Here is a 56,093-nt window from a genome sequence, read left to right on the forward strand (position 1 = left end):
GGACCACCACCGGGTTGGTGTCCAGCATCCGGGCGATCTGTTCAGAGGTGAAGGGTTGGTCATGGCGGGCCATGTGCAGCAGCACATGGAGCATGCGGGAGAGCCTGCTGTCCTTTCTCATTGCATTGCCTCTGTTGCGCCTTACGTCAGGTGAATCGGATAACGCCACTTTATAAGTTGCGTGAGAAAAAATCCTCGCTCTATCATGTAGCTTAAAAAGTTTCATGATTATCAGCCGGAGTTTCCGAGGCCCGGATGCCGGCGAGCTACGGAGGAGAGCAGCGATGCAGTACGACGTGATCATCATCGGCGGCAGCTATGCCGGCCTGTCGGCGGCCATGCCCCTGGCGCGGGCGCGCCGGCGCATCCTGGTGGTGGACGAGGGGTTGCGGCGCAACCGCTTCGCCGCCCATTCACATGGCTTCCTGACCCAGGACGGCAACGCGCCCGGCGCCATCGCCAGCCAGGCACGCGAGCAGGTGATGGCCTACGAGACGGTCGAGTGGCTCACCGGCAAGGCCGTCGCCGTTGCGCTGACGGCGCGGGGTTTCCGTATCGAGATCGAGGGCGAGGAGCCGCGCGAGGCGCGCCGGCTGATCTTCGCGGGCGGTGTCGTCGACCAGCTCCCCGAGATTCCCGGCCTGGCCGAGCGCTGGGGCAGCCGGGTGTTCCATTGCCCCTATTGCCACGGCTACGAGCTGCAGCAGGGGCGGATCGGCGTCATCGCCACCTCGGCCATGTCCATGCACCTGGCCTTGTTGCTGCCGGATTGGGGCCGCACGACGCTGTTCCTCAACCAAGCCTTCGAGCCCGACGCGGAGCAACTGGCCAAGCTCGCCGCGCGCGGCGTGACGCTGGAGCGCGAGCCGGTGCGGGGTATCGAAAGCGAACTGGATCTGGTGCTGCGTGATGGGCGGGTGATCAGCCTGGACGGCTTGTTCGTGCCCACCCGCATCGATGTCGCCAGCTCGCTGCCGGAGTCGCTGGGTTGCGAGTTCGACGAGGGCTTCTACGGGCGGATCATCCGCACCGACGCGATGAAGGCGACCAGCGTCAAGGGCGTCTACGCCTGCGGTGATGCGGCGCGGATGGGCGGCTCGGTGCCCTTGGCAGTGGGCGATGGGACCCTGGCCGGTGCCGCTGCGCATCAGTCACTGATCTTCGACAGCCACTGATCGCGGAGGCCCCTATGCAAGCGTTTTCCGATCCGCAAGCCGTCGCCCGTTACGCGGAAGGGCCTGTCCGCCAGGTGCCCGGGTTCCATGCCTTGCAGCGGATGGCGACCCTGCTGCTGGCCGAACGGGTGCCCGCACAGGGCCGGGTGCTGGTGCTCGGCGCGGGCGGTGGCCTGGAGCTGAAAGTATTCGCCCAGGCGCAACCCGGCTGGCGTTTCGTCGGGGTGGACCCCTCGGCGAAAATGCTCGCCCTGGCCCGCCAGACCCTGGGCGATCTCGATGCACGGGTGGTGCTGCACCAGGGCTATATCGAGTCGACTGCGCTGGAGCCTTTCGATGGCGCCACCTGCCTGCTCACGTTGCATTTTCTGCCGGAGGCGGAGCGCCTGCGCACGCTCCGGGAGCTGCTGCTACGCCTGAAGCCTGGCGCGCCGCTGGTGGTCGCCCATCACAGCGTTGCACAACCGCTTGAAGAGCGTACGCGCTGGCTGAGGCGCTACGCGGCCTTCGCCACGGCATCCGGGGTTCCCGCCGCCCAGGCCGAGAATGCGATTGCGGCCATCAGCGAACGTTTGCCGCTGCTTTCGCCCGAGCAGGATGAGGTGTTGCTGCGCCAGGCCGGTTTCGAGGGCGTGGAGCTGTTCTACGCCGGCTTCACCTTCAGGGGCTGGGTGGGTTACCGGCCCCTGTAAAAGCCTGGCTTGGTGAGGCCATGAGCGCGTCGATGTTTGGGGCGCGCAGGGACCTACCCAACGAAAAAGCCCATTCCGGAGAATGGGCTTTTTCGTTCGTTACCGCCGCTCGGCTCAGCCGATCAGCACATAGCCGAAGGGGTTGTGGCGCAGGTCGCCCAGCGGGTAACCGAAGTCGGGGCGCTTCTTGTAGGGCGTGAGCGGCTCGCTGGCGTCTTCCAGGCCGAAGGTCGCCAGGAAGGCCTTCTCGAAGCGCGCGACCGAGTCGAGCTGCTCCTGCTCGGTGGGCTCCTCGTCCTCGCCGAAGGCGATCACGAAGTCCGGCAGCCCCAGGTTCTGCATGCCGCAGCTGTAGAGCTTGTCGTCATCGCTGATGGGCTTGCGCACGAACATCTTGTACAGGGCGAGCAGCATGGATTTCTGGTCGCGCTGCTCCACGGCGTCGGTCATCTGGGTGATCAGCTCGCGCCAGCGCACGAGGCCGTGGGCGAGGCCGGCGGTCTCGATCTTGGCGGCGGTGATCATGCCCTTGTCGATCAGGTTGCCCAGGCAGCGCGCGGTCACCATCGCCACGGAGATGCGCGTGCGCTCGGAGAAGATGTTGCGCACGATGAAGTAGGCGGAGGCAGTGTGGTTCTCGATGTTCTCCCAGTCCTGGTCGGTCATCGAAGGCTCGGTGCGGTCCATGCAGGCCGAGTAGGAGCGGGGCATGCGGTCGTCGTTCTCCAGCTCGCTGAACTCGGGGTCCAGGCGATAGGTGTCGACGAAGGCCGCAGCGGCCATTTCCTCGAACTCCGACTTGAGGGCATCGAAGGAATCCATGTTGCCCAGCACGTTGAGAATCATGGCCGGGGGCAGGCTGGCCTTGATGTTCGTCAGTTGCTCGTCCTTGGCGGCGATGTAGGCCTCCAGCGCCTCGAAGTACGTCACGGCGCTTTCCTGGATCGCCGCGCTCTGCTCGGCGATGGGGAAGGTGTCGAGTTGGTCTTCGCCCTGCGCGTCCACCTCACAGGGCTGGTAGCGCACCTCGTACTCACGGGTCTCGTGGTCCACCAGCTTGAAGATGAAGTGGCAGTGGTCGCTGTGACCGTTCTTCGCGCCCGGGCTGTTGAAGTTCTCCACGGCAACGCGGATGCGGTGCTGGTCGAATACCACGAACGCCTCTGTCTCCTCGTCATCCCCGTGTTCCAGGGTCACCCACTCGTCGTTGTCGCCGCCTTCGATGTACGCGTGGAAGTGCTCTTCCACGTACTCCGAATTCAGCAGGGCCTGGATGCGGTCGTAATCGATTGCGGCGAGAGCGGGGCTCGGGGCGTTGGCCATGGTGCGTCCTTTCGGGCTCGTTTCGGCGGCTGCGGTGGCAGCGGATGGATGTGGGATGGCGTGTTGAGGCGGCAATTATCGGGGGAGCCAGGCAGGAAATTCTGTGAGAGAGACCTGAATCCGTGGAGATGGGGTGGCCGGTGGTCGGCGAGCCAGGTTGTTGGAGGGCATTTGCTCGGGGCAATGCCATCGCCCGTTGAGGTGCCCCGAAACCTTACCTATGGATGGTTGCTGCATTTCTCTCTTTGCCCTGCCTACCGCTCGATCTAACGTTGGGGCTTGAACGGCCGAGCTCTGGCGTCAGGGCGTATTTCAAGGAGAGAAAGAATGGCTATCGCCATCGTGCGCTTTTGGGGGAAGGAGAAAGGAGGGCGGCAAAATCCACCTCTGTCGGGCTACCGGCCCCATGTCTACCTGCAGGGTATGTACACCTCATGTTTTATCGAGGGTTTTGATGGCAAGGAGGCGCCTTTCGCTTTTGAGCAGGAGCACCGGGTCAAGTTGAGGCTCATGTTCCCAGATTATTTCCCAGGTGCGTTTAAGGTCGGTGACGAGGTCAACTTCTACGAGGGGGCTAGACAGATTGGCAGCGGTGTTGTCATCCAGGAGTAGAGCCACCCACTGATCGGGGGGCGAGGCCGGCTAGGTGAGTGCGTTAGATGATCACTCTGAGATTTGAAGTGAACGAAGTGTTGGAGCTGCCTCTGGATAGCCTGGCTGGGGCCGATCTGAAGGGCATGAGCCTGGAGCGCGCGTTATTCGCGGAGCTGGATGTTTCCGACACCGATTTTTCAGGGTCTGACTTGAGAGGATCTGTTTTCAATGGTGCCCTCATGCACGGCACGATATTGAAAGATGCCCTGTTGATGAATGCGCTGTTCATTCGGGCGCGAATGGAGCGAGTCGACCTAAGAGGAGCCATGCTGGTCGGCGCCGATTTTTCAGCCGCCGATCTTCGCTTCGCAAATCTGGCTGGGGTGGACGTGGCGGCGGCAGTGTTTGATGGGGCGGACCTATGCGGTGCGGATTTTAGGGTCAAGCGCATAGAAACCTGCAGCTTTCGCGGGGCGAAATACGATGTCGATACTGTTTGGCCACATGGTTTCAGGCTTGACTCAGTGGGGGCCATCAGCTCGGATTATTGAGGTATTGCGGTGGGACGATGGGAGCGCTCGCATCTCGGCGAGCCTTGGCCTTGCGCTTGAATAGCGCAGCGTACAGCGAGCCATTCGTAGCGATTCAGCCATTGACCAAATCTAGGCGGGCTCATTCTTTAGGCAGTTCATTGATAGGGATTTCATATGCGAGCGGAGCTGCTTCAAGCCATGTTGGCCATCGCCGAGAGCCGCAGGCCTGCGTCCGATCTTGACCTGTGGTGGGCTGAAAACTCTTCTGAAGTCGAGGCTGCGTTTGGTCGGGGCGTCTATTTGCGGATCAGCCAGCGAGGGTTCAAGGGGCTGGGACAGGCGCTGGAAAAACTGGAAGTCGAATTCCATCGTTCCGATACCCATTGCCAGGCATGCGGCGAACCCCAGTTCTTCGCGTTGCCCGGCAAGACCACCCGCGAGGAGATCATCGAGTTCGGTCGGCGCTGCAAGCTAAAGGGGGCCAGGGAGTTTGAGGCGAGTGGCTGGATACACCCAGGGCAGTACTGCCCGAATGGCTGCACATTTGCGCTTTACAACCTAGGTTCAATGCGGCTAAAGGGATGACCATCATTGATGGACGCGCAGCTTGAATATCTCATCCGCGCCCTGGAGGAGCGCCTGCTCCAGTCCCATACACGGCAAGACGCCGAGGCCCTGGAGCAACTGCTGGCGGAAGGCTTCATCGAGTTCGGCGCACGGGGCGTCGCCTGGAACCGCAGCGAGGTCATCCAGGGCCTGCTCGAGCAGGCGTTCGCACAGCGTACGCTGGAGGACTTCCGGGTGCGCCTGCTGGCCGAGGATGTGGTGCTAGCCACCTATGTATGCGCCACGCCCAGTGCCGATGGCACGGTGCGCTCATTGCGCAGTTCGGTGTGGCGGCGGCAGCAGGGGGCTTGGCGGATGGAGTTCCACCAAGGCACCAGGATTCCGGATTGACCCACGCTGCCCCGCTTCACCTGGCGCCAATCAGCCAGGTTCCAACCAAGCCCAGCTACCGATTCAACTCATACGCACACATATTCACCGTGGTCGCCAGGTTGAGCGATTCGATGGCGCCGCTGCCGGGGATGGTGAAGGGTTGGGCGTTGAGTGCGGTGAGTGGGTCGCGGGGGACGCCGCGGGCTTCGTTGCCGAAGAGGTAGCAGTCGAAGGCCTTGAAGGCGGCGGATTGCACGGGCTCGCCGTGCATGTCCAGGCAGGCGATGCGTTGGAAGCGGCTGCCGAGGGATTCCAGTTCCACGTCCAGTTCCATCGGCGCGTGGAAGATGGCGCCCATGCTGGCGCGCACGACCTTGGGGTTGTATGGGTCGACGCTGCCCGGGCTGAGCAGGCAGCGGAAGCCACCGAACCAGGCCAGGGTGCGCAGGATGGTGCCGAGGTTGCCCGGGTCCTGGATCTCGTGCAGGTAGATGGCGCGTTCGTTGGCGGCGGCAGCCGGCGCGGCGGTCGGCAGCATCGGCACCAGGGCGATGATGCCCTGAGGCGTCTTGGTGTCGGCGATCTGCGCCATCTGCCGGTCGCTGATGACCTGGGTTTCGAACGGGCTGTGCCAGTGCTCGTAGGCGCCGGTCACGTACAGCTGGCTGCGCAGCAGCAGCGGGTTGTGCTCGGCGGCCTTCTGCAGTTCCAGCAGCAGGTGCTCGCCCTCTACCAGGAAGTGGCCGAACTCGGCCCGGTACTTCTTCTGGTGGAGCTTCTTGATGTCATCGAATTTCATCAATGCGGCGCTCAGTTGCTTTGCTCGTTGGCGTTGCCAGCTCGGCCAGCATCGCCTTGGCCAGGGCCTCGGCGACCTTGATGCCGTCCACGCCCGCCGAGAGGATGCCGCCCGCGTAGCCGGCGCCTTCGCCGGCCGGGTACAGGCCGCGCAGGTTGAGGCTCTGCAGCGTCTCGTGGTCGCGGGTGATGCGCACGGGGGAGGAGGTGCGGGTTTCGATGCCGGTGAGCACGGCGTCATTGCGGTCGAAACCGCGAATCTGCTTGCCGAAGGCCGGCAGGGCTTCGCGGATGGCCTCGATGGCGTAGTCCGGCAGCGAGGGGGCGAGGTCGCCCAGGCGCACGCCGGGCTTGTAGGAGGGCTCCACGTCGCCGAATTCGCTGGAAGGCACGCCACGGATGAAGTCGCCCACCAGTTGCCCGGGGGCGCAGTAGTCGCTGCCGCCCAGCTCGTAGGCGCGGGATTCCAGGCGCTCCTGGAACTCGACGCCGGCCAGCGGGCCGCCGGGGAAGTCCTGCTCCGGGGTGATGCCGACGACGATGCCGGAGTTGGCGTTGCGCTCGTTGCGCGAGTACTGGCTCATGCCGTTGGTGACCACGCGGCCCGGCTCGGAGGTGGCCGCTACCACGGTGCCGCCGGGGCACATGCAGAAGCTGTACACGGCGCGGCCGTTCTTGGCGTGGTGCACCACCTTGTAGTCGGCGGCGCCGAGCTCCGGGTGGCCGGCGTACTTGCCCAGGCGGGCTTCGTCGATCAGGCCTTGCGGGTGCTCGATGCGGAAGCCGATGGCGAAGGGCTTGGCTTCGAGGAACACGTTCTGGCGGTGCAGCATGCGGAAGGTGTCACGGGAGCTGTGGCCCAGGGCCAGGACGACATGGCGGCTGCGCAGGGTTTCGCCATTGGCCAGTACCACGCCTTCGAGCTGCCCGTCATCGATCACCAGGTCGGTGACCTTGCTCTCGAAGCGCACCTCGCCGCCCAGGGCGATGATCTCTTCGCGCATGGTGGCGACCACGCCGGTGAGGCGGAAGGTGCCGATGTGCGGCTTGCTCACGTACATGATCTCTTCCGGCGCGCCGGCGCGGACGAACTCGTGCATCACCTTGCGGGCGTAGAACTTGGGGTCCTTGATCTGGCTGTAGAGCTTGCCGTCGGAGAACAGGCCGGCACCGCCCTCGCCGAACTGCACGTTGGATTCGGGGGTGAGGACCTTCTTGCGCCACAGCGCCCAGGTGTCCTTGGTGCGGCTGCGCACGTCCTTGCCGCGCTCCAGCACGATGGGCTTGAAGCCCATCTGTGCGAGTAGCAGCGCGGCGAACAGGCCGCAGGGGCCAAAGCCGATGATGATCGGGCGCTCGCCCAGGTCGGCCGGTGCCTGGCCCACCGGGTAGTAGTTCGTGTCCGGGGCCGGTCGCACGTTGTTGTCGTCGGCGAAGCGCTTGAGGATCGCCGCCTCGTTACGCACCTCGAGGTCGATGATGTAGATGAACAGGATCACGCTGTTCTTCTTGCGGGCGTCGTAGCTGCGCTTGAATACGGTGAAATCCAGCAGGTCGGCGTCGCTGATGTTCAGGCGCTTGACGATGGCCTGGCGCAGTTCGTCGGCGGAGTGCTCGAGGGGCAGGGACAGTTCGTTGATGCGAATCATGGCGATATCCTGGCCGGTCGATCCGGCAAAGGAGGTAACAGAGGGGGTAGGGCGCGAATTGTACTCGCCGCCGCGGGCCCCTGTCAGGCCTGGCCTGCAGGTTTCCGTCGGGCGTTGCCGCGGGTGCGCCGGGCGCCACCGGCCGGCTTATTTAACCTGAGCGGGATTCTCGGCTTATAATTGCCGCCGCTTCGGGCCCGTACAGCTCCCCGCTGTGCCCAGGGTGGCCCGTTCCTCTACTGATTTTCCGTGGTTGGCTCTCTCATGAAACGATCCAAAAGCAGCCGCCGCTGGCTGGACGAACACGTCAATGACCCCTATGTGAAACGGGCCCAGAAGGATGGCTTGCGCTCGCGCTCCAGCTACAAGCTGATCGAGCTGAACGAGAAGGACAAGCTGATCCGCCCCGGCATGCTGGTCATGGACCTGGGCTCCGCCCCCGGTGGCTGGTCGCAGGTGGCCGGCAAGCTGGTGGGTGAGAGCGGGCGCGTCCTGGCCACCGACATCCTGCCGATGGACGGCCTCGACAACGTCGACTTCATCCAGGGCGACTTCACCGACGACGGCGTGTTCCAGCAGCTCCTCGACAAGCTCGACGGCCGCAAGCCCGACCTGATCGTCTCCGACATCGCGCCCAACATCAGCGGCGTCGCGGCGGCCGACCAGGCGTCCTCCATGTACCTGGTGGAGCTCACCCTCGACATGGTCCGCCAGGTGCTCAAGCCCAACGGCAACTACGTGGTCAAGGTCTTCCAGGGTGAAGGCTCGGACGAGTTCCTGAAAGACGTGCGCACCTCGTTCGAGAAGGTCTTCATCCGCAAGCCGGAAGCCTCGCGCCCGCGCTCCCGCGAGGTCTATCTCGTAGGCAAGGGCTTCAAGGGCTGAGGCCCTGATCGCAGGCCGGTACCCGCTACCGGCCTGCCGCTCCGTTCACACCCTGATCAGCACCGACTTCACTTCCGTGTAGTGCTCGATCGCCGCTGCCCCCATCTCCCGGCCCACCCCCGACATCTTGTAGCCGCCGAACGGCAGCGCCGGGTCGAGCGCGCTGTGGCAGTTGACCCACACCGAGCCGGACTTGATGCGCGGAATCATCCGGTGCACCGCCGACAGGTCATTGGACCAGATGCTCGCCCCCAGCCCGTAGGGGTTGTCGTTGGCCAGGCGCACGGCCTCGTCCAGGTCATCGAAGGGCATGGCCACCAGCACCGGGCCGAAGATCTCCTCTTGCACCAGGCGGTGCTTCTGGTCAACGTCGACCATGACGGTGGGCTTGACGAAATACCCCGGCCCGAAGCCCTCGCCACCACAGGCGACGGTGGCGCCCAGCTCGCGGCCCAGGTCGATGTAGCCGGTGACGCGGTCCTGCTGCTTGGCGGAGATCAGCGGGCCCATCTGCACGCTCGGGTCGAGGCCGTTGCCGAGCTTCATGGCGTTGGCGATGCCGGCGATGTCGGCGACCACTTTGTCGAAGTGCTTGCGGTGCACGTACAGGCGCGAGCCGGCGCAGCACACCTGGCCCTGGTTGAAGAAGATGGCCGTGGCGGCACCGGCGGCGGCCTCCTGCAGGTTGGCGTCGGGCATGACGAGGGTGGGGGATTTGCCGCCCAGCTCTAGGGTCACGCGGGTCATATTGTCCATGGCCGCCTTGCCGATCTGCTTGCCCACCTCGGTAGAGCCGGTGAAGGTCAGCTTGTCCACACCCGGGTGGCGGGTGAGGGCGACGCCGGCGTTGAGGCCGGTTCCGGTCACCACGTTGAATACGCCCGCCGGGTAGCCCGCCTCCAGCACCAGCTCGGCCAGCTTGAGGGCGGTGAGCGGGGTCTCGTCGGCCGGCTTGAGCACCACCGTGCAGCCGGTGGCCAGCGCCGGGCCGAGCTTCCAGCAGGCCAGCAGCAGGGGGAAGTTCCAGGCGACGATGGCGCCCACCACGCCCACCGCCTCGCGGCGGATGAAGCCGTGGAAACGGTCGTCGGGCATCAGCGGCAGGGAGGGCTCCACCGTGGTGCCTTCGATCTTGGTGGCCCAGCCGGCCATGTAGCGCAAGAAGTCGATGGCCAGCTGCACGTCCATCACCTGGGCGACGGCGGCGCTCTTGCCGTTGTTCAGGCACTCCAGCTCGGCCAGCTCCTGGGCATCGCGCTCCATCAGCCCGGCCAGGCGCCACAGCAGGTTCTGCCGCTCGCGGGGGCGCATGCGGCTCCAGGGCGAATCATCGAAGGCCTGGCGCGCGGCGCGCACGGCGCGGTCCACATCCTCGGCGGCGGCGGAGGGCACATCGCCCAGCACAGTGCCAGTGGCGGGGTTGCGGAAGCTCATGGTGGCGCCGCTGGCGGCGTCCTGCCATTGGGCGCCGATCAGCATCTTCAGTGGGCGTTGCAGGAAAGCCTGGGTCTGGGGCAGTACGGGCAGTTCGGCATGCATGGGTCAGGGCCTCTGTCTGTGGGCGTCCCCCAGGCGTGCGCAACCGCCGTGCCAAGGCTCCTGAAATCCGGTAACCCGTTGATCTGCCGATAATTTGTGCGAGGGCTGGCGTGCGCCCGCCAGGCCGGCGTGTTGCAGTTTGAGACGGCCTGAGACAACCGCCGGACAGTCCCGCCGCCCGGCCCAGTCAGCGCGGTGGGTGCTCCTGTCTCAGCCTGTGACGAGCTGTCGCGAAATTAGACGCCCGGCCCCGTTACCGAGGGCCTCGATATCGCGCTGAAAATGACCTAAGTCATTGTTCTGCAAGGGTCTGCCGGCCACTGGCACACATTGTGTATTTGCCAGGCAGACGCACCGCCGGCGAGACAGGTGCGAACCATAAGAACAATACCGTGGAGGTCTGACCTTGAAGACGATTCGACTCCGGTGGCGTGCGGGCAGCCTGGTCCTGGCTGCAGCCGCCTTGTTGTGCACCCAGGCCCAGGCGGCGGACGAGGGCACGGCGCTGCTCAAGGGCAAATGCATGGGATGCCACATTCCCGAAGGCGGCGACAGCTACAGCCGCATCAGCCACCAGCGCAAGACCCCCGAAGGCTGGCTGATGAGCATCGCGCGCATGCAGGTGATGCACGGCCTCTCCATCAGCGACGACGACCGCCGCACCCTGGTCAAGTACCTGGCCGACAAGCAGGGCCTGGCCCCCAGCGAGACCGACGGCGTGCGCTACGCCATGGAGCGGCGCCTCAACACGGTCGAGCACTTCGACGAGCAACTGACGCAGATGTGCGGCCGCTGCCACTCCGGCGCGCGGGTGGCCCTGCAACGGCGCCCGGCCAAGGAGTGGGAACACCTGGTCAACTTCCACCTCGGCCAGTGGCCTTCGCTGGAGTACCAGGCCCAGTCCCGTGATCGCGACTGGCTGGAACTGGCCCTCACGCAGATGGTGCCCGAGCTGGCCAAGCGCTTCCCGCTGGATAACCAGGCTTGGGCCGACTGGCAGAAGGCCCGACCCAAGGCGCAGGCGCTGCCGGGGCAATGGAGCTTCAGCGGCCACATGCTGGCCAAGGGCGATGTGCGTGGGGTGATGACGGTCAGCGCCGACAGCGGCGACACCTTCAAGGTCGAGGTGCAGGGCCAGTACGCCGACGGCACGCCCTTCACCGGCTCCGGCTCGGCCATCCTCTACAACGGCTACGAATGGCGCGGCAATGTGAAGGTCGGCGACACCCCCATGCGCCAGGTCTTCGCCGCCCTGAACGGTGAGATGAAGGGCCGCATGTTCGAGGCCGAGCACGATGAGCGCGGCCTCGACTTCAGCGCCGCGAAGGACGGCAACGCCCGGCTGCTGTCGGTGCAGCCGGCCTTCCTCAAGGCGGGCGGCGAGGCGGAGCTGACCCTGGTGGGCAGCGGCCTGTCCGGCACTCCCGAGTTCGGCCCGGGCGTCGAGGTGGTCAAGGTGCTGGAGGTCACGCCCCGGCAGGTGCGGGTCAAGGTCAAGGCCGCCGCCGATGCCGCGGTCGGCCCCCGCGCGGTGGCCCTGGGCGCGCTCAAGGGCGTGGACCTCGCGGTGTACAAGGACATCGCCGAAGTGAAGGTGGTGCCCGCCTTCTCCATCGCCCGCGTGGGCGAGAACGGCGGCTCCACGCCCAAGGTGCAAGGCCGCTTCGAAGCGGAGGCCTGGGGCAAGGATGCGGCCGGCCAGCCGTATCGCATCGGCTACCTGCCGGCCACCTGGTCGGTCGCGCCCTTCGATGAGCGCGCCGAAGAAGACCAGGACGTGAAGTTCGCCGGGCAGATGCAGAAGGACGGCGTGTTCGTCCCCGGCGCCGCCGGCCCCAACCCCGAGCGGCGGATGATGACCAACAACGCCGGCAACCTGAAGGTGATCGCCCAGCTGGAGGAGGGCGGCCAGAAGGGCGAAGGCCACCTGATTGTCACCGTGCAGCGCTGGAACAACCCGCCGCTGCCATGAACCGGTCGCGAACCGCATCGACGATTGGGCAAATTTCCCGGAGGTCGCCATGGGCGCAATCTTGAATCTGGTCGAGCGCAACCTGCATGAAGTGCAGGTGGACGCGGACCGCATGCTGTTCCACATCCCCAGCAGCTCGCTGTTCACCACCGACGCCGTCACCGGCGGCATCATCGACACGCTGCGCCAGCAGGGCTGCTCGCCCGAGGACCTGGTGCAGCGCCTGGCCGGGCGCTTCCCCGGGCAGGAAGTGAGCGAGACCCTGCGCGAGCTGATCGCGCTGGAACTGGTCAGCGACGGCTCGCCGCTGACGCCGGAAATCGGCGTCAAGCGGGTCGAGCGCACCGCGCTGAACACCGTGGTGCTGAACGTCAACACCGGCTGCAACCTCAGCTGCACCTACTGCTACAAGGAGGACCTCGACAAGCCCTCGGCCGGCCGCAAGATGGCCGTCGAGACCGCCGAGGCCTCGGTCGAAATGCTGCTGCGCGAATCCCCCGACGAAACCCGCTACAGCGTGGTGTTCTTCGGCGGCGAGCCGCTCTCCAACCGCGCGTTGATCGAGCACATGGTGGGCTACTGCGAGCGGCGCTTCGCGGCGGCTGGCAAGCAGGTGGAGTTCATCATGACCACCAACGCCACGCTGCTCACCGAAGAGATCGTCGACTGGCTCGACGCCCATCGCTTCGGCCTCTCCATCAGCATCGACGGGCCGAAGACGGTGCACGACCGCAACCGCATCACCGTGGGCGGGCAGGGCACCTACGACGTGGTGCGGCGCAAGGCCGACATGCTGCTGTCGCGCTACCGCAGCCGCCCGGTGGGCGCGCGGGTGACCCTGACCCGCGGCATCACCGATGTGGAAACCATCTGGAACCACCTGTTCAACGAGATGGGTTTCGCCGAAGTCGGCTTCGCCCCGGTCACCTCGGGCGACCTCAGCGACTACAACCTCACGGGCGAGGAACTGGTGCAGGTCTTCGCCAACATGAAGGCCCTCGGCCGGCGCTACCTGGAGGCGGCGCTGGAGCACCGCAACATCGGCTTCTCCAACCTGCACCAACTGATCACCGACATCCACGAGGGGCAGAAGAAGGCACTGCCCTGTGGCGCTGGGCTGAAGATGCTGGCCGTGGACCACGAAGGCGGCCTCAACCTCTGCCACCGCTTCACCGGCTCCAGCCTGCCCACCTTCGGCGACGTGCACAGCGGCGTGAAACAGGCCGAGCTCAACGACTTCCTCTCTCAGCGCCTGGACCGGCAAGGCACCGGCTGCGACACCTGCCGCATCCGCAACCTCTGCTCCGGCGGCTGCTACCACGAGAGCTACGCCCGCTACGGCGACCCCACCCACCCGACCTACCACTACTGCGACCTGATGCGCGACTGGGTGGACTTCGGCATCGAGGTCTACAGCCGGATCATGGCCGCCAACCCGGCCTTCATCAGCCGCTACATCACCCCGCGGAAGGCGCACTGACATGAAGCATCTCAAGCCGCTGAACAACAAAGCCCAGTTGCTGGACCAGGCCGTGGCCGAAGACCGCGTCGAAGAAGTGGTGGCCATGAGCGCCGTGGCCGGCTGCACCGCCACCACCGACCCGGGCTGGGAAGTGGACGCCTTCGGTGGCGTCTCCTCGCTCTGCCAGCCGATGGAAGCCGACCTCTACGGCTGCTCCGACCCCTGCTGGTGGCCGGCCCAGGTGCCGGACATGATGAGCACCTACCAGGACTGGAACGCCAACGCCGCGGACTCCTCGCAGGACTGGCGCAACCTTGGCACCGTCTTCCCGAAAGACAAGTGACGACAAGAAGAACAACAGGGGAATCCGCATGAAACTCACCGTCATCGCCCGCCTGGCCACCGCCGTCGCCGGGCTCGCCCTGGGAACCGGCGCCTGGGCCGCCGACAACGCCGGCCCGGCCCTCAAGCCCGGCAGCGAATACCTGATCGCCACCAACTACCCGAACAACCTTCACGTGGTCGACCTGGCCAGCGACAGCCTCTACAAGACCTGCCGCCTGCCCGACGCCTTCGGCCCCGGCACCGCGATGATGGCGCCGGACAACAAGACCGCCTACCTGCTCAACAACCACTTCGGCGACCTCTACGGCGTCGACCTGGATGACTGCAAGACCGTGTTCCACGCCCGGCTCTCGCGCAACCCGGGGGAGAAGGTGCGCTCGATGTTCTCCTTCGCCCTCAGCCCGGACGGCAAGGAGCTCTACACCACGGTCAACCCGACCCAGATGATGAGCGACCACTACGTGGTCAAGCCGCCGCGCCTGGAGGTGTTCCGCACCGCCGACGGCCTCGATGCCAAGCCCGTGCGCAGCTTCCCCATGCCGCGCCAGGTCTACCTGATGCGCGCCGCTGACGACGGTAGCCTGTTCGTGGCGGGGCCGGACATCTACAAGATGGACGTGCACACCGGCCAGTACACGGTTGCGGTGCCCGGGCGTAACTGGCAACGGCCCAACTACAGCGCGCCGGACGTGCTGTACTTCTGGCCGCACCAGAGCGCGCTGCATGACTTCTCCATGCTCTACACCACGGCGAAGTTCAAGGACGACAAGCAGGACCTGGCGACCGCCGACTTCATCTACGGCTTCGTCAGTGTCGACCTGAAGACCGGCAAGAGCACGGTGCAGGACTTCGCCCCGCTCACCGAGCTGTACTTCACCGGCATGCGCTCGCCCAAGGACCCGAACCTGATGTTCGGCGTGCTCAACCGCCTGGCCAAGTACGACATCAAGCAGCAGAAGCTGATCAAGGCCGCCAACCTCGAACACACCTACTACTGCGTGGCGTTCAACAAGTCCGGCAGCAAGCTCTACCTCGCCGGTACCTTCAACGACATCGCCGTGTTCGACCCGGACAGCCTCGAGAAAGTGAAGAACATCAAGCTGCCCGGCGGGGACATGGCCATCACCACGACGCAGGTGTTCGTCCGCTAGGCTCTGTACGAAAAGTGTCTACGCTCGGTGATGCTTCGTTAAAAGCGGGTTCGGAATGCTCATTTACAGCTCGTAAACTCCGCTTCCTCACCCGTTTTTACGCACTGGCGTGCGCCCTTCGGGCCAGCCTCCGGCTGTTACTCCGTTGGTCGTTGCGCCTCGCCTGACCGTCGCTCGACGACTTTTGGTACAGACCCTAGGGTGAGAGGGCGGGGCGTTGCGGCCGACATGGCGCAACGCCTCTACGACCAACGGAGCCATCCCCGACCCTGGCTTAACGTTTACGTAAAGGTTAAATATGACCGGCACCCCGCGTTGCCTGCCTGGCAGCGGCAGTCGGTTCTGCGTCTGTCCCAATAAGCACAAGAAGGGAAAGCCATGAATCACCCCAGCTACACCCGAGGGCGCCAGGACAAGCCATTGCTGGCCATGACCCTGGGCGCCGCCTTCGACGCCACCGTGGCGCGTTTCCCCGAGCGCGAAGCGCTGGTGGTGCGCCACCAGGGTCTGCGCCTGACCTGGGCGCAACTGGCGGCGGAAGTGGAACGCCACGCCCGCGCGCTCATGGCCATCGGCCTGGAAGCGGGCGATCGCCTCGGCATCTGGGCGCCCAACTGCGCCGAATGGACCATCACCCAGTTCGCCAGCGCCAAGGTCGGCGCCATCCTGGTCAACATCAACCCGGCCTACCGCAGCAGCGAACTGGAATACGCCCTCAAGCAATCCGGTTGCCGCTGGGTGATCTGCGCCGACGCCTTCAAGACCTCCGACTACCACGCCATGCTGCTGGAGCTGGTCCCGGCCCTGGCCGACGGCGAGCCGGGCACCCTGGCCAGCGACCGGTTGCCGGAGCTGCGCGGCGTGGTCAGCCTGGCCGCCGAGCCACCGGCCGGCTTCCTGCCCTGGGCCGTGTTGCATCAAGCGGCGGGGGCGGTGAGCACCGAGGCCCTGGCCGAACGCGAGGCCCAGCTGCAGTTCGACGAGCCGATCAACATCCAGTACACCTCCGGCACCACCGGCTTCCCCAAGGGCGCCACCCTCAGCCACTACAACATCCTCAACAACGGCTACATGGTCGGCGAGAGCCTGGGCCTCACCGAGCACGACCGCCTGGTGATCCCGGTGCCGCTCTACCACTGCTTCGGCATGGTCATGGGCAACCTCGGCTGCCTGACCCACGGCAGCACCATGATCTACCCGGGCGACGCCTTCGACCCACTGGCCACCCTGGCCGTCGTCGCCGAGGAAAAGGCCACCGCGCTCTATGGCGTGCCCACCATGTTCATCGCCGAGCTGGACCACCCCCGGCGCCACGAATTCGACCTCTCCAGCCTGCGCACCGGGATCATGGCCGGCGCCACCTGCCCCATCGAAGTGATGCGCCGGGTGATCGACGAGATGCACATGGCCGAGGTGCAGATCGCCTACGGCATGACCGAGACCAGCCCGGTCTCCCTGCAGACCGGCCCCGATGACGGCCTCGAGCTGCGCGTCACCACCGTCGGCCGCACCCAGCCGCTACTGGAAAGCAAGATCGTCGACGCCGACGGCCGCATCGTCCCCCGTGGGCAGATCGGCGAGCTGTGCACCCGGGGCTACAGCGTGATGCTCGGCTACTGGAACAACCCGCTGGCGACGACGGACGCCATCGACCCCGGGCGCTGGATGCACACCGGCGACCTGGCGGCCATGGACGAGGAGGGCTACGTGCGCATCGTCGGGCGCAGCAAGGACATGATCATTCGCGGCGGCGAGAACATCTATCCGCGCGAGGTGGAGGAATTCTTCTTCACCCACCCGGCGGTGGCCGACGTCCAGGTGATCGGCATCCCCTGCAGCCGCTACGGCGAGGAGCTGGTGGCCTGGGTCCAGCTGCACCCCGGCCACGACGCCACGGCGGAAGCACTGCGCGACTGGGCCCGCGCCCGCATCGCCCACTTCAAGGTCCCGCGGCACTTCCGCTTCGTCAGCGAATTCCCCATGACCGTCACCGGCAAGATCCAGAAATTCCGCATGCGCGAAATCAGCATCGAGGAAATCGGCGGCCTGTAGGGGCGAATTCATTCGCTCTGTCTGCGTTAGCTGTTGTGGTTTTTAAGCAACCGCTTAAGTACGTTGGTTTCCGGGCATTTATGGACCTCTGCCACCTCCACCGCATGGGTTTCGCTCCGCTCTACCCATCCTACGAAAGCCCGTGCGCACCACGTCCTGATACGCCGGGCGAATAAAGTTGGAGCAGCCGCCAAACGCCCCTTCCCAGGAGGCCGAGCGAATCGTCGTGTAAGGGGTTGAGCGACATGGATGTCGCGAGAGCCGCGATGGGCCAGGGATGGCCCTTCGCGGCGTGCCCCTGGAACGATGATGGAGCGAGGGAAGTCTGGCTTTAGCCAGACCCGTATGGAGGGGCAAGTTTTTTGGTTCCTTTTCACCGGGCTGGCGTTCCAGCGACTGGAAAAGGGACTCGCCCGGGGGGCGAAACCAGAAGGCCCAGCAAAGCTCGGCAATCAGCTGGGCTCAAATCTTCTAGCAACACTTAACGCAGACAGAGCCAATTCATTCGCCCGCTTCCATTGCGCCCCCAACGGTGGGAGCGAATTCATTCGCGAAAAGGGCCGCGCAGCGGCCCCATCAACCATCCCGACCTCAATGCAAGGTCGTCGGCTCGTCCGTCACCAGCACCGTCTCCCAACCGTCGTAATCGCCGTCGAAGGACAGGGCCAGGGCCAGCAGCGCCAGTGTCAGTTCATCGATGGTGCCCGGCTGGGGGATGTCCTCGCGCCACAGCTGCACCCGGTAGGCCTCCTCGTCCTCGGTCCAGCCGCGATCGCGCAGGGTGAAGCCGAGGGTGGCGGCCTCGGCGATCAGCGCTTCGCCCCTGGCCTCGTCGGGCAGGTAGAACCAGTGGTCGATCTCGCGCGGGGTTTCCAGCGTGTCGCCGTTGCTCTCCAGCACCGCGCACAGGCGGCGGTTGCTGATGCGCTGCTGGTCTTCGGCGGGCGGGAAGAGGAAGTCGAAGTAGGTCGACCATTCCGGGTCTTCCTGGGTGCCGGATTCGTACTCGTATTCCGGGAAGGCCTCCAGCACGGCGGCGACCCGCTCGTTCCAGAGCGTCTCGTCGCCCACGTAGAAGAAGAAATCGCGCAGGCCGTTGCCGGTGTAGCGGCCCAGGTAGGCGCAGCCTTCATTGAGCAGGCGCGCGGTCAGCTGGTCCTCGATCTCGATCAGCCGGTCGAACTCCTCCTGGCTGGAAAGCCCGTCGTCCCGTGGCGTGCGCATGTGCAGGCGCACATAGGCCATGAACGGCAGGTGCTCCAGCGGCACTTCGCGCACCGCGCCGAGGTCGACGTAAATGGAGGCGGGACGGTCGTCGACCTGTGCGAAATAGAAATCCCAATCGTCAGTCATGCAGCAGCTCCTTGCGTGGATGAGGCGACTCTACAGAGGCGCGCGCCTTCGCGCACGGGTTGCCGGCATGTCGGTTGAACAGCTTCACTGCATATCTGTCGAAGCTGGGCCATGCCGTTTCGTTTACCGCCGCCGGAGCCTCCATGAATCTCGCCCCCGCCAGCCTCATCCTGTTCGCCGCGCTGTTGCTGGCCGGTTGCGGCAGCCAGCGCAGCCAGGAAGGCCCGCAGCTCACCCCGGCCGAAGTGCGTGCCCAGGTGGCACGGCTGATTCCCAGCAACGTAGTGGACCGCCAGGGCTGGGCCACCGACATCCAGGTGGCCTTCACCGCCCAGGAGCTGGCCACGGTGAAAGGCAACTTCTGCGCGGTGCTGGCGGTGACCGAGCAGGAGTCCACCTACCAGGCCGACCCGGCGGTGCCGGGCTTGGCGAAGATCGCCCGCCAGGAGATCGACCGCCGCGCCGCGCGCCTGCACCTGCCGGGCTTCCTGGTGGATTCGGCGCTGGACATCCGCTCGCCCACCGGCAAGACCTACGCCCAGCGCCTCGCCGCCGTGCGCACCGAGCGCCAGCTGAGCGTGATCTTCGACGACTTCATCGGCATGGTGCCTCTCGGCCGCCAGCTGTTCGGCACCTTCAACCCGGTGCACACCGGCGGCCCCATGCAGGTCAGCATCGCCTTCGCCCAGCAGCACGCCGAAAACTACCCCTACACGACCACCGGCAGCGTGCGCGACGAGGTGTTTACCCGCCGCGGTGGCCTGTACTTCGGCATCGCCCACCTGCTGGGCTACGAGGCGGACTACCCCGAGCCGCTGTACCGCTTCGCCGACTTCAACGCCGGCTGGTACGCCAGCCGCAATGCTGCCTTCCAGCAGGCGGTGAGCCTGGCCAGCGGCATCCCCCTGGCGCTGGATGGCGACCTGATCATCCACGGCAGTCGCGACGCCGGCTCCACGGAGAAGGCGGTGCGCATCCTGGGGCGGCGCCTGGACATGGGCGACGGTGCCATCCGTCGCGCGCTGGAACAGGGCGACGGGCCGGACTTCGCCGAAAGCGAGCTGTACGAGAAGGTCTACGCCCTGGCCGAGAAGGGCGCCGGGCGCGCGCTGCCCCGCGCGGTGTTGCCGGGCATCACCCTGCAGAGCCCGAAGATCACCCGCAAGCTCACCACCGCCTGGTTCGCCCAGCGCGTGGATGAGCGCTACCGGCGCTGCATGGCGCGCTGAGGTGTACGCCATCCCGTCATCCCGGGTGAAAACTCCTTGAACCTCCCGCAGGGCAGATTTTCCCATGACCAAGGCCGGTAATCAGGCAAGTACCGGCCGGGTCACGAGAGGAGAATAACAATGCCCAGTGTCATGTCAGGACGCGCCACCCCCAGCGAACTTACCCAGGCCGGCATCATCGGCCAGAGCCCCCAGCAGCTGGACCTGCAGATCGAGGACGGCTGGCGCAGCCGGGGCGAGCAAGCCTTCGAAGCCATGGTCCGCAGCGACTCGCGGTTGTTCATCGCCAAGCTGGAGGAGGCGGTGCTCTCCGAAAGCATCTGCGTGCAGCTCTACGACATGCTGCTGGAGCGCGCCATGCACCACGACGGCTACCGCGCTGAGCTGGTGGCCACCTTCCGGCAGATCCGCGACGAAGAACTCGCCCACGTCTGGACCCTGATCGAAGCGCTGGAGCGGGTCGGCGTGCGTGCCCGCACCGCCCTTGCCGAGCACCCGCGCAACTGGGGCATCGCCGCCCAGCGCGTGGCCCAGGTGCTGGCCCAGCCGCACAACAGCATGTCGCAGTGCCTGCACGCCATGCTCATCTACGAACTGGGGGAACAGGCCGCCTGGGAAACCCTGGTGACCCTGATGGCCGCCAGCGGCGACGACACCTGGCTGCGCCGCTTCCAGGCGGTGCTGCAGGACGAACAGCGCCACGCCAACACCATCAAGGCGCTACTCTCCCGCGAGCTGCCCGATGAAGCTCCATCTCACTCGTAGGATGGGTAGAGCGGAGCGAAACCCATGCTGTAGCGGCGCGTAGTGTTTGGCGAGGTTGGTAAGGCTCGCGGTGCCGCCCGCCCCATCACTTGGCGAACAGCTGCCCCATGTCCTTGAACGCCTTGAACTCCAGCGCATTGCCGCAGGGGTCGAAGAGGAACAGGGTGGCCTGCTCGCCCACCTGGCCCTTGAAGCGCACGTAGGGTTCGATCACGAACGACGTGCCCAGCCCGCGCAGGCGTTCGGCCAGCGCCTCCCATTCAGCCCAGCCCAGCACCACGCCGAAGTGCGGCACCGGCACATCGTGGCCGTCCACCGCATTGGTGTGGGCGGCTTCCTGGCTGGCGGTCTTCGGGTGTTCGTGGATCACCAGCTGGTGGCCGAAAAAGTCGAAATCCACCCAGTGCTCGCTGGAGCGGCCCTCGGCGAGGCCGAACACCTCGCCGTAGAAGTGCCGGGCGGCGGCCAGGTCGTAGACGGGAATGGCCAGGTGGAACGGGGAAAGACTCATGGCGCGCTGCCTCGTGGTGGTTTCCGGCCCATTCTAGAGATGGGATTGTCGATGGAAAGTCGGGATAATTTGTGCCGAGCACGAATAATTTCGATCAGAGGCCACGCCATGTTGCGCGAACTCCGTACCTTCATCGCCGTCGCCCGCCACGGCACCTTCGCCGCCGCCGGGATGCACATCGGCCTGACCCAGTCGGCGGTCAGCGCGCAGATCCGCAACCTCGAAAACGCCCTGGGCGTGCGCCTGTTCGACCGCACCGGGCGCCAGGCCATCCTCAACGCCGCCGGCCACCGCGCGCTGCCCATGGCGCGGGAGATGCTGGACATCTTCGCGCGCATGGCCACCCCCGAGGCGGCCGAGCAGTTCAGCGGCGAGCTGCGCATCGGCGCCATCGCCACGGTGCAGACCGGCCTGCTGGCCGCCGCGCTGCTGCGCCTGCGCGAGGCGGCGCCCCGGGTCGAGCCCAAGCTGATTCCCGGCGTCTCGCTGAACCTGCTGAACCAGGTGGATGCCGGCGAGCTGGACCTGGCGATCCTCATCGAGCCGCCATTCGAGCTGCCCAAGGAGCTCCACGCCGAGGTGCTGCGCGAGGAGGATTTCGTGCTCATCGTGCCCCGTGGCCTGGAAGGCGATGACCCGCTGCAGATACTCGCCAGCCAGCCGCTGGTGCGTTACGACCGCACCTCGTTCGGTGGCCGGCAGGTCACCCGCTTCCTGCGCCGGCAGCGCCTGGAGGTGCAGGTGGCGCTGGAGCTGGACGAACTCGACGCCATCGTGCGCATGGTCGAGGCGGGGCTGGGGGTGTCGCTGATCCCCGAAGCGGGGTTGTGGCTGGAGCGCGAGGCGGCCATCCGCGTCATCCGCCTGGGCGAGCTGACCTTCCAGCGGCGCATCCTCCTGCTCACCCGCCACGGGCAGCGCAACCTGCCTATCCAGCAGCTCTTCGCCCGCTGCCTGCGCGAGGGCTGAGGGCTTGCAGAATGCCGCGCCGTTCCGGGCCGCCCGTGCATCCTGCAAATGACAGCCTGATATCAATGTTTTTCAACCCATTGAATAAAAAGGAGTTTTGCCAATCCGAAAAGCTGGCATGCCCGGTGCAATTGTCGTTGCGGCAATGAACCAGACTGGAGTGACAACAATGCAGATCGCCATCAAAGAATTCTTCGACGCCTTTCCCGGCTACACCGTTTCCATCAAACCGCGCCCGGACGGCAAGCTCCTGCTGAGCCTGGACCGCAAGGACCGCCCCACACTGCGCAAGGCCATCGACAGTGATGCGGTGTTCTGCCAGCAACGGGTGCGCTGCCTGATCCGCGAACTCACCCGCGACATCAAGCTGGCCGCCGGTGAAGTCAGCTGGAAGGGCGAGGGCAACCAATGGGTCCGTGGCGAGCTGCCGACCTTCACCGGCGGGCCGATCCAGGTCACCGCCGCCAAGACCCTGTTCGCCCGCCGTGCCATCCGCCGCGACGGTGGCAGCCGCCACGCCGTGGCCGGTTGAGCTGCTGCGCTACGCCGCTCGACGCCCAGCTCGCGGGCGCATCGGGCGGCGTTTGCTTTCTCCCTCCGTCGTTTCACCACCCCCTTCGATTGGTCACCGCAAATCTCCCGCAATTGGCTATCGGGCCATCGCCGGCGCAGGGCTAACCTAGCGCGCATTCCCGCTACGCCACTGGATTGGAGATCGACATGAACAACCGCATCGAATGGGCCAAGGCCTCCCCCGACGCCTACAAGGCGATGGTCGCCCTGGAGCAGGCCATGGCCAGCACGGGCCTGGAAGACTCGCTGCTGGAACTGGTGCGCCTGCGCGCCTCGCAACTCAACGGCTGCGCCTACTGCGTGAACAAGCATGCCAACGACGCGCGCAAGGCCGGCGAAACCGAAGCCCGCCTGCAGACCCTCAGCGTGTGGGAGGAAACCCGCTTCTTCACCGAGCGCGAACGCGCCGCCATGGCCTGGACGGAAAGCCTCACCCAGCTCTCCATCCACCACGCTCCGCAACACCAGTACGAAGCCCTGCGCGAGCACTTCAGCGACGCCGAGGTCGCCAACCTGACCCTGGCCATCGCCACCATCAATGCGTGGAACCGATTCGGCGTCGGCTTCGCGATGGTCCCCTGAAAAAACTGCCTGCGTTGCCATCGCTGCGTTAGAAACAGGCTCAAAATGCTCATTTACAGAGCGTAAACTCCGCTTTTTCGCCTGTTTCTGCCTTGCGCTGGCTGCCTCGGCGACGTTTTTGGTGTTCTGCACTACAGGCTCTGTCGCCACTCGTCGATGCCAGAGCTTGCATCACTGGGCTTCGTACCTCAGCGCAACCTGCGGAGCTGCGGGCATTCCCTGTGGGAGCGGCTTCAGCCGCGAAAGACTCACCGCCGGTACCTGGCTGCGGGGTGTCGGATGCTCCATCGCGAATGAATTCGCTCCTACCGATACCAGCGAGAGCTTCGCGAGCAGAGCTCGCTCCTACGGGGGCGTGCCCCGGTGCCCGTAGGTTGGCGCCGAGCGCAGCGAGGCCCAACACAGCGATGCCTCAGGACTCGCCGGAAGCACCGCGCTCGTCGATGTCGCGGAGCTGTGGGCATTCCCTGTGGGAGCGGCTTCAGCCGCGAAAGACTCTCCGCCGGCACCGGGCTGCGGTTTGTCGGGGGCGCCATCGCGAATGAATTCGCTCCTAGCTGCGACTTATCGCGTGGCGACGAAGAACAGCCGGGGGAAGGGCAGCAGCACGGTGCCGTCGGCGTAGCCCGGGTAGGCTCCGGCCAGCGCCGCCTCGTAACGCGCCAGGTATTCCTCTTGCTCCGCTGCCGACAGCGGCGCCAGGAACGGACGCAGGCCGCTGCCCTTGAACCACTCCACGATGGCCCTCGGGCCGCCTGCCAGCTGATGGTGGTAGACGGTGCGCCACAGGTTCACCTGCGCGCCCGCGTCCCGCAGCACGCTGAAATACCACTGCGCCGGCTGGCGGCTGCTGCGGGCGCGGTGGGCCTCTGCCAGGCGCTCGGCCCAGGGGCCTTCGGCGGCGATCTCGCGCATCAGCCGGTGGGCCGGTTCGTCCAGGTTGTCGGGCATCTGCACGGCCAGGCTGCCGCCGGGGGCGAGCTTTTCCAGCAGCGCCGGGAGCAGGCGCGCGTGGTCCGGCACCCATTGCAGCGAGGCGTTGGCGAGGATCAGGTCCACCGGTTCGGCGCCGCTCCAGCTGGCGATATCACCCACCTGGAAGTCCACTGCCGGCAGGCGTTTGCGCGCGGCCCCGATCATGTCGTCGGAGCTGTCCAGGCCGGTCACTCGCGCCTCGGGGAAGCGTTGCAGCAGGAACTCAGTGGAATTGCCCGGGCCGCAGCCCAGGTCGACCGCCCGGGCCACGGGGCGCTCGGGCACCTGCGCCAGCAGGTCGTGGATGGGGCGGTTGCGCTCGTCTTCGAACTTCCGGTATTGCGCGGCGGACCAGCTCATCGAAAGGCTCCAGGCTGCGGGGAGAGGTGCCCATGATCCCCTTCGGCGGCGCATCCTTCCAGCCCGGCCAAGGTCGGCGGAGTGGTCGGCTGCGGCACGCCTGAAAACCGAAACGAAAAGCAAAAAGCCCGCCGAAGCGGGCTTTTTCCAGACCGTCCGACATCCTGTCGGCTGCCATCCTGGCGTTGGTCGATCTTCCCTGACCTAGCGCGTCCTGCGCTTCAGTCATGTGTGTAGGATAGGGCTGTCAGACAAAGCCAAAAAGAGGAGAATCTATCCGCCTCTTGTAAGCCTTTTGCTATAGCGAGACGGCAAACCACTGACAGGCCACTGAAAGCTGCAACGGCGGTTAGTGCTTCATCTTGCTGCTCAATACCAGCCCCACACCCCCGAGTACTGCCAGAGAGGCGATCGCCAGGGGCAGGGTCAGCGCCTCGCCGAGAAACAGGATGCCCGCCGCCGCCGCGAGGATCGGCACGCTGAGTTGCACCGTGGCGGCCTGGATCGATGCCAGCCGTGCTACCGCCGCATACCAGATGGCGTAGCCCATGCCCGAGGCGACGGCGCCGGAAAGCAGGGCGAAGCCGGCGCCAGCGGGGTCGAAATGCAGGCCCTGGAGAAAGGGCAGGGCGCAGGCCAGGGCCAGGGGGATGCCGCGCACGAAGTTGCCGGTGGTGGCCGCCAGCGGGTCACCGGAGCCCTTGCCCAGCAGCGAATACACCGCCCAGGCGAACCCCGCCATCAGCATCAGCAGCGCGCTGCCCAGGGGCGGCGCGCTGGCGCCCGGCAACAGCAGCACCAGCAGCCCGGCGATGGCCAGCAGCAGGCCGGCCACACCCTGCAGGCCCAGGCGTTCGCCACGCACGAAGCCGTACAGCAGCATGCTCAGCTGCACCGCGCCGAACAGCAGCAGCGCGCCGGTGCCGGTGTCCAGGTGGATATAGGCCAGGGAAAAGCCCGCCGCGTACACCACCAGCGCCAGGGCCCCGGGCCAACTGCCCGCCATGGGCTTGCCGGCGTTGCGCCACTTGAGCAGGAACCACAGCATCAGCGCGCCGCTGGCGATGCGCAGCACGGTGAAGCTGGGGGCATCGATGCCGATGTGCTTGAGGGCGAGGCGGCACAGCACGGAGTTGCCGGCGAAGGCGAGCATGGCCAGGGCGGTGAGCAGCAGCGTGGAGCCTCGGGTGGTGGCAAGGCCGGTGGAGGGTGCAGTCATGGGCGGGTCCCGTAGCGTCGGGTGGTCGTTGTTATGCCGCCCATACAAGCGCGGCCACGCGGCGACGGTCAATGCGACCAAGGTGCCGCTTCATCGGCGCGAATGAGTTTTCCGGGCTGTCGATCGAAATCGCTTCATCCTGTCGCGCTCGTCAGGATAGAGTCATAAAACCGCTCTAACATGCATCTTTCGCTGCTTCGTCAGCCTTTCTGAACTGCCGCCAACCCGATGTGATCGGAGGATCGCATGCTCCTGAACAATGAAGTTCGTCTTGCCGTAATGGGGTTTCTGCTCGCTTCCGGCCTCCAGGCCGGCGCCGCAGAAAAACAGTGGGTCGAGGTGTCGCCTGGCTTCTTCGCCGGCACGGCGGACGAGGCACTGCGCAAGCAGGAACCGAGCGGCTACACCCGCGCCGTAGGGGACTTCGATGGCGATGGCCAGGAGGATTCCGCGCGCCTGCTGGCCAGTGCGGCGGGTGACGGCGAGTTCGCCGTGGCCCTCGCGCTGTCGAGCGAACGGCAGGTGCCGCATATCGTCAGCACCGGCACCGAGATCGCCCGGGTAGGCCTTGCGACCCAGGCGCCGGGGCACTACCCGACCGCTTGCGGCAAGGGGGCGGGCAAGGCAGATGCGCCATGCACCGAGGCGGTGACCCTCGCCCATCCGGCGCTGGCGCTGTTCACCTTCGAGTCCGCGACCCGTGTGCTCTATATCGACAATGGCCAGGTGCGCGAGGTGTGGCTGGCGGATTGAGGGGCGGGGCGTTTCGCCAATCCGTTTGCTGCCATGGATCGTAGGTTGGGCCGAGATACGAGTCCCAACGCAGCGGAGGTCTGCCTTGCACCGTTGGGCCTCGCTGCGCTCGGCGCCAACCTACTGTTCGGGGCTAGCGCAGATGTTCCGGCGGGATGGCATAGGTGCCGACCACATGGGCCACCGGGTCGTCGAGGCCTTCGGAGTAGAGGGAGACCTCGCCCATGGCCAGGGTCTTGCCCAGCTTCATCAGCCGGCATTCGCCGATCACCCGGCGGCCGCCTTCCGGGCGGCGCAGGAAGTTGATGGTCAGGCTGGTAGTGACCGCCAGCGGCACGATGCCGATTTGCCCCAGCACGGCGACATAGAGCGCGACATCGGCCACGGCCATGAGGGTGGGGCCGGATACGGTGCCGCCGGGGCGCAGGTCGCTGTCGTCCACTTGCAGCGACACGGTGGCACTCATCGGGCCCACGGCCTCGATCACCACGCGCGTCTGCGGGAAGGCGTCGCCGATGAAGCGGGCGATCTCGTCTTTGCTGGCCATATCCGGGCTCCCAGTGGGTTGGCTGTCAGCGCGACTTTGCCTGCTCGGCGAGCATCTGGTCGAGCTTCTGCTCGGCTTTGTCCGCATAGGCCTTGCAGCTCACCGGGGCCGGGTGCGGCTTTTCGGCGTTGGTGTAGTCCCAGCCGCTGCCTTCGGCGTGGGGTGTCAGCAGCAGGTCGCAGGGCAGGGCGCGGACGGCGGCGAAGCTGGCACGGAAGGCGTCGACCAGGTGGGGGTAGCGGGCGTTGTCGCGCAGTTGGTAGCCCGGCGCGCTGAGGCTGTCGGCGTAGGCGATGCGCAGGGGCTTGCCGTCCTGGGTGTCGGTCCAGGTCCAGCTCATGCTGCCCGGGGTGTGGCCCGGGGTGAAATGCACGGTGAAGGTGGTGTCGCCCAGGGTCACCGCCTCGCCGTCCTGCACCAGGCGCTCGGGCGTCAGCGGGGCGAAGAGCATGCCGCTGCCGAAGTGGATGTCGTCGGCGCCGCCGCGTTGCAGCAGCACGGCGGATTCGGCGTTGCTCACCAGCACGGCGCCGGTGGCGCGCTTGATCGCCGCCAGCGGGCCGACGTGGTCGATGTGGGCGTGGCTGTGGAGGATCAGGCGCAGGTCCTGGGGCTGCACGCCAAGCTTCTTCATATTGGCCAGCAGGTGGTCGGCCACCTGGGGCATGCCGCCGTCGATGAGCACCGCGCCGGCGTCGGTTTTCACCAGCAGGGCGCTGATGCTGGCAGTGCCGATCTGCCAGACGTGGTCGCTGATGCGCAGCGGTTCCACCGGCACCAGCCAGGCTTGCAGCCCTTCATAGGCCTCCAGCTGCGGCAGGGGTTTGGGGGCGGCGACCGCCAGGTTGGCGGCGAACAGGGGCAGCGCGAGGCTGGCGAGGAAACGCATTGGAACACTCCATTGATCACGGGGGCGGCATTTTGCCCGGCCATTGCGCCGGGCACCATGGAGCCGCTCTGACTCTTTTTCGCGGGCAGGGTTCACCGGCTCAGGCGGCACCGTCCAGGGCATCGGGTTGCAGGGCACGCCACATCAGGGTGTGCTCGGCGCCCCAGGCCTGGAAGCGCTCCAGCGGCACCCAGCCCCGGCGGGCGTAGTAGTCGGCGCGGTCCTGGGTGTGCAGGTAGAGGCGCCCATGGCCCTGGCTGCGGGCTTGTTCGCAGATGCCTTCGATCAGGCGTTCGGCGATCCCGTGGCCACGCGCCTCGGGGGTGGTGAACACGCAGGCCAGCCAGGGGCCCAGGTCGTCGCGGCCGGGCAGGTCGTCCTCGGCCAGGGCCGCGCCGCCGAGCAGGTGCTCGCCGTCCAGCGCCACCAGGCACTGCCATTCGCCGCTGCGCTGGCCCTCGGCGAACTCGCGCTGCCAGGCGTCCAGCGGCTGGTCGGCGAACTCATAGGCGAATTGCTGGTGCAGCCAGCGGGCATAGGTGTCGCTGTGCTGCATGTGGTTGCGCAGCCAGTCCAGGCGGTACATGGGGTCGTCCTTGCAGGTTCGGGAGCGCACATGGAACAGCAGCGCCGCCGTCCGTACAAGCGCCGTGTCAGCGTTGCCCCTCCCTGGCGCGGGTGCGGCGCACGTCGGCGATGCCCGACCAGAGCTCGTCGAGGTTCTTGAATGGCCAGTCGGCGGAGGACTCCCGCGCGACGATCTTGTCGCGCCCGGCGAGCTTGGCCAGGTCGATCACCTCCACCGGGATGGCCGCCTTCATGCGCACGGAATAGAACACCTTGACCCGCGGCATGGTCAGGGATTTCGGATGCTGCTCCAGCACCACGCCCAGGCGCCCGCTGTCCAGGCGCACCAGCGAGCCGGTGGGGTAGATGCCGATGGATTTGACGAAGGCCTGGAACACCGCCTCGTCGAAGTGTGACTGGCTCCACTCGGCCATGCGGCGGATGGATTCGGCCGGGTCCCAGCCGCGCTTGTAGGGGCGGTCGGAGGTGATCGCGTCGTACACGTCGCACACCGCGCCCATCTTCGCCAGCAGGCTGATCTGGTCGCTCTGCAGGCGATGCGGGTAACCCGTGCCGTCGACCTTCTCGTGGTGGTGCAGGCACACGTCCAGTACCAGGGCGCTGACCTGGCCGCTGTGCAGGAGTATCTGCGCACCCGCCTCCGGATGGCTGCGCACCTGCTCGAACTCGCTGTCGGTGAGCTTGCCCGGCTTGTTCAGTACATCCATGGGCACGGCCATCTTGCCGATGTCGTGCAGCAGCCCGGCCATGCCCGCCTCGCGCACCTGGGCCTCGGCCAGGCCGAGCTGGCGGGCGAGGGCGATCATCAGCGCACAGACCGCCACCGAGTGCATGTAGGTGTATTCGTCCGCGGACTTCAGGCGCGCCAGGCTGATCAGCGCGTTGGGACAGCGCAGCACCGAATCGGCGATCTCCTCCACCAGCCCCTGGGCGTTTTCGACGTCGATGGCCTTGCCCATGCGCGCATCGCCGAACATCGACACCACCGCCTCCTTCGAGCGTGCGCAAAGCTCGGCGGCACGCGCCACCTCGTCCTCCAGGCTGGTGGGGCGCAGGGGTGGCTTGCGCTCGGCGGCGGCCAGGCGCTCGTCGATCTCGGCCTCTACTTCCGCCACCGTGCGGCTGGGCAGGTGCTCGGCCACGTCCTTGCCCTTGCTGGTGTCGATCCACACCTCAGTGATCTCGCTGCTGCGGATGCGTTGCAGGTCCTTCTCGGTCTTGACCACGAACTTGGCGCGGAAGAAGGGGTGGTCCATCCAGGACCCGCAGAATTCCTGTACGTACATGCCAAGCTGCAGGTCGGCGGTAGCGATTCGCTTTAACACCATTCGACATCTCATTAGGGGGTTGTCCGGCCCGACGCCTGGCACGGCCTGGCCGCCACCCACCGGGTGCGGTCCGCAGGGTTGGATCGCGGCACGGAAGGCGCAGCTCAGGTTGCGCGTCGATACGCACTCACTATAGGCAACGCTGGCCGTTGCAGAGGCCTTTATGCATCGCCCAACCAACTGGTCGGGGATGCGGCCGGGCAGTACCGGCGAGGCTGTTCTATTCTTTTGCCGGGGTTGGGGAGCCACGTCTTGGCATCGTCCCGATGGCGCAACGACGAGGGTTGCAGATGAGGGTTCAGATAGTTGACGACGATCCGTGGATTGCCAACTTGCTGGAACAATTGGTCCTGAGCATCCGCTCCGGCGCTGAAATCGAATGCTTCGCCTCGGTGCATGCCGCCATCGACGCCTGGCAACCGAACCGCTACCAGTTGGTGATCGTCGACTGGAACTTGCCGGACGGCACCGGGCTGGACGTGATGCAGAAGATCCGCCGGCTGGACAAGGACGTGCCGCTGCTGGTGGTGACCGGCCGCGCCGACCGCGAAAGCGTGCTGGCGGCCCGGCCCATGGGCATCAGCGCCTACATCACCAAGCCCTTCGATGTGCCCAAGGTACTTGCCTGCCTGGAAAGCCTGCTGCCCGGCGATGTAACGGCAGCGGAGCCGGAGGCGCGGCAGGTCAGCTTCGAAGAGCACCTGCGCAGCCTCACCCCGGAGCAGCTGGATGTACCGCTGCTCTCCGATGTGAAGGACAAGTTGCAGCAGGCCAGTCGCGGCGTGTCCATGGACTTCCAGGAGCTGGCCGCGGACTGGAACCGCGACCCGGCGCTCTGCGCCTATCTCATCGCTGCTGCCAACAGCGCCGTCTACGGCGGCGGCCAGGCGCCCTGCACCAGCCTGCCCGACGCGCTCAAGCGCCTGGGCGCACGCACCTGCATGAACCTCGCCACCGCCCTGGCCCTGCGCCAGGCCGGCAGCACCACCGACCCCTTCCTGAAGATATTCCTGCAGAACTACCTCGACGAGATCGATCAGCTCGCCGAAACCGTGGTGCGCACCGCGCGCCAGTGCGGCCTCGACCATGGCGCCCTGCAGGCGGCGGCCTTGCTCTACCGCCTGGGCGAGATGTGCGTGATCTTCCAGGCTCAGGAGTGGGCCCGGCAAAGCCGCCAGAGCATCGACGACAACACCCTGTTGAAGGCCTTCGCCGACTTCGCCGAACCCCTGGCCATCCGCCTCAAGGCGCACTGGGGCCTGCCCATGGCCCTGCGCGAGCTGATCGGCGCCTGCTATACGTTGCCGCAGTTCCAGGTGCGGCAGGAACAGGCGGTCATGCGCCTCGCCGCTGCCCAATGCGGCAATGAGTCTGCGGCCGAGATCGAACGCCTCAAGCGCCTGGCGGGGGTGGGGTAGGGGAAGACACGGGGCACGCCGTTGCCTCCCCTTGTGGGCGAATTCATTCGCGATGCTTTTAATCGTTCTGTAGCCCGGACTTCAGTCCGGGAGTTTCTGCAGCCCCGCTCCTGGGCTGAAGCCCAGGCTACGTCTGTAGGGGCGACTTCAGTCGCCAAGCGGCGCGTAGCGCCGCCGCCCTTGTGGGAGCGAATTCATTCGCGAAATGGAGGGAACGCAGCGCCGCCGACCCTCACAGCCCAGACAGGCCGCCATTGGTGGATGAAAAAGCGCCATCCACCCCGGCACCACTCCGTAGGGTGGGTGAACCCCGCATGTTCCAGGGTTGCTCCGGCAACCCCCGTCACAACGGCTACCCTGTTGGAGTCTTTCTCCATACGGCAAGGTGGAACCTGAGCGTCGGATAACTTCGTCTAGGCTGTCAGTTACTCAGCACCATAGTGTCAATCGGGGTAGCCAGGGAATGCACGACCTCTTCAGCCACGACCCAGTGATCCTCATCGTCGACGACCAGGCGACCCATATCCGCGTGCTCAGCGAAGCGGTGCGGGACCTGGCTGCCGTGCACATCGCCAACGGTGGGCCGGGCACCCTGGAGATCGCCCGTTCCTGCCGCCCGGACGTGGTGCTGCTGGATATCGAGATGCCGCAGATGAACGGCTTCGAGATCTGCCGTGCATTCAAGGCCGACCCCAAGCTGTGCGATGCCTCGATCATCTTCGTTACCTCCCACAGCGAGCCGGAAAACGAGCTGAAAGCCCTGGAATCCGGCGCCTTGGGCTTTATTCAGAAGCCGCTCAACCTGCCTGTGGTGCGCGCCCATGTGAAGGCCCACCTGAGCCTGCGCGAACAGGCCAAGCGGGTGGCCTACGTCGATGCGCTCACCGGCCTGCCCAACCGCTCGCTGCTCAAGGACCGTGCCGCCCAGGCGCTGCAGAAGGCGCAGCGCGGCGAAGGCAAGGTGGCGATGCTGATGCTCGACCTGGACAACTTCAAGTTCATCAACGACTCCATCGGCCACACCACCGGGGACCAGGTGCTGCGCGAGGTGGCGCTGCGCCTCTCGGGCACGGCACGCGCCGTCGACACCGTCAGCCGCCAGGGCGGCGACGAGTTCGTGGTGCTGCTGCCGGATATCCAGGGCTTTGAAGCGGTGAGCGACTTCGCCGAGCGCCTGCTGACGACCATCGCCCTGCCGCTGACCATCAACGGTGCCCGCTACGACCTCTCGGCCAGCATCGGCATCAGCGTCTACCCGGACGATTGCGACAACCTGGAATCGCTCTACCGCTACGCCGACTCGGCCATGTACCAGGCCAAAGTCGAGGGGCGGAATCGCTTCCGCTTCTTCTCCGAGAAGATCGAAGCCAGCACCCGCGCCCGCCACATGCTCGAACGCCACATGCGCCGGGCCCTGGAGCAGCGGGTGTTCGAGGTGTTCTACCAGGCCAAGATCGACGCCGCCGACGGCCGCCCCATGGGTATCGAGGCGCTGATCCGCTGGCGCACCGCCGACGGCTCGCTGGTGTCGCCGGCCGACTTCATCCCCCTGGCCGAGGAAACCGGGCTGATCATCCCCATCGGCAAGTACGTGATGCTGCAGGCCTGCAACGACGCCAAGCGCCTGCTGGAAATGGGCTACCCGCTGTGTCTCAGCGTGAACATCTCCGCCGTGCAGTTCCGTGAGGAAAGCTTCCTCGGCATGGTCAAGGACATCCTCCAGGAATCGGGCCTGCCGCCCAGCCACCTGGAGCTGGAAATCACCGAAGGGGTGCTGGCCCACGACATCGACAAGACCCGCAAGACCCTGCTGGAACTCAAGGACGTGGGTGTGCGCATCGCCATCGATGACTTCGGCACCGGCTACTCCAGCCTCGCCTACCTCAAGCGCCTGCCCATCGACGTGCTGAAGATCGACCAGAGCTTCGTCCGCGAGATGCTCACCGACCGCAGCGACGCGGCGATCATCGAAGCGGTGATCCGCCTGGCCCAGGCCCTGGGGCTGGACCTGGTGGCCGAAGGCGTCGAGCACCGCGAGCAGGCGCGGCTGCTGCTCGGGCTGGGCTGCCGGATCATGCAGGGTTACCTGTTCGGCCGGCCGGTGCCCTTTCCCGAGGCCAGCCGCTTTCTCGCCGAGAACACCACCCACCCGCAACGCTGGCTCGACACCGACGACGGAGCCGGCCAATGAGCCGGCGCCTGTCCGGGCCGGTCTACAGCATGCTGGCCGTGGTCCTGGTCGGCGTGCTGGCCACCGCGCTGGTGGCCAGCCAGTTGCAGCAGCACAACCAGCAGCGCATCCACGAGGCGCTGGGGCGGGCCACCGACACCATGGCCGATGCCGTGGTGCGTCGCCTGGGCCTCTACCAATACGGCCTGCGCGGCGCCCGTGGCGCCCTGGTGACCGTTGGCGAGGCAGGCATCAGCCGCGAGCTGTTCAATCGCTACGCGCGCTCCCGCGACATCGCCGTCGAATTTCCCGGGGCGCGGGGGTTCGGCCTGGTCCGAAAGGTCGCCCGGGCCGATGAAGCCGACTTCCTTCGCCGCGCCCGCGCCGATGGCAAGCCGGATTTCACCATCCGCCAGATCAGCCAGCACGAGGGCGATCGCTTCGTCATCCAGTACCTGGAACCGGTGACCAACAATTCGGCGGCCATCGGCCTGGACATCGCCTCGGAAAGCAATCGGCGCGAGGCCGCGCTGGCCGCCATGCGCAGCGGCGAGGTGCGCCTCACCGCGCCCATCACCCTGGTGCAGGAGGTCGGCAAGCCGCTGCAGTCCTTCCTCATGCTGATGCCCATCTACCAGGGCGTGACCGTCCCCGAGAGCGTCGAGGCGCGTGAACGGTTGCTCGTTGGCTGGAGCTACGCGCCGCTGCTCACCGAGGAGGTGCTAGACGGCCTGCAGGTGGATGTCCACTCCCTGCAGCTGCGCCTGCGTGACATCACCGCGCCGGGTTCCGCGGAGGTGTTCTACGAAAGTGCCGCCGCCCCCGACGGCAGTGCCGAGGTGATGAGCCTGCGGGTCGAACGCAGCCTCTACGGGCGCCATTGGGAGGTGGAGTTGGCCGCTTACCCGGCCTTCACCGCCCAGCTCAACCTGCTCTCGCCCCGCCTGGCCTGGGGCTGCGGCCTGGCGCTGACCTGCCTGCTGGCCGCGCTGGTGGGGGCCAACGGCGTCAGCGGCTGGCGCAAGCAGCAGGTGTTCGAGCAGCGCTCGCGCCTGGCGGCCATCGTCGAAAGCTCGCCCGACGGCATCGTCGGCCAGGCCCTGGATGGCACGGTGACGGCCTGGAACCCGGGCGCCGAGACGATTTTCGGCTATGGCGCCGAGGAAGCCATCGGCCGGTTGCTCAAGGAACTGATCGTTCCCGTGCAGCGCTTCGACGAGGAGCGCGACATCCTCCGCCGGGTCGGCCAGGGCGAGCGCATCGCACTGTTCGACACCCAGCGCCGCCGCAAGGACGGCAGCCTGGTGAACGTCTCCCTGTCCATCGCGCCCATCCATGACCGCCTGCACCAGGTGGTGGGCATCTCCAAGACGGTGCGCGACATCTCCGCGCAGAAGCACGCCGAGGCGCGCATCCTCGAGCTCAATGCCGGGCTGGAAGAGCAGGTGGCGGAGCGCACCAAGGAGCTGCTGGCCACCAACGTGCTGCTCGACAGCGTGCTCAGCTCGGCGTCGGAGGTGTCCATCATCGCCACCGACACCGACGGCCTGATCCGCGTGTTCAACCGGGGCGCCGAGCGCCTGCTGGGCTACTCGGCGGCGGAGCTGGTGGGGCGCCAGTCGCCGGCGCTGTTCCACGACACCGCCGAAGTGGTGTCCCGCAGCGAAGAGCTGAGCGAGCGCTACCACCAGCCGATCCGCGGCTTCCGCGTCTTCGTCCATGTGCCCGAGCACGAGGGCGTCGAGGCCCGCGAGTGGACCTACGTGCGCAAGGACGGCACGCGCTTCCCCGTGACCCTGGTGATCACCGCCATCCGCGACGCCGGCGGCAAGGTCACCGGCTACCTGGGCATCGCCCTGGACATCACCGAGCGCAAGGCCGCCGAGCACCAGTTGGAGGAAAGCCTCGCCACCACCCGTGCCGTGCTCGATACGGCGGTCAACCCGGTCATCACCTTCGGCACCGACGGCCGCATCCACACTTTCAACCCCTCCGGCGGCGTGGTCTTCGGCTGCGACCCCGAGACCATGCCCGGGCGTCGCCTGGAAGAGCTGGTGGACCCAGCCTCGCGCGGGGCCTTCGCCAAACTGCTGGCCAGCTACACCGACCAGGCCACCGCCGGCGGGCCCAGCGGCCAGGAACTCTGGGGCCTGCGCGGCGACGGCAGCAGCTTCCCCATGCAACTGACCCTGGCCGCCATGGGCAGCAATGGCGAGCGGCGGCTGGTGTGCGTCATCACCGACCTCACCCAGCAGCACCAGCAGCGCAAGAGCCTGCTGGCCGCCCGTGACCAGTTGCTGCTGGCCGCCGAGGTGGCCGAGCTGGGCATCTGGTCGTGGAACCTGGCGGACGACTCGTTGCAGTGGAACGAGCGCATGTACGAGATCTACGGCATGCCGCCCGAGCAGAACGAGCAGGGCCTGCTGCTCCAGCACTGGCAAGCGCGTGTTCACCCGGAAGACATCGACCGGGTGGCCAAGCAACTGCTCGCCGCCATCGACGGCAGCGCGCGCTACGAGCCGATCTTCCGCATCGTCCGTCCCAACGGCCAGGTGCTGTTCATCCAGGCGGCGGCGCAGATCGAGCGCGACGCCCAGGGCGCGCCGACCAAGGTCACCGGCATCAATCGTGACATCACCGCCCAGCGCGAACTGGAAGCACGTCTGCTGGAGGCCCGCGACAGGGCCGATGCCGCCAGCGCCGCGAAGAGCTTCTTCCTGGCCAACATGAGCCACGAGATCCGCACGCCAATGAACGCCGTGCTGGGCATGCTGCAGCTGGTCCAGGGCACCGACCTCAACAGCCGCCAGCTGGACTACGTGGTCAAGGCGCAGACCGCCGCGCGCTCGCTGCTGGGGCTGCTCAACGACATCCTCGACTACTCCAAGATCGAAGCCGGCAAGTTGCAGCTCGACCCCCACGAGTTCGAACTGGAAGCGCTGATGCGCGACCTCGCCGTGGTGCTCGCCGGCAACCAGGGCGACAAGGACGTGGAAGTGATGTTCGACCTCGACGCACGCCTGCCACGGCGCCTGGTGGGCGACAGCTTCCGCCTGCAGCAGGTGCTCATCAACCTCGCCGGCAACGCCCTCAAGTTCACCAGCGTCGGCCAGGTGGTGGTGGGCTTCCGCCTGCTGGGCCTGTTCGAGGGTTCGACCCTGCTGCGGGTCTCGGTCAGCGACACCGGCATCGGCATCAGCCCCGAGCAGCTGGAGCGCATCTTCGACGGCTTCACCCAGGCCGAAGCCTCCACCTCGCGGCGCTTCGGCGGCACCGGGCTGGGGCTGGTGATCTGCAAACGCCTGATCGAGCTGATGGGCGGCCACCTGCAAGTGGAAAGCCAGCCGGGCAAGGGCAGCCGCTTCTGGTTCGACGTGTCCATGGAGCTGGCCGAGCCCGGCGCCCTGCGCGCCGCCTGCCCCGGCGTGGACGCACCGCTGCGCCTGCTGGTGGTGGACGACAACCCGGCGGCCGGTGAAGTGCTGCTGCGCACCTTGCTGTCCCTTGGCTGGCAGGCCGAGTACGCCTCCACGGGCGAAGCTGCCGTCGGCCATGTGCGCGAAGCGGCGGGGCGCCTGGAGCCCTTCGACCTGGTGCTGATGGACTGGCGCATGCCCGGCCTCGACGGCCTCGCCACCAGCCAGGCGATCCAGGCCCTGGCCGGCGAGCTGGAGGTGCCGCGCATCCTCATGATCACCGCCCACGGCAGCGAGGTCCTGGCCGATCGGCAGCAACAGGGCGGTGCGCCATTCGCCGGTTTCCTCACCAAGCCGGTCACCCCCATGCAGCTGGCCAGTGCCGTGCAGCGCGCCCTCGGCCAGCTGGAAGCGCCACGACCGGTGGCGCTGGAGGGGCCGAAGAAACGCCTGCAGGGGCTGCGCCTGCTGGTGGTGGAAGACAACCCGCTCAACCGCCAGGTGGCCTCCGAGCTGCTGGCGGGCGAGGGTGCCCGCGTGTGCCTGGCCGAAGGCGGCCTGGAAGGCGTGCAGGCCGTACTCGATGACGCCCAGGGTTTCGACGCGGTGCTGATGGACATCCAGATGCCCGATATCGACGGCCTGGAAGCCACCCGGCGCATCCGTGCCGACGGGCGCCACCCGACCCTGCCGATCATCGCCATGACCGCCAACGCCGCCGCCCAGGACCGCCAGAACTGCCTCGACGCCGGCATGGACGACCACGTCGGCAAACCCATCGACATCCACCAGCTGGTGGCCACCTTGCTGCGCTGGACCGAGCCCGGCGCGGTGGCACGGCCTGAGCCGGAACCTGTCGAGCGCACGGGCGATGCCGCGGTGGTGGAATCCCGGGATTCGATCCTGGCGCGCTTCGGCGGCAACCTGAAGCTGTTGCTCTCGGTGCTCGCCAGCTTCGACACCGAGATGCAGAAGCAACTGGTGCGCCTGCGCGAATCCGTCGCCGCCGGTGACCTGCGCAGCGTGGTCGGCGCCTTGCACGGCCTCAAGGGCAGCTCCGGCACCATGGGCGCCAGCGCACTGTGCGCGCGCACCGGGGAGCTGGAGCAGCAGGGCATACATGTCGCCCCGGAAGGCGCCGCCGCGTTCCTCCACGAGCCGCCCTGGCTCGACGAACTGCAGGGCCTGCTCGACCGCAGCAGCGCCGCGCTGCTCGTGCACTTCCCGGAAATCGGTGCCGCGCCCGCGCCGCGCGGGGTGCCCGCCGAGCAGGCCGGCGCCCTGGCCATGGCGGACTGGCAGACCATTCTGGACAAGGTGCTGGAGCTGCTGGAAACCGGCAGCCTGGCAGCCCTGGACCACACCGAGCCACTGCTGCACAAGGCGCCGCCGCCCCTGCGCGATGCCTGCCTCACTTTCGTCCGCCTGGTGGAGGAGCTGGACTTCGACGGCGCCCGCGAATGCGGCTGGCGCCTGCAGCAGGGCGGCGGCCAGGGCTGAGTGGCGGGGGAGCTGTCCTACGCCCTTCGCAGCAGGTATCGTGCGCACCTTCCCCAGGTGTTCGTCAGGGTTTTCGCTCCATGATCAGCTCGTCGTTTCGGCTCGCCGTCCTCGGCATCGCCACCCTCTGCTCGGCCGCCGCCTTCGCCCGGGTCGAGGTGGGGGCCGTGCAGCACAAGAGCGGCCCCATGCTGGTGGCCAAGGTTTCCGAAGACATCGCCCCCGGCGACTACGACGCACTGATGAAGGGGGTGCTCGGCCACCCCGGCAAGTTCGCGCGCAAGATCGTCATCCTCGACAGCATCGGCGGCAGCGTGCCGGAGGCCATCCGCATGGGCCGCCTGCTGCGCGAAACCGGCTTCGACGCGCTGGTGCCGTCCACCGGCCTGTGCCAGGGCACCTGCGTCTACCTGCTGGCCGCCGGGCGCGGCAAGATGGTGCGCGGCTCGGTGGGCCTGCACCGCCCGTACTACGCCCACGGCGACTCCTCCCGCGACCAGGCGCTGTACAAGGGCGTGCGCTACAACTCCGCCGCCTACTTCAAGGAAATGAACATCCCGCCCAGCCTGCTGGAAGACATGCAACGCATCGACCCCCGACAGATGCGCGTGCTCTCGGCGTCCGACCTGGCGCGCTACCGCCTCTCCGCCGGCAAATAGGCCGATCAAAACCGACCAAACGCCCTGTTGGCGGGCTTTGCACGCCTGTATAAGAGGCGATAGGCCATCACGCAGTCGCCGAGATCAACCGTCATGAGAGAAGAAGTCGAAACCACCAACGCGGTCTACAAGACGTTGCTGGAATCCACCAAGGCGATCCCCTGGAAAATCGATTGGAAGACCATGACCTTCGCCTACATCGGCCCGCAGATCGAAACCCTGCTGGGCTGGAGCCCGGCGAGCTGGGTCGGGGTCAACGACTGGGCCGAGCGCATGCACCCCGAAGACCGCGACGCGGTGGTCGCCTTCTGCGTCTCCCAATCCCAGGCCGGTACCGACCATGAAGCCGACTACCGCGCCCTGACCGCCGCCGGCGACTACGTGTGGATACGCGACGTGGTGCACGTGATGCGCGACGAGGCGGGCGAGGTGGAAGCGCTGATCGGCTTCATGTTCGACATCAGCGAGCGCAAGCACGCCGAGCAGAAGCTGGTGGAGTTGCAGAAGCAGCTGGAGGAGTACTCCTACAAGGACGGCCTCACCGGCGTCGCCAACCGGCGCATGGTCGACTCGACCCTGGACGTGGAGTGGGCCAACGCCCAGCGCACCCTGCAGCCGCTCTCGCTGATCCTCCTCGATATCGACTACTTCAAGCAGTACAACGACCACTACGGCCATATCCAGGGCGACGACTGCCTGAAGAGCGTCGGCCAGGCGCTCACCGCCGCCGCCAACCGCCCACGGGACCTGGTGGGGCGCTTCGGTGGCGAGGAATTCGTGCTCATCCTCCCGGAAACCGACGCCGACGCCGCTCGCCAGGTGGCCGAACGCTGCCGCCGCCTGCTGCGCGAGCGCTGCATCCCCCACGAGAAGTCCGGCGTCGCCTCGCTGCTCACCATCAGCCTCGGCGTCGGCACCATCATCCCCACCCGCCACGACCGCGCCCTGACCTTCGTCGAAGCCGTCGACCGCCTGCTCTACCGCGCCAAACAGGGCGGCCGCAACCGCTTCGAAGCCGGCCAATGGCTGGACGCCGACGCCCAGCAGGAGCAGGGCGGAACCGCCTGAACGGCTGCGCTCCCGCCCGTAGGTTGGCGCCGAGCGCAGCGAGGCCCAACGCATCGGCGCTCGCCCATTTCGCGAATAAATTCGCTCCCACGACGCTAGGCCGAGGCACGGAGTGGCCCCGTAGGGCGGGTGCAACCCGCGTGTGGCGCCGTGCCTGGATCGCCGGGTTTCACCCGACCTACGTGCTCCGTTCCATTCCCGGGCTGAAGCCCGGGCTACATCAGGCACGGCGTAGACCGTAGGTTGGCGCCGAGCGCAGCGAGGCCCAACGCAGCGGGGTTCACCCATTTCGCGAATGAATTCGCCCACGACGGTGGGTGGCGACGCGCCGTGGTTGCCGGGTTTCACCCGACCTACGCCCTGTGCGAATTCATTGGCTCTGTCTGCGTTAAGTGTTGCTAGCTTCTAGACTTGTCGTTACGGCATCTCTTTCAGGAGGTCTGCCATGCGTGCGACAGAGTTTCGGAGCTGGCTATCTCGCCTGACTCAGCTCAACCAAACCCAGCGGGATCAGCTTCAAACACAGCTGTCCTGCCCCCAGGGCATGCTGGCGGAGGCGCTGGAGCCTCCCGAGCATTGCCCCCACTGCCAAGCCACGGCCTTACGCCCATGGGGTTCCAGTCACGGCTTGGCCCGCTACCGATGCCGAACCTGCAGGCGCACGTGCAATGCGCTGACGGGCACGCCATTGGCTCGACTGCGTCATCGGGAGTGTTGGGGGCGCTATGCCGAAGCCATGGTGAAAAGCCTGACGGTGCGCAAAGCCGCTGAACATTGCGAGGTTCACAAGAACACCGCATTCCGCTGGAGGCACCGTTTCTTGCGCTTGATCGCCGAGCATCGAGCGCAGCACGAATCAGGGATCGTCGAGGCCGACGAGACCTTCTTCCTGGAGTCATTCAAAGGTCAGCGCAACCTGTCACGCGAGGCCCGCAAGCGCGGGGGCAGAGCACGGCGCAAAGGATTCACGGCCGAGCAGATCCCGGTCCTGGTGGTACGTGATCGGAGTGGGCAGCACGCCGACTTCCAGTTGAAACAACTCAATGCCGCGCACGTAGGTGAAGTGCTACGGCCGTTGCTCGATCCCGACGCGGTGCTGTGCACGGACAGCGCCGCGATCTACCAGAGCTTCGCCAAGGCAGAGGGCATTACCCACCATCGCGTGAATCTGCGCCAGAAGCGCCGCACCGATGGCGCCTTTCACATCCAGAACGTCAACGCCTATCACGGCCGCTTGAAGCTCTGGATGAAGCGCTTCAACGGTGTTGCGACCAAGTACCTGGAGAACTACCTGGGCTGGCGACGGCTGCTTGAGCGTTATGGAAATGATCTCAACCCTTTGATTTGTATGAAGGAATCGCTCGGCGACTATCCAGTGCAACAGCTAACGCAGACATAGCCAATGAATTCGCCCCTACAGCGTGTCTATCGCCACTTCCACCGCATCGCCGTTGACCCGTACCGGCCAGGTGCGCAGGCGTTGTTCGGGGTATTCCAGGCAGCTGCCGTCTTCCAGGCGGAAGTGCTGCTTGTACAGCGGCGAGGCGATCACCAGGTCGCCCTTGAGCTGGCCGACGATGCCGCGGCCGATGACGTTGGCGCCGGATTTCGGGTCGCGGTTGTCGAGGGCGAAGACGCGCTCGCCGTCCGCCTGGGGCAGGTGGAAGAGGGCGACCTGCTCGCCGTCGAGCCAGGCGACCACGCCAGAGTTGGCCACCAGGTCGTGGCGGCTGCACAGCGGGCGCCATTGGGTGGCAGTGGAGGTGTCGAGTTGCAGGGCGTTGGATGGGCTCATCAGAGTGCCTCCTCGGTGACGGGGATCAGGTGGAGTTCGCGTGCGCTGATCGGCCGGCGCTGGCCGCGTTCCTGGACGAAGTGGATGTCCGGGTCGCCGCGCCGGTCGTTGACGAAGGTGCGGAAGCGCTTAAGCTTCTCCGGGTCCTTCAGGGCGTTGGCCCATTCGCATTCGTAGCGGTCCACCACCAGCTGCATCTGCGCCTCCAGCTCGGCGCCCAGGCCCAGGCTGTCGTCGAGGATCACCGCCTTGAGGTAGTCCAGCCCGCCTTCCAGGTTCTCGCGCCACACCGAGGTGCGCTGCAGCTTGTCGGCGGTGCGCACGTAGAACATCAGCACGCGGTCGATGGCGCGCACCAGGCCCTCGTCATCGAGGTCGGTGGCGAACAGCTCGGCGTGGCGCGGGCGCATGCCGCCGTTGCCGCAGATGTAGAGGTTCCAGCCCTTCTCGGTGGCGATCACGCCGATGTCCTTGCTCTGTGCCTCGGCGCATTCGCGGGTGCAGCCGGAGACGGCGAACTTGATCTTGTGCGGCGAGCGCAGGCCCTTGTAGCGGTTCTCCAGGTGCAGGGCCATGGCCACGCTGTCCTGCACGCCGTAGCGGCACCAGGTGCTGCCGACGCAGGACTTCACCGTGCGCAGGGACTTGCCGTAGGCGTGGCCGGTCTCGAAGCCGGCGGCGATCAGCTCGCCCCAGATAGCCGGCAGCTCGTGCAGTTGGGCGCCGAACAGGTCGATGCGCTGGCCGCCGGTGATCTTGGTGTAAAGGTCGTACTTCTTCGCCACCTGGCCGAGGACGATGAGCTTGTCCGGGGTGATCTCGCCCCCGGCGATGCGCGGCACGATGGAGTAGGTGCCGTTCTTCTGCATGTTGGCCATGAAGGTGTCGTTGGTGTCCTGCAGCGGCACCAGCGCCGGGTCGGTGATGGACTGGTTCCAGCAGGAGGCGAGGATCGAGCCCACCGCCGGCTTGCAGGTGTCGCAGCCGGTGTGGCCACGGCCGTGGCGGGCCAGCAGTTCCTCGAAGGTTTGGATGCCCTCCACCCGCACCAGTGCGTAGAGCTCCTGGCGGGTGTGGGCGAAGTGTTCGCACAGGCTCTTGTCCACGGCCACGCCCCGGGCGCTCAGCTCGTGCTCGAACACCTGCTTGAGCAGGGCGCTGCAACCGCCGCAGCCGGTGGCCGCCTTGGTCTGCGCCTTGAGTTCGCCGAGGTCGGTGCAGCCGGCGTCTACCGCGCAGCACACCGCGCCCTTGCTGACGTTGTGGCACGAGCAGATGGTCGCGCTGGCGGGCAGGGCGTCGGCGCCCAGGGTCGGCGCGGCGTCGCCGAGGGGCAGGATCAGGCCCGAGGGCTCCGCCGGCAGCTTGATGCCGTTCTGCGCGTATTGCAGCAGGGTGTCGTAGTAGCTGTTGTCCCCCACCAGCACCGCGCCCAGCACGTGCTGGCCGTCGGCGGAGACCACCAGGCGCCGATAGCTGGCGCTGGCTTCGTCGATGAAACGGTAGCTGCGCGCGCCGGGGGTGGCGGCGTGGGCATCGCCGATGGAGCCCACGTCCACCCCCAGCAGCTTGAGCTTGGTGGACATGTCGGCGCCGGTGAAGGGCTCGTGGGGCTGGCCGGCCAGCAGCGCGGCGAGGTTGCGCGCCATGCTGTAGCCGGGGGCGACCAGGCCGAAGACGCTGCCGTTCCAGGAGGCGCACTCGCCGATGGCGAAGATCGCCGGGTCGCTGGTGCGGCAGTCGTTGTCGATCACCACGCCGCCGCGCGGCGCCACCTCCAGGCCGGCGGCGCGGCCGAGGGCGTCCTGGGGGCGGATGCCGGCAGAGAAGACGATCAGGTCGGTTTCGAGGAATTCGCCGTCATTGAACTGCATGCGGTAGGCGTATTCCTCGCCGACGACGATCTCCTGGGTGGCGCGCGACAGGTGCACGCCCACGCCCAGGGCTTCGATGCGGGCGCGCAGGGCGGCGCCGCCGTCGGCATCCAGCTGCACGGGCATCAGCCGGGGGGCGAACTCCACCACGTGGGCTTCCAGGCCCAGGGATTTCAGCGCGTTGGCGGCCTCCAGGCCCAGCAGGCCACCGCCCACCACCACGCCACGGCGGGCGCTGGCGGCGGCCTCGCGGATGCCGTCCAGGTCGTCCAGGGTGCGGTAGACCAGGCGCGAGCGGCCCTCGGCTCCGGGGATCGGCGGTACGAAGGGGTAGGAGCCGGTGGCCAGCACCAGGCGGTCGTAAGGCTGGCGGCCCGTTGCGGTGACCACCTCGCGGCGCTCGCGGTCGATCTCCAGCACCGCCTCGCCCAGGTGCAGGTGCACGCCGTGGCGGGCATAGAGGCCGGCGTCGCCCATGGCCAGGGCTTCGGCATCCTTGCCGGCGAAGTATTCGGAGAGGTGCACGCGGTCGTAGGCGCGCTGGCGCTCCTCGCCGTAGACGTGCACCTGGTAGCGCGCCAGGGCACCGCGTTCGATCAACTGCTCCACGCAGTGGTGACCGACCATGCCGTTGCCGATGACGACCAGGATCTCGCTGTTGATCGGGGTGACGATGGCGTTCATGTGCCTTCCTCTGTCGAAGCCGCTGCCGGGGCGTGCGGAAAAAAACGCAAAAAAAACGCCTGGAACCGTCTAGCGGCTCCAGGCGCCTTTGCCTGGTGTTCGTGTGGTGTGCGGAAGGGCCGCGCGGGCGTCGTTGCCCTGGCCCTCCGTCCCGGTGGGTGGGTCATCGGCGACCGCCCGGGAGGCTCCTGCGGGGTTGTCCCCTCAGTGCCGAGGGAGCAAAAGCAGGTTGCATGCCAGGTGACGGGGCGGCGGGTGCGCGAGGGGGATGCAGCCCTTGCGGGGCAAGGAATGCAGTGTTGCGAGGGGCGTTGGCGGTGGTGCGGATTCAGCCCGCTGCGGTGGCGGCTGGCTGAACCATAACGGGGCGGGTCGGCGCGCTCGTCCCTTTTTTGGAGCAGCGCGCCGGGGTGGTCACTTGAGCAGTTCGGGGTCGAGCATGTCGCATTCGAAGCTCAGCCAGCCGCCTTCGGCATTGGCGTCGCCACCGGTGATCGGGCCGTAGTAGGACAGGCCGTTGTTCAGGGTGATGCACACATGGGTGGGCTCGTCCGGGGCGGCCAACTGGCCGTTGAAATGCACCTTCATCACGCCGGGGGTGACGGTCTCCAGGCCGACATCCACGGCGGCGTTGTCCACCGCCTCGTTCTCGCGGCCGTGGTGTTCGGCGCTGACGGTCAGGGTGACGGTGTCCTGGTACATGGGGGATCTCCAACAGGGGAAGGCGCGAGGCCGGAAGGCCGCTAGGGTATGCCAGCGCCGGGTGCGCGGCCATGGATGGCGGCGAAAAAAACGCGCCCCGCACGTCAGCCAGGTCGAACCCGGCCCGGCATCGCCCCTCGAACCCTCTACAGCCCTAGAGGAGAGGCATCATGACCCAACAGGCGAAAACCGAACCGCGAAACTGGCCCCGGCGTGACTCGCAGGGAGACATGCGTGGCCTGCCCGGCTACCCGAAAGCCACCGACAAGGCCCAGGAGCAACCCACGGCCGGCGACGAGCTGGGCTTCGACCCGGACTCCCCGGACCTGGCCGACCCGCAGATCGACCCACCCACGCCGCCGCGCATCCCCACCGACAGTGCCCGGCCCGCCAAGCCCCGTGCGCCGGGCAAGCAATACCCGCCCTACGATTGAGCCGCGCATGCCCGTAGCCCGGGCTTCAGCCCGGGAGTGGTGGTGGATGAGCGCTTCGCGAGCAGAGCTCGCTCCTACGTCCGCGTCCCGGACGGGCATTCGGTGGCGTAGGTCGGGTGCAACCCGACGATCCCGCGCACAGCGATTAACAGGTCGCCCCGTAGCCCGGGCTTCAGCCCGGGAGCGGTGGTGGATGAGGGCTTCGCGAGCAGAGCTCGCTCCTACGTCGTACGCCCGAGTAGGCGCCGTACCCCGTCCTACATGCCCAATGGCGCATGGGTCACCACGCGCAGGGCCAGCCCTTCGTAGCCATCCAGTTCCAGGCGCAGTTCGCCCTGTTCGGTGAGGTCGCCTTCCAGGCGCTCGTTGATCATGTCCACCACCGGGCCCGGCGGGACGTTGGGCAGGACGATGACCTCGCTCAGCGGCTCGGCGCCGAAGTTCAGCGCGGTGACCTGGATGCCGCGGCCGGCCGGCAGCTCGTGGACCATCACCAGCAGCGCCGGGTGCTGCGTCTCGGGGATGAGGATCTGCCGGCTCGACGCCACCCCGTAGGCGCGGCGTACCGCCAGCATGCGCCGGGCCTGGGCGGCGAAGGAGTCCGGGTCCTGCAGCTGCTCTACCAGGCTGCCGTAGAGGCTGCGGGCCTTGGGCAGGCCCTCGCTGGAGCGTTCGGCGCTGGGGTCGAGGTCGGCCAGGTCGTAGGCGCCACGGTGGATCCAGCGGGTGTCGCCGTCGGCCAGCAATGCCTCCACCTGTTCGGGCGCCAGGGGCAGGGCGCCCACCAGGTCCCAGCCGGAGAGGGCGACGATGCCCGGCTGCATGGCGTTGAACATCAGCAGCAACAGGTGCACCTGGCGGATGCGCGCGATGTCCGCCGGGCCGATGGCGTCGAGGTCGGTGATACCCAGGGCGGCGGTGATGATGCTCACCGTGGTGCAGGCCACGCCGTTGGTGACGAACTTCAGGTTGTAGGGCGCATCCTTGCCGGCCAGGCGCTCGTACATCTCGCTGCGGATGTGCTCGCGGAGGATGGACCCCGGCAGGCTCTGGCCCTTGAACACATAGGTGTCGTTGGCGTGCAGGGTCCAGAAGTGCACCAGCTCCAGGGTCAGCTCGTCGTGGTTCTGCAGGGCGTGGATCAGCGAGGCCGGGTCGATGCCGAAGGCGTGCATCTGGTTGAGCATCAGGCGCAGGAACTCGGTGTCGCCGGTGAGCAGCGCGTGTTGGTAAGCGGGCCGGGTGATGAAGTCGTAGGAGAGGTCGGCGCCGCCCTGGGACATGGCGGCGATGTCGTCCAGGGTCAGGTTCAGCTCCTGGAAGCTGAAGCCGCCGGCCTTGCGGATCATGCCGCCGAGCAACTGGTTGCCGGTGACCGACAGCGGGTGGCTCTCCGACCAGGCGTTGCCCTGGGCGCGCCGCTCGACGCCGAGGAAGCCGTTGGCATCCAGGCGCAGCACACGGGCACCGAGCACGTCGATAGAGTGCAGGGCGTCGCCGATGATCAGCTGCTGCGCGGCGAAGGTCGGGTCCAGCCAGTTCAGCGACGGCTGGCCCTCCTTGAAGTAGTGCAGGTACACCCAGCGCCGCAGCTTGCCGTCCACGCCCTGCACCGGCAGCGTGGCGCTCCAGTCGGTTTCCTTGACCCCGGGCTCGAAGAAGATCACCCGTTGCAACTGGCCCACCAGGTAGTTGCGGTCGCGCAGGGCGTCCACCGTCTCCGGCGACAGGTTCACGGCGTCGCGCCCTTCGGGCACTTCCGGCAGCAACGGCCAGTCGGCTTCCTGGATCTCCACCATGTGGTAGATGCCGGGGTAGTCGCCGTAGGCCATCTCCGCCAGGCGGAAGTCGGCGCCCTTGCCGGTGTGGGCGGGAATGGTGTCGTCGATGGTCACCGCGTTGTGGGCGGCGGCCACGCGGCTGAGGTGCACCTGCTGTTCGTCGGTGCCGAAGCTCGGGTCGATATCCAGGCCGATGCGGTCGAAGTTGCCGTCCACGGTGGGGGTGTAGTCACGCCCGCGCAGCCCGCCGGAGCGCTTCAGCGGCCCGGTGTGGATGCCCTGGATGCCCAGGTCGGAGAAGGCCGCCCAAAGGCGTTCGTCCCCCAGGGCCTGGAGCACCGAGCCGCCCTCGGCGGTGATGATCGAGGCGGGGTAGACGGTCACCCAGACCGAGGCCACGGCTGTGACGCTGCGCGGGCGCGTCTGCGCATAGGGGTGCTGCCACAGGCGCGGCTGGCCGGCGTAGAGACGCGCACGCTGGCGCGCGGTTTCGAGCATGGAATGTTCGACCAGCCAGGTGACCTGGTCGCTGTCGTGGGTAGGCATCGCTCGCTCCCGGGTGGGTGGCCACCGGGAACCGGCCGGCGGCACTTCCCTTGTTGAGAGCGGCGTAGCGCGGGCTTTGTTCAGGTGATCTCAGACCACGCCCTGGCGCCTGAGCAATTCCAGCACCTGCACCAGGCTCGGCAGCACGTCCAGGCACAGGGCGCGGGTCGCCTCGGGCGGCTGGCGCAGGTCCGGCACCATCAGCGTCGGCACGCCGGCGGCGTGGGCAGCGGCGACGCCGGGGATGGAGTCCTCGATGGCCAGGCAATGGTCGGGGCGGCGGTCGATATGCCGGGCGGCGAGCAGGTACAGGGCCGGGTCGGGCTTGCCCAGGGGCACGTCGTCACGGGTGGCGACGGCATCGAAGTAGTGGGCGATGCCACCCAGCTCCAGGTGCTCCTCGGCGGTCTCGCGGCCGGAGGAGGTGGCGATGGCCATGGGCCGGCCGCTGGCGCGCATGGCTTCCAGCAGCGGCACCACGCCAGCCTTGAGCGGCAGGCCGTTCTCCATGATCTTCGCCTTGTGGGCGAAGTAGGCGGCGCCGAAGTCCTTGAGCGGGAAGTCATCGCCGTAGTGGTCGAACAGGCGTTGGCGGTAGGCCGGCCAGTCGATGCCCACCAGCGCCTCGCACAGCTCGGCGGCGCCCACCAGGCCCAGGGCCTCGATGGCGGCCACGGTGCTCGCCAGGTTGATGCTCTCGGTATCCACCAGGGTGCCGTCCAGATCCAGCAGGAAACCTTCGATGCGTGCTGCGTCCATTGCCTCTCCCCCGATGACTGCTGCAGGACGGGCGACAGAATCGCATTCGCGGGCGGGCTGCGCCAAGGGGGACGGGCAGGGGCGGCGCTGATCTTGACCCCCGGACCGATGCCCGGCGTCGGCCTGCTTTTCGCGAATGAATTCGCTCCTACGATCGGGGGCTGGGGTCGAGCCTGGGTGCCACGCTTGGTGGACCGGTGAAGCGTGGTCCACCCTACGACGGTGTGGATTTCGGGCGCGTGCATATCCGGTGCGGGTAGGGTGGATGACGCTCTTTTCATCCACCGATCGGAGCCGATTTTGACCCCGGACCGATGCCCGGGCGCGGGGCTGCTTTTCGCGAATGAATTCGCTCCCACGATCGGGGGCTGGGGCCGGGCTTGGGTGCCACGCCTGGCCGCGCTTGGTGGACCGGTGGAGCGTGGTCCACCCTACGGACGGTGCGGCTTTCGGGCGCGTGCATATCCGGCGCGGGTAGGGTGGATGACGCTGTTTTCATCCACCAGGCGGGGTCGATTGAAACCCCGGGCTGAAGCCCGGGCTACGGGCCATCCACCGGAACGAATCGGCTGTAGGTCGGGTGCAACACGACAGTGGCTTTCTAGCCCTCCAGCGCGGCGAAGTAGCGGGCTGGCGGCATGCCCAGGGCCTTCTTGAACATGGTGATGAAGGCGCTCACCGATTCGTAGCCCAGCTCCCCCGAGACCCATTGCACCGAGGCGCCGCCGGCCAGCAGGCGCAGGGCGATCAGCAGGTGCAGTTGCTGGCGCCAGCGGCCGAAGCTGAGGCCGGTTTCCTTCAGCACCAGGCGCGCCAGGCTGCGTTCGCTCATGGCCACCCGCGCGGCCCATTGCGCCAGGGTGCCGCGGTCGGCCGGGTCGTCGGCCAGGGCCTGGGCGATCAGGCGGATGCGCGGGTCGTCGGAAATCGGCAGCAGGTGCCGCTCGCGGGGCATGCGCGCCAGTTCGGCGAGGAGGAAGCGCACCAGGTGGTCGGTGGCGCTGCCAGGCGGGTAGTCCCAGGGCAGCTCGGCCAGGTGACGGATGCCTTCGCGCAGCAGCGGGGTGATGCTCAGGGTGCAGCACTCGTCCGGCAGCTCGGCGCAGCCGGGTTCGACGAAGAGGAACCAGATGTGTGCATTGGCCGTGGCACGGTTGCTGTGGGGCGTGCCGCCAGGCAGCCAGATGGCGCATTGCGGCGGCACCATCAACATGGCGTTGGGCACCTCGCAGGTGAGGCCGCCGCGCAGGGCGATGATCAGCTGGCCCTTGCGGTGGCTGTGCATGGGCGCTTCGCTGCGGCTGTCGGAGGTGTCCACCTTCATCGCCACGGCGGGGCTGTGGGAGAGGTCCGGGTCGATGCGCAGGGCGCGTTCCAGTGACATGGCGAATTCTGGCCGGATTTGAAAATAGATCGGCAATATATCCAGATTCAGTCGGCGGGAGTAGGCCGTAACGTAGCGGCTTTCCCTTCGCTGGCCCTGTCCATGAACACCCGCACCTTCACCGCTTCGGTCGCGCGCCCCGCGCTGCTGATCCTCGGCATCCTGCTGATCGCCGCCAACCTGCGTGCCCCCGTGACCGGCGTGGCCCCGTTGCTGGGGCTGATCCAGCCGGAGTTCGGCCTGTCCAACGCCGAGGCCGGCATCCTCACCACGCTGCCGCTGCTGGCCTTCGCCCTGATCTCGCCGTTCTCCGCCATGCTGGCGCGGGAATACGGCCTGGAGCCCACCCTGTTCGGCGCGCTGATCCTCATCGCCGGCGGCATCGTGCTGCGTTCGCTGGGTGCGGTCTGGTGCCTGTACCTGGGCACCTGGGTGATCGGCTCCGGCATCGCCGTGGGCAACGTGCTGCTGCCGAGCCTGCTCAAGCGCGATTTCCCCAACAACATCGCCAGCCTCACCGGCGCCTACGCGGTGACCATGGGCGTCGCCGCCGCCCTGGCCTCCATGGTCGCGGTGCCCCTGGCCGAGGGCGCGGAGCACGGCTGGCGCCTGGCGCTGGGCGCGGTGATCGTCCTGCCGCTGCTGGCGATGGCGGCGTGGAGCCCGCAGCTCGCCCAGCACAGTGCGCCGGCCCAGGGCACGCCCGGGCCGCTGCATGGCGGGCCCATCTGGCGTTCCGCGCTGGCCTGGCAGATCACCCTGTTCATGGGCATCAACTCCTTCCTCTACTACGTGCTGGTGGGCTGGCTGCCGTCGATCATGGCCAACGCCGGCTATTCCCCGGCCGAGTCGGGCACCGCCCACGGCCTGCTGCAGCTGGCATCGGCGTTGCCGGGGCTGATGCTGGCGCCGCTGGTCAACCGCATGAAGGACCAGCGCCTCATCGCCCTGGCCATGGCTCTGCTGGCCGCCATCGGGCTGCTCGGCCTGATGCTGGCGCCGGGCTGGTCGATCCTCTGGGCCATGCTCTTCGGCGCCGGGGCGGGCGCGGTGATCATCCTCGGCCTGACCTTCATCAGCCTGCGCGCCGGCAACCCCCAGCAGGCCGCCGCGCTCTCCGGCATGGTGCAGTGCGTGGGCTACCTGCTGGCCGCCTTCGGCCCACCGCTGATGGGCCGCCTGCACGACGCTGCCGGCGGCTGGGGCCTGGCGCTGGCCCTGTGCCTGGCGCTGTCCCTGGCCATGGCGGTGGCCGGGCTGCTGGCGGGCCGAGTGCGGCAGATCGGCTAGTTCCGCGCCCTCCCTCCGCTAGGCGTCGGCGAGGATCAGGTCGGCACCTTTCTCCGCCACCATCATCACCGCGGCGTTGGTGTTGCCCGAGGTGACGTTGGGGAAGATCGAGGCATCGACGATGCGCAGCCCCTCGACGCCATGCACCCGCAACCGCGCGTCCACCACCGAGGTGCGCGGGTCGGCGCCCATCGCGCAGGAGCCGCACAGGTGGTAGATGGAGCCGGAGTTCTCGCGGAAGTACTGCAGCATGGCCTCGTCGTCGTCCACCGCAGGGCCGGGCAGCACTTCTTCCACCGTGATCGCCTTGAGCGCCGGGGCGGCCATGATCGTGCGGATCAGCCGGCTGCCCTGGATGGCTTCGTCGATGTCCTTCTGCGTGCTCAGGTAGTTGGGGCGGATCAGCGCCGCGTCGGCCGGGTCCTTCGAGGCGATCTCGATGCTGCCTCGGCTGGTGGGGCGGCATGGGTTGAAGCACAGCAGGAAGCCTGAATAGGGCTCTGGCTTGAGGCTGGCCTTGTTGTTCTTGGGGATCTGGTACGACAGCGGGTTGAAGTAGAGCTGCAGGTTCGGGTGCGCCTGCTGCGCGTCGCTGCGGAAGAAGCCGCCGGCCTGGTTCACGCTCATGGACAGCGCGCCCTTGCGCGTCAGCAGGTACTGGATGCCCAGCTTCACCTGGCCCAGCAGCGAGCTCAGCTCGTCGTTGAGGGTGGGCACGTTGGCCTTGTAGTAGTAGCTGACGCAGAGGTGGTCCTGCAGGTTGCGGCCCACGGCCGGCAGGTCGTGCACCAGGGGGATGCCGTGGCGGGCCAGCAGCTCGCGGTCGGCGATGCCGGAGAGCTGCAGCAGCTTGGGCGTGTCCACCGCTCCGGCCGCCAGTATCACTTCCTTGCCCGCGCTGAAGCTGCGCTCTACGCCATGCTGGCTGACCACCACGCCGGTGACCCGGCCCTGGGCGTCGAACAGCAGGCGCTGGGCCAGGGCGTGGTGCTCGATGGTCAGGTTCGGCCGGCCCAGCACCGGGTGCAGGTAGGCGAAGCTGCTGGAGCAGCGCTGGCCGTTGCGGGTGTTGACGTCGTAGAGCCCGGCGCCTTCGAAGTCCTTGCCGTTGAAGTCCTCGCTGCGCCCGTAGCCCAGTTGCTGGCAGCCTTCGATGAAGGTGTCGCAGATGGGGTGGGTGTGGCCCTTCATGGGGCTGATGTGGATGGGGCCGTCGGCGCCGTGGTACGCGGTGTCGCCCAGGGGGTGGCTTTCCAGCTTGCGGAAGTAGGGCAGCACCTCCTTGAACGACCAGCCGTCGTTGCCGCCGGCTGCCCAGTCGTCGAAGTCGTGGGGCTGGCCGCGCACGTAGATCATCGCGTTGATCGAGCCGGAGCCGCCCTGCACCTTGCCGCGCGGTGCGTAGATGCGGCGGCCGGCCAGCTGCTTCTCGGGCTCGCTGTAGTACATCCAGTTGTAGGTGGGGTTGTAGTACATCTTGGCGAAGCCCACCGGCACCTTGAACCAGGGGGAACTGTCCTTGCCGCCGGCTTCCAGCAGCAGCACCGAGTGCTCGCCGGAGGCGCTGAGGCGGTTGGCGAGGATGCAGCCGGCGGAGCCGGCGCCGACGATGATGTAGTCGTACTTCATGGATCGATTACCGCGTTGTCCGTTGGGTGCCCCGGTGGGGGCGCGAATGCGTGGTCAGCCCTTGGCCGGCGCGGTGTCGCGCACGTCCACGGGGTCTGGGGCCATCTGCAGGTGCAGGCGCTGGCCGCGATAGGGCGAGTGGGCGCGCACCACGTCCATGTTCAGCTCGACGCCCAGGCCGGGCTCGCGGGACGGGATGATGTAGCCGTCCTCCAGCTGCAGCGGCCGCTGCAGCACCTCGGCGTGGAAGCCGCCCCAGGTCTCGATGCTTTCCTGGATCAGGAAGTTCGGCGTGCAGGCGGCCAGCTGGAAGCTGGCGGCGGCGCCGATGGGGCCGTTGTAGAGGTGCGGGGCGATCTGCGCGTAGTAGGCCTCGGCCAGGCTGGCGATCTTCTTCGCCTCCAGCAGGCCGCCGCAGCGGCCGACGTTCATCTGCAGGATGGAGGCGCCACCGGCGGCCAGCAGCTTGTGGAACTCGTACTTGGTGGTCAGCCGCTCGCCGGCGGCGATAGGGATGGAAGTCTTCGCCGCCACCTGGGCCATGGCGGCTTCCTGGCCCGGCGGGATGGGCTCCTCGAACCACAGCGGGTCGTACTTCTCCAGGCGCTGGGCGAGGCGGATGGCCGAGGAGGGCACCATCTGCCCGTGGGTGCCGAACAGCAGGTCGCAGCGGTTGCCCACCGCTTCGCGGATCTTCCGGCAGAAGGTTTCGCAGCGCTCCAGCACTTCGAGAGAGAGCTGGTGGCCGGAGAAGGCGGTGTAGGGGCCGGCGGGGTCGAACTTCACGGCGGTGAAGCCCAGCTCCATGTTCTTCACTGCGCACTCGGCGGCGAGGTCCGGGTCGTCGTAGTCGTACTCACCCTTGGCGTTCACCGGGTAGAGGTAGGTGTAGGCGCGCAGGCGCTCGTTCACCAGGCCGCCGAGGAGTTCGTACACCGGCTTGTTGGCAGCCTTGCCGATGATGTCCCAGCAGGCCATTTCCAGCCCCGAGACGACGCCCATCATGGTCAGGTCCGGGCGCTGGGTGAAGCCGCTGGAGTAGGTGCGGCGGAAGAAGCGCTCGATGTGGTGCGGGTCCTGTTCCAGCAGGTAGCGGGCGAACACGTCCTCGATGACCGGCACCATGGCTTCGGGGTCGAAGGTGGCGGCGTAGATCTCGCCGACGCCCTCGATGCCGCAGTCGGTCTTGAGCTTCACGAACAGCCAGTACATGCCGCCGATATGGGGCGGGGGAACGGCGACGACGTGGGTTTCCAGGGAGATGATCTTCATGGGCGGTTGCCTGCCTTGTGGCCGATTCGTTTCTTCAGGGTGAGGGCGGCGAGTACGCCGAGGGTGCCGATGGCGGCGATATAGCCAAAGTAGATCTGGTAGCCGAGGAAGCCGGGGAAGGCATCGGCGATCCAGCCGTTGATCAGGGGGATGAACACGTCCGGGGAGTAGCCCACCACCGAGATGATGCCGATGGCCAGGCCGGTGATGCGCAGGGGGATGTGGCAGCTGTCGAGGATGGCCCAGTAGAGGCCGCGGATAGCGTAGGTCAGCAGGCCGATGAAGATCACCAGTACCACCAGTACGGCAAGGTTGTGCAGGGCGGGCAGGAGGATCAGGCCGAGCATGCCCAGGGTGGCCAGGGCGAGGGCGACGATCAGCACCGAGATGTTGGAGAAGCGGTCGCCCAGGTAGCCGCCACCGATGCCGCCGATGGGGCGCATCCACAGTTTGATGGTGGTGATGGTGCCGGCCATCACGGCGCTGAGGCCGAAGCCGCCTTCCTGCAGGTAGGCGGAGAAGCTGTAGGTGGCCCAGAAGATGTGGTAGCCGCAGAAGACGATGGCAGCCACCAGCCAGAGCTCGGGGATGCGTGCCAGGGTGCGCAGGTCCTGCAGCAGGTTGTTGGCCTGGCGGTCAGCCGCGTCGCGGCCGGCGCGTTTCGGGTCCTTCACCCCCAGCATCAGCACGCCGAGCAGGATGCAGGTGAAGGCGTAGAGGTAGATGACGTGGGTGAAGCCGACCTTGGTCGATTGCCCCTGGGTCTCGGTGGCGTAGGCGAACAGGGCGATGGCGACCGTGGCCAGCAGCGCTTCCACCAGGCCGCGCCCGCCATCGAGGATGCCGAAGAAGCGGCCCTGCTCGTCGGTACGGGCGATCATCTTCACCCGCTTGAGCACCGAGGCCCAGAAGGTCAGCCCGGTGCTGATGCCCCAGCCGGCGTAGATCACCAGCAGGCTGTCGAAACCGGGGGCGGTGGAGTACCAGAGCGCCAGGAGGCCGGTGGCCACCAGGGAGAAGCTGATCAACAGGCGCGGGGCGAGGCGATCGGCGAGCCAGCCGCTGGGCAGGTAGCTGACCAGGAACAGGGTACCGAGCATGGAGTAGAGGTAGCCCAGCTCGGTGTTGCTGATGGCGAACACCTCCAGCATGGTGCTCTGGTACACCTGGCGCAGGTAGAGGACGGGGTAGATGGCACCGGCGGCGAGTACCAGCAGGAGTAGCTGGACGTAGCGTTGGGCCTTGCCGTTCTCCCCGGTACCGGGGGCGGCGTCGATCTGGGCAGCGGTTCTGGACATCGAGGCATCCTCGGGCACGCGCCGGGCGCGCACCTCAATCATTGTTCTTGTTGGTATGCCCTGCACGGTCGCGCCGCGCAGGGTGCAGCCGTGGATCAGTACTTCATCACCACCAGGCGGGTCTGGGTGAACTCGAGCATGCCGTGCTTGCCGTCGTCGCCGCCGAGGCCGGAACGCTTCCAGCCGGCGTGGTAGCCCTGGTAGGGGTCGGCCGGCGTGCGGTTGATGTAGAGCTCGCCGGCCTCGATGGCGTTGGCCACCTTCATGGCGCTGCGGTAGTCCTCGGTGTAGAGCACCGAGGACAGGCCGAACTGGTGGTCGTTGGCCAGGGCGATGGCGTCGTCCAGGTCCTGGTAGGCGAGCACCGGGAGGATGGGGCCGAAGCTTTCCTCGCGGACGATCTCCATGTCCTGGCGGCAGCCGCTGAGCAGGGTGGCCGGGTAGAAGTGGCCGGGCCCTTGCGGCAGCACGCCGCCGGTCTCCAACACCGCGCCTTCGGCCTGGGCGCGTTGCACCAGGGCATGGATGTGCTCGCGGGCGGCGGCGTTGGCCAGCGGGCCCATCAGCCCTGCATCGGTGGCGCGATCACCGCTGCGCACGGCGGCCATCTTCTCCTTCAGCAGGGCGAGGAAGCGGTCGTGCACGCTGGCCTGCACGTAGACCC

The 56,093-nt window shown here is 67.1% G+C and carries 49 protein-coding genes (2 of these 49 only partly in view); 26 read left to right on the plus strand and 23 right to left on the minus strand.

The annotated features are described in order from the left end of the window. Positions 1-121, minus strand: the 5' end (the start) of a protein-coding gene (locus PI990_RS12505; RefSeq protein ID WP_037021380.1) for an Rrf2 family transcriptional regulator. 338 nt of this gene lie to the left of the window's left edge; 121 of the gene's 459 nt are visible here — the first part of the coding sequence; it begins with the start codon at positions 119-121; its stop codon lies beyond the left edge, outside the window. Between the two features lie 163 nt (positions 122-284). On the opposite strand from PI990_RS12505, the gene PI990_RS12510 reads away from it, so the two are divergent. Next, positions 285-1,175, plus strand: coding sequence for an NAD(P)/FAD-dependent oxidoreductase (locus PI990_RS12510; protein ID WP_271660789.1), 891 nt, complete (start codon positions 285-287; stop codon positions 1,173-1,175). A gap of 14 nt (positions 1,176-1,189) precedes the next feature. Further along, a complete protein-coding gene (locus PI990_RS12515; protein WP_271660790.1) occupies positions 1,190-1,867 on the plus strand; it encodes a class I SAM-dependent methyltransferase in 678 nt (225 codons plus the stop codon). Between the two features lie 114 nt (positions 1,868-1,981). Here the strand turns inward: PI990_RS12515 and PI990_RS12520 are convergent, their stop codons facing one another. Further along, positions 1,982-3,190, minus strand: coding sequence for a hypothetical protein (locus PI990_RS12520; protein WP_271660791.1), 1,209 nt, complete (start codon positions 3,188-3,190; stop codon positions 1,982-1,984). Positions 3,191-3,517: 327 nt separating this feature from the next. On the opposite strand from PI990_RS12520, the gene PI990_RS12525 reads away from it, so the two are divergent. The 4 genes from PI990_RS12525 to PI990_RS12540 all read left to right on the plus strand — a co-directional run bounded on the left by PI990_RS12525 (position 3,518) and on the right by PI990_RS12540 (position 5,274). Then, positions 3,518-3,802: a hypothetical protein gene (locus PI990_RS12525; protein ID WP_271660792.1), complete on the plus strand. Its 285-nt coding sequence runs from the start codon at positions 3,518-3,520 to the stop codon at positions 3,800-3,802. A gap of 47 nt (positions 3,803-3,849) precedes the next feature. Continuing rightward, a complete protein-coding gene (locus PI990_RS12530) occupies positions 3,850-4,335 on the plus strand; it encodes a pentapeptide repeat-containing protein (RefSeq protein ID WP_271660793.1) in 486 nt (161 codons plus the stop codon). Between the two features lie 180 nt (positions 4,336-4,515). Beyond that, positions 4,516-4,902, plus strand: coding sequence for a hypothetical protein (locus PI990_RS12535; RefSeq protein WP_271660794.1), 387 nt, complete (start codon positions 4,516-4,518; stop codon positions 4,900-4,902). A 9-nt stretch (positions 4,903-4,911) separates the two neighbouring features. Beyond that, on the plus strand, positions 4,912-5,274 hold the full coding sequence (locus PI990_RS12540) for a nuclear transport factor 2 family protein (RefSeq protein ID WP_271660795.1): 363 nt from the start codon (positions 4,912-4,914) through the stop codon (positions 5,272-5,274). A 55-nt stretch (positions 5,275-5,329) separates the two neighbouring features. Here PI990_RS12540 and PI990_RS12545 read toward each other — a convergent pair whose 3' ends face one another. After that, positions 5,330-6,055 (minus strand): TrmH family RNA methyltransferase, encoded by a 726-nt coding sequence (locus PI990_RS12545; protein ID WP_271660796.1) that lies wholly within the window; start codon positions 6,053-6,055, stop codon positions 5,330-5,332. Continuing rightward, a complete protein-coding gene (locus tag PI990_RS12550; RefSeq protein WP_271660797.1) occupies positions 6,042-7,703 on the minus strand; it encodes an NAD(P)/FAD-dependent oxidoreductase in 1,662 nt (553 codons plus the stop codon). Before PI990_RS12550 ends, PI990_RS12545 begins: the two co-directional genes overlap by 14 nt. A gap of 264 nt (positions 7,704-7,967) precedes the next feature. On the opposite strand from PI990_RS12550, the gene rlmE reads away from it, so the two are divergent. Further along, positions 7,968-8,588 (plus strand): 23S rRNA (uridine(2552)-2'-O)-methyltransferase RlmE, encoded by a 621-nt coding sequence (gene rlmE / locus PI990_RS12555; protein ID WP_021218112.1) that lies wholly within the window; start codon positions 7,968-7,970, stop codon positions 8,586-8,588. A gap of 45 nt (positions 8,589-8,633) precedes the next feature. On the opposite strand, the gene PI990_RS12560 is transcribed toward rlmE, so the two are convergent. Continuing rightward, complete coding sequence (locus PI990_RS12560; protein ID WP_271660798.1) at positions 8,634-10,127, minus strand: aldehyde dehydrogenase family protein; 1,494 nt, start codon at positions 10,125-10,127, stop codon at positions 8,634-8,636. A 406-nt stretch (positions 10,128-10,533) separates the two neighbouring features. Between PI990_RS12560 and peaA the strand changes: the two genes are divergently transcribed. From peaA to PI990_RS12585, 5 genes are all read left to right on the plus strand, one after another. Continuing rightward, complete coding sequence (gene peaA / locus PI990_RS12565; RefSeq protein WP_271660799.1) at positions 10,534-12,099, plus strand: quinohemoprotein amine dehydrogenase subunit alpha; 1,566 nt, start codon at positions 10,534-10,536, stop codon at positions 12,097-12,099. Between the two features lie 49 nt (positions 12,100-12,148). After that, positions 12,149-13,579 carry a quinohemoprotein amine dehydrogenase maturation protein gene (gene peaB / locus PI990_RS12570; protein ID WP_271660800.1) on the plus strand — a complete coding sequence of 477 codons (1,431 nt, stop codon included), beginning with the start codon at positions 12,149-12,151 and terminating at the stop codon, positions 13,577-13,579. 1 nt (position 13,580) lies between these two features. Further along, the gene (gene qhpC, locus PI990_RS12575) at positions 13,581-13,904 is read left to right on the plus strand and encodes a quinohemoprotein amine dehydrogenase subunit gamma (RefSeq protein WP_021218108.1); all 324 of its coding nucleotides are present in this window, start codon (positions 13,581-13,583) and stop codon (positions 13,902-13,904) included. Between the two features lie 28 nt (positions 13,905-13,932). After that, positions 13,933-15,057 carry a quinohemoprotein amine dehydrogenase subunit beta gene (peaD, locus tag PI990_RS12580; RefSeq protein WP_271660801.1) on the plus strand — a complete coding sequence of 375 codons (1,125 nt, stop codon included), beginning with the start codon at positions 13,933-13,935 and terminating at the stop codon, positions 15,055-15,057. A gap of 378 nt (positions 15,058-15,435) precedes the next feature. Then, positions 15,436-17,109: an AMP-binding protein gene (locus tag PI990_RS12585; RefSeq protein WP_271660802.1), complete on the plus strand. Its 1,674-nt coding sequence runs from the start codon at positions 15,436-15,438 to the stop codon at positions 17,107-17,109. Positions 17,110-17,700: 591 nt separating this feature from the next. On the opposite strand, the gene PI990_RS12590 is transcribed toward PI990_RS12585, so the two are convergent. Then, positions 17,701-18,462: a DUF695 domain-containing protein gene (locus PI990_RS12590; RefSeq protein WP_271660803.1), complete on the minus strand. Its 762-nt coding sequence runs from the start codon at positions 18,460-18,462 to the stop codon at positions 17,701-17,703. A 143-nt stretch (positions 18,463-18,605) separates the two neighbouring features. On the opposite strand from PI990_RS12590, the gene PI990_RS12595 reads away from it, so the two are divergent. Continuing rightward, the gene (locus PI990_RS12595; RefSeq protein ID WP_271660804.1) at positions 18,606-19,691 is read left to right on the plus strand and encodes a DUF1615 domain-containing protein; all 1,086 of its coding nucleotides are present in this window, start codon (positions 18,606-18,608) and stop codon (positions 19,689-19,691) included. Between the two features lie 120 nt (positions 19,692-19,811). Then, positions 19,812-20,456 (plus strand): ferritin-like domain-containing protein, encoded by a 645-nt coding sequence (locus tag PI990_RS12600; protein ID WP_271660805.1) that lies wholly within the window; start codon positions 19,812-19,814, stop codon positions 20,454-20,456. An 85-nt stretch (positions 20,457-20,541) separates the two neighbouring features. Here PI990_RS12600 and PI990_RS12605 read toward each other — a convergent pair whose 3' ends face one another. Beyond that, positions 20,542-20,967, minus strand: a complete 426-nt coding sequence (locus PI990_RS12605; protein WP_184489353.1) for a VOC family protein — start codon at positions 20,965-20,967, stop codon at positions 20,542-20,544. Positions 20,968-21,075: 108 nt separating this feature from the next. Between PI990_RS12605 and PI990_RS12610 the strand changes: the two genes are divergently transcribed. The 3 genes from PI990_RS12610 (at position 21,076) to PI990_RS12620 (ending at position 23,091) form a co-directional block, all read left to right on the plus strand. Next, positions 21,076-21,936: a LysR family transcriptional regulator gene (locus tag PI990_RS12610; RefSeq protein WP_184489352.1), complete on the plus strand. Its 861-nt coding sequence runs from the start codon at positions 21,076-21,078 to the stop codon at positions 21,934-21,936. 169 nt (positions 21,937-22,105) lie between these two features. Continuing rightward, positions 22,106-22,468 carry a DUF3509 domain-containing protein gene (locus PI990_RS12615; protein WP_043245722.1) on the plus strand — a complete coding sequence of 121 codons (363 nt, stop codon included), beginning with the start codon at positions 22,106-22,108 and terminating at the stop codon, positions 22,466-22,468. A gap of 188 nt (positions 22,469-22,656) precedes the next feature. After that, entirely contained in the window at positions 22,657-23,091 is a 435-nt protein-coding gene (locus tag PI990_RS12620) for a carboxymuconolactone decarboxylase family protein (protein WP_021218099.1), read from the plus strand. A 564-nt stretch (positions 23,092-23,655) separates the two neighbouring features. Here PI990_RS12620 and tam read toward each other — a convergent pair. After that, positions 23,656-24,426, minus strand: coding sequence for a trans-aconitate 2-methyltransferase (tam, locus tag PI990_RS12625; protein ID WP_271660806.1), 771 nt, complete (start codon positions 24,424-24,426; stop codon positions 23,656-23,658). A 349-nt stretch (positions 24,427-24,775) separates the two neighbouring features. Continuing rightward, positions 24,776-25,645 carry a DMT family transporter gene (locus PI990_RS12630; RefSeq protein WP_271660807.1) on the minus strand — a complete coding sequence of 290 codons (870 nt, stop codon included), beginning with the start codon at positions 25,643-25,645 and terminating at the stop codon, positions 24,776-24,778. Positions 25,646-25,891: 246 nt separating this feature from the next. Between PI990_RS12630 and PI990_RS12635 the strand changes: the two genes are divergently transcribed. Further along, positions 25,892-26,398: a hypothetical protein gene (locus PI990_RS12635; RefSeq protein ID WP_271660808.1), complete on the plus strand. Its 507-nt coding sequence runs from the start codon at positions 25,892-25,894 to the stop codon at positions 26,396-26,398. Between the two features lie 133 nt (positions 26,399-26,531). Here the strand turns inward: PI990_RS12635 and PI990_RS12640 are convergent, their stop codons facing one another. From PI990_RS12640 to PI990_RS12655, 4 genes are all read right to left on the minus strand, one after another. Continuing rightward, a complete protein-coding gene (locus PI990_RS12640; protein ID WP_021218096.1) occupies positions 26,532-26,945 on the minus strand; it encodes a PaaI family thioesterase in 414 nt (137 codons plus the stop codon). Positions 26,946-26,970: 25 nt separating this feature from the next. After that, positions 26,971-27,834: a subclass B3 metallo-beta-lactamase PAM-1 gene (locus PI990_RS12645; RefSeq protein ID WP_043245728.1), complete on the minus strand. Its 864-nt coding sequence runs from the start codon at positions 27,832-27,834 to the stop codon at positions 26,971-26,973. Positions 27,835-27,934: 100 nt separating this feature from the next. Then, the gene (locus tag PI990_RS12650; RefSeq protein ID WP_271660809.1) at positions 27,935-28,420 is read right to left on the minus strand and encodes a GNAT family N-acetyltransferase; all 486 of its coding nucleotides are present in this window, start codon (positions 28,418-28,420) and stop codon (positions 27,935-27,937) included. Positions 28,421-28,487: 67 nt separating this feature from the next. After that, positions 28,488-29,747 carry an HD-GYP domain-containing protein gene (locus PI990_RS12655; RefSeq protein WP_271661295.1) on the minus strand — a complete coding sequence of 420 codons (1,260 nt, stop codon included), beginning with the start codon at positions 29,745-29,747 and terminating at the stop codon, positions 28,488-28,490. 335 nt (positions 29,748-30,082) lie between these two features. Here PI990_RS12655 and PI990_RS12660 point away from each other — a divergent pair, with 335 nt between their 5' ends. The 6 genes from PI990_RS12660 to PI990_RS12685 all read left to right on the plus strand — a co-directional run bounded on the left by PI990_RS12660 (position 30,083) and on the right by PI990_RS12685 (position 41,380). Then, positions 30,083-31,168: an HDOD domain-containing protein gene (locus PI990_RS12660; RefSeq protein WP_271660810.1), complete on the plus strand. Its 1,086-nt coding sequence runs from the start codon at positions 30,083-30,085 to the stop codon at positions 31,166-31,168. A gap of 463 nt (positions 31,169-31,631) precedes the next feature. Then, positions 31,632-33,359, plus strand: coding sequence for a two-component system response regulator (locus PI990_RS12665; protein WP_184489346.1), 1,728 nt, complete (start codon positions 31,632-31,634; stop codon positions 33,357-33,359). Continuing rightward, positions 33,356-38,254 (plus strand): PAS domain S-box protein, encoded by a 4,899-nt coding sequence (locus PI990_RS12670; RefSeq protein ID WP_271660811.1) that lies wholly within the window; start codon positions 33,356-33,358, stop codon positions 38,252-38,254. Before PI990_RS12665 ends, PI990_RS12670 begins: the two co-directional genes overlap by 4 nt. 80 nt (positions 38,255-38,334) lie before the next feature. Beyond that, on the plus strand, positions 38,335-38,913 hold the full coding sequence (locus PI990_RS12675; protein WP_271660812.1) for a hypothetical protein: 579 nt from the start codon (positions 38,335-38,337) through the stop codon (positions 38,911-38,913). Between the two features lie 93 nt (positions 38,914-39,006). Next, on the plus strand, positions 39,007-39,981 hold the full coding sequence (locus tag PI990_RS12680) for a sensor domain-containing diguanylate cyclase (RefSeq protein ID WP_271660813.1): 975 nt from the start codon (positions 39,007-39,009) through the stop codon (positions 39,979-39,981). 445 nt (positions 39,982-40,426) lie between these two features. Then, positions 40,427-41,380, plus strand: coding sequence for an IS1595 family transposase (locus PI990_RS12685; RefSeq protein WP_271660814.1), 954 nt, complete (start codon positions 40,427-40,429; stop codon positions 41,378-41,380). Between the two features lie 15 nt (positions 41,381-41,395). Here PI990_RS12685 and nirD read toward each other — a convergent pair whose 3' ends face one another. From nirD to PI990_RS12700, 3 genes are all read right to left on the minus strand, one after another. Continuing rightward, positions 41,396-41,776 carry a nitrite reductase small subunit NirD gene (gene nirD, locus PI990_RS12690; RefSeq protein ID WP_043246736.1) on the minus strand — a complete coding sequence of 127 codons (381 nt, stop codon included), beginning with the start codon at positions 41,774-41,776 and terminating at the stop codon, positions 41,396-41,398. Beyond that, the gene (gene nirB, locus PI990_RS12695; protein ID WP_271660815.1) at positions 41,776-44,334 is read right to left on the minus strand and encodes a nitrite reductase large subunit NirB; all 2,559 of its coding nucleotides are present in this window, start codon (positions 44,332-44,334) and stop codon (positions 41,776-41,778) included. Before nirB ends, nirD begins: the two co-directional genes overlap by 1 nt. A 414-nt stretch (positions 44,335-44,748) precedes the next feature. Then, complete coding sequence (locus tag PI990_RS12700) at positions 44,749-45,036, minus strand: hypothetical protein (protein WP_043246732.1); 288 nt, start codon at positions 45,034-45,036, stop codon at positions 44,749-44,751. Positions 45,037-45,266: 230 nt separating this feature from the next. Between PI990_RS12700 and PI990_RS12705 the strand changes: the two genes are divergently transcribed. Beyond that, positions 45,267-45,470, plus strand: coding sequence for a DUF6021 family protein (locus PI990_RS12705; RefSeq protein WP_184491375.1), 204 nt, complete (start codon positions 45,267-45,269; stop codon positions 45,468-45,470). Between the two features lie 257 nt (positions 45,471-45,727). Here the strand turns inward: PI990_RS12705 and treS are convergent, their stop codons facing one another. The 3 genes from treS to PI990_RS12720 all read right to left on the minus strand — a co-directional run bounded on the left by treS (position 45,728) and on the right by PI990_RS12720 (position 49,940). Further along, positions 45,728-47,797, minus strand: a complete 2,070-nt coding sequence (treS, locus tag PI990_RS12710) for a maltose alpha-D-glucosyltransferase (protein WP_271660816.1) — start codon at positions 47,795-47,797, stop codon at positions 45,728-45,730. 90 nt (positions 47,798-47,887) lie between these two features. Then, entirely contained in the window at positions 47,888-48,556 is a 669-nt protein-coding gene (locus tag PI990_RS12715; RefSeq protein WP_184491369.1) for an HAD family hydrolase, read from the minus strand. 601 nt (positions 48,557-49,157) lie between these two features. Beyond that, positions 49,158-49,940, minus strand: coding sequence for an AraC family transcriptional regulator (locus PI990_RS12720; protein ID WP_021222888.1), 783 nt, complete (start codon positions 49,938-49,940; stop codon positions 49,158-49,160). A 102-nt stretch (positions 49,941-50,042) separates the two neighbouring features. On the opposite strand from PI990_RS12720, the gene PI990_RS12725 reads away from it, so the two are divergent. Then, positions 50,043-51,230: an MFS transporter gene (locus PI990_RS12725; RefSeq protein ID WP_271660817.1), complete on the plus strand. Its 1,188-nt coding sequence runs from the start codon at positions 50,043-50,045 to the stop codon at positions 51,228-51,230. Between the two features lie 18 nt (positions 51,231-51,248). Here the strand turns inward: PI990_RS12725 and PI990_RS12730 are convergent, their stop codons facing one another. From PI990_RS12730 to aldA, 4 genes are all read right to left on the minus strand, one after another. Continuing rightward, entirely contained in the window at positions 51,249-52,859 is a 1,611-nt protein-coding gene (locus tag PI990_RS12730; RefSeq protein ID WP_271660818.1) for a GMC family oxidoreductase, read from the minus strand. Positions 52,860-52,913: 54 nt separating this feature from the next. Then, positions 52,914-54,131, minus strand: a complete 1,218-nt coding sequence (locus PI990_RS12735) for a mandelate racemase/muconate lactonizing enzyme family protein (RefSeq protein WP_271660819.1) — start codon at positions 54,129-54,131, stop codon at positions 52,914-52,916. After that, a complete protein-coding gene (locus PI990_RS12740) occupies positions 54,128-55,429 on the minus strand; it encodes an MFS transporter (RefSeq protein WP_271660820.1) in 1,302 nt (433 codons plus the stop codon). The genes PI990_RS12735 and PI990_RS12740 overlap by 4 nt, the downstream gene beginning before the upstream one ends. Before the next feature lie 95 nt (positions 55,430-55,524). Next, positions 55,525-56,093, minus strand: the 3' portion of a protein-coding gene (gene aldA, locus PI990_RS12745; RefSeq protein WP_271660821.1) for an aldehyde dehydrogenase. Its footprint extends 856 nt past the window's final position; only the last 569 of its 1,425 coding nucleotides appear in the window; its start codon lies beyond the right edge, outside the window; the stop codon is at positions 55,525-55,527.

The organism is Pseudomonas sp. TUM22785 (genome assembly GCF_028198105.1).
Lineage (GTDB): Bacteria > Pseudomonadota > Gammaproteobacteria > Pseudomonadales > Pseudomonadaceae > Metapseudomonas > Metapseudomonas solani.

Excerpts from the sequence above, each read along its gene's own strand:
- PI990_RS12510 (WP_271660789.1), top strand. The coding sequence starts at position 285 with ATGCAGTACGACGTGATCATCATCGGCGGCAGCTATGCCGGCCTGTCG.
- PI990_RS12530 (WP_271660793.1), top strand. The coding sequence starts at position 3,850 with ATGATCACTCTGAGATTTGAAGTGAACGAAGTGTTGGAGCTGCCTCTG.
- PI990_RS12630 (WP_271660807.1), bottom strand. The coding sequence starts at position 25,645 with ATGACTGCACCCTCCACCGGCCTTGCCACCACCCGAGGCTCCACGCTG.
- tam (WP_271660806.1), bottom strand. The coding sequence starts at position 24,426 with ATGAGCTGGTCCGCCGCGCAATACCGGAAGTTCGAAGACGAGCGCAAC.
- PI990_RS12700 (WP_043246732.1), bottom strand. The coding sequence starts at position 45,036 with ATGTACCAGGACACCGTCACCCTGACCGTCAGCGCCGAACACCACGGC.
- nirB (WP_271660815.1), bottom strand. The coding sequence starts at position 44,334 with ATGAACGCCATCGTCACCCCGATCAACAGCGAGATCCTGGTCGTCATC.
- PI990_RS12585 (WP_271660802.1), top strand. The coding sequence starts at position 15,436 with ATGAATCACCCCAGCTACACCCGAGGGCGCCAGGACAAGCCATTGCTG.
- PI990_RS12635 (WP_271660808.1), top strand. The coding sequence starts at position 25,892 with ATGCTCCTGAACAATGAAGTTCGTCTTGCCGTAATGGGGTTTCTGCTC.
- PI990_RS12740 (WP_271660820.1), bottom strand. The coding sequence starts at position 55,429 with ATGTCCAGAACCGCTGCCCAGATCGACGCCGCCCCCGGTACCGGGGAG.
- PI990_RS12515 (WP_271660790.1), top strand. The coding sequence starts at position 1,190 with ATGCAAGCGTTTTCCGATCCGCAAGCCGTCGCCCGTTACGCGGAAGGG.
- PI990_RS12550 (WP_271660797.1), bottom strand. The coding sequence starts at position 7,703 with ATGATTCGCATCAACGAACTGTCCCTGCCCCTCGAGCACTCCGCCGAC.
- nirD (WP_043246736.1), bottom strand. The coding sequence starts at position 41,776 with ATGAGCCCATCCAACGCCCTGCAACTCGACACCTCCACTGCCACCCAA.
- PI990_RS12590 (WP_271660803.1), bottom strand. The coding sequence starts at position 18,462 with ATGACTGACGATTGGGATTTCTATTTCGCACAGGTCGACGACCGTCCC.
- PI990_RS12665 (WP_184489346.1), top strand. The coding sequence starts at position 31,632 with ATGCACGACCTCTTCAGCCACGACCCAGTGATCCTCATCGTCGACGAC.
- PI990_RS12605 (WP_184489353.1), bottom strand. The coding sequence starts at position 20,967 with ATGAGTCTTTCCCCGTTCCACCTGGCCATTCCCGTCTACGACCTGGCC.
- peaB (WP_271660800.1), top strand. The coding sequence starts at position 12,149 with ATGGGCGCAATCTTGAATCTGGTCGAGCGCAACCTGCATGAAGTGCAG.
- PI990_RS12725 (WP_271660817.1), top strand. The coding sequence starts at position 50,043 with ATGAACACCCGCACCTTCACCGCTTCGGTCGCGCGCCCCGCGCTGCTG.
- PI990_RS12540 (WP_271660795.1), top strand. The coding sequence starts at position 4,912 with ATGGACGCGCAGCTTGAATATCTCATCCGCGCCCTGGAGGAGCGCCTG.
- PI990_RS12600 (WP_271660805.1), top strand. The coding sequence starts at position 19,812 with ATGCCCAGTGTCATGTCAGGACGCGCCACCCCCAGCGAACTTACCCAG.
- PI990_RS12685 (WP_271660814.1), top strand. The coding sequence starts at position 40,427 with ATGCGTGCGACAGAGTTTCGGAGCTGGCTATCTCGCCTGACTCAGCTC.
- PI990_RS12645 (WP_043245728.1), bottom strand. The coding sequence starts at position 27,834 with ATGCGTTTCCTCGCCAGCCTCGCGCTGCCCCTGTTCGCCGCCAACCTG.
- PI990_RS12705 (WP_184491375.1), top strand. The coding sequence starts at position 45,267 with ATGCGTGGCCTGCCCGGCTACCCGAAAGCCACCGACAAGGCCCAGGAG.
- rlmE (WP_021218112.1), top strand. The coding sequence starts at position 7,968 with ATGAAACGATCCAAAAGCAGCCGCCGCTGGCTGGACGAACACGTCAAT.
- PI990_RS12675 (WP_271660812.1), top strand. The coding sequence starts at position 38,335 with ATGATCAGCTCGTCGTTTCGGCTCGCCGTCCTCGGCATCGCCACCCTC.
- PI990_RS12560 (WP_271660798.1), bottom strand. The coding sequence starts at position 10,127 with ATGCATGCCGAACTGCCCGTACTGCCCCAGACCCAGGCTTTCCTGCAA.
- PI990_RS12520 (WP_271660791.1), bottom strand. The coding sequence starts at position 3,190 with ATGGCCAACGCCCCGAGCCCCGCTCTCGCCGCAATCGATTACGACCGC.
- PI990_RS12680 (WP_271660813.1), top strand. The coding sequence starts at position 39,007 with ATGAGAGAAGAAGTCGAAACCACCAACGCGGTCTACAAGACGTTGCTG.
- PI990_RS12640 (WP_021218096.1), bottom strand. The coding sequence starts at position 26,945 with ATGGCCAGCAAAGACGAGATCGCCCGCTTCATCGGCGACGCCTTCCCG.
- PI990_RS12650 (WP_271660809.1), bottom strand. The coding sequence starts at position 28,420 with ATGTACCGCCTGGACTGGCTGCGCAACCACATGCAGCACAGCGACACC.
- PI990_RS12720 (WP_021222888.1), bottom strand. The coding sequence starts at position 49,940 with ATGTCACTGGAACGCGCCCTGCGCATCGACCCGGACCTCTCCCACAGC.
- PI990_RS12535 (WP_271660794.1), top strand. The coding sequence starts at position 4,516 with ATGTTGGCCATCGCCGAGAGCCGCAGGCCTGCGTCCGATCTTGACCTG.
- PI990_RS12610 (WP_184489352.1), top strand. The coding sequence starts at position 21,076 with ATGTTGCGCGAACTCCGTACCTTCATCGCCGTCGCCCGCCACGGCACC.
- PI990_RS12670 (WP_271660811.1), top strand. The coding sequence starts at position 33,356 with ATGAGCCGGCGCCTGTCCGGGCCGGTCTACAGCATGCTGGCCGTGGTC.
- PI990_RS12525 (WP_271660792.1), top strand. The coding sequence starts at position 3,518 with ATGGCTATCGCCATCGTGCGCTTTTGGGGGAAGGAGAAAGGAGGGCGG.
- PI990_RS12715 (WP_184491369.1), bottom strand. The coding sequence starts at position 48,556 with ATGGACGCAGCACGCATCGAAGGTTTCCTGCTGGATCTGGACGGCACC.
- PI990_RS12620 (WP_021218099.1), top strand. The coding sequence starts at position 22,657 with ATGAACAACCGCATCGAATGGGCCAAGGCCTCCCCCGACGCCTACAAG.
- PI990_RS12730 (WP_271660818.1), bottom strand. The coding sequence starts at position 52,859 with ATGAAGTACGACTACATCATCGTCGGCGCCGGCTCCGCCGGCTGCATC.
- PI990_RS12545 (WP_271660796.1), bottom strand. The coding sequence starts at position 6,055 with ATGAAATTCGATGACATCAAGAAGCTCCACCAGAAGAAGTACCGGGCC.
- treS (WP_271660816.1), bottom strand. The coding sequence starts at position 47,797 with ATGCCTACCCACGACAGCGACCAGGTCACCTGGCTGGTCGAACATTCC.
- PI990_RS12615 (WP_043245722.1), top strand. The coding sequence starts at position 22,106 with ATGCAGATCGCCATCAAAGAATTCTTCGACGCCTTTCCCGGCTACACC.
- qhpC (WP_021218108.1), top strand. The coding sequence starts at position 13,581 with ATGAAGCATCTCAAGCCGCTGAACAACAAAGCCCAGTTGCTGGACCAG.
- peaD (WP_271660801.1), top strand. The coding sequence starts at position 13,933 with ATGAAACTCACCGTCATCGCCCGCCTGGCCACCGCCGTCGCCGGGCTC.
- PI990_RS12735 (WP_271660819.1), bottom strand. The coding sequence starts at position 54,131 with ATGAAGATCATCTCCCTGGAAACCCACGTCGTCGCCGTTCCCCCGCCC.
- PI990_RS12595 (WP_271660804.1), top strand. The coding sequence starts at position 18,606 with ATGAATCTCGCCCCCGCCAGCCTCATCCTGTTCGCCGCGCTGTTGCTG.